Here is a 57,671-nt window from a genome sequence, read left to right as displayed (position 1 = left end):
TTTCCAGCGCATTGCGATGGTTCATGCGCAGTATGGAGAAGGCACCAATATACAGATCACGGGGGGCGACCCCACTTTGCGCGCCATCGAAGATATCGAAGCCATTTGCAAAGAGATTAAGCGTCTGAACATGCGGTCCTGCCTGATGACAAATGGTATCCGAGCCACCCGCCCGCGTCTTAAGCGTTTGGCTGCGGCGGGGCTGAACGATGTGGCCTTTCACGTCGATCTGACCCAGGAGCGTCAGGGCTATGACAGCGAAATAGCGCTGAACAAAATCCGGGAGAAATATATCGCGAGAGCGCAGAGGCTCGGTCTGCGCATTCTCTTTAACACAACGGTGTATGAGGGAAATCTTGCTGAAATACCTGCGCTTTGCGCGTTCTTTAAAAGGCAATCCAGGCATTTGGCGTTGGTGTCTTTCCAGATGCAGGCGGATACTGGGCGCGGCACGGAGGACAAGCGTCGCACGGGGCTGACCCAAGATGTGCTGTCAAAGCAGATTGGCAAAGGCTTTGGCGTGGACTTCCCCTCAAAGATCGGGATCGGCCATTCTGGGTGCAGCCGCTATGATCATCTGGCCATCGCAGGTGACACCGCTGTCTCGATCCTTTCAGAAACGCAACTGGTCAAACGCGCAATCCGCGCGCTGGAAGCCGCAGACACCGATGAACACGCCGTGGCCAATTCACGCAAAAACTGGCGCAAGGCCCCGCTTCATGATCCCGGCCTGATCTTACATGCGGGCAAAACGCTCCTGAAAGTACTGTGGCGCCTCAGATCGGGGCTTTTGTCCAGCCGCCGCGTGCCCTCGCGGATGAGTGTGGTGCTACACTCTTTCATGGATGCCAAAACGCTGGAGCCGGAGCGCTGCGCCTCCTGTGTGTTCATGGTCGCCACAAGTCAGGGACCAGTGTCCATGTGCGTGTTCAATGCTGAAAGGGATGCGCAGCTCTTTGCCCCTGTCCCACTTGAACAAGACACGCAAAAGCTCTGGTGGAGCGCGGCCACCGGCGAGCTCACAGAAACCCCGGTAGAGGCACACCCCGAGGTGCCAAAATTCAAAAACATGAAAGGCCGGCAACGCGCAAAAGCTGCCAGCCAACGGGAGCATTCCACATGATGCGCTACCTTCTTTTCCCGCTACTTTTGCTGCTCGGTGCTTGCGCCAGCATAGAGCGTGTGGCCCTGCCAAAGCCGACGCTCCTGTCGCCGGGTTTTGCGGTGGCTGAAGACGCCACACGCGCGCGCGTCGATCATGCCGCTTGGGATGGTTTTCTGGGCACATATGTCCGTCAGGATGTCCGAGGCATCAATCGCGTGGCCTATGGCGAGGTCACCGATGCCGATCGCAGGAAACTGCAGGGTTACTTGGCGGACCTTGAGCAGACCGAGGTTGAGGCTCTGACGCGAGAGCAGCAGCTGGCGTTCTGGATCAACCTCTATAACGCGGAAACCGTGGAGGTGATCCTGCAAAATTATCCGGTCACGTCCATTCGTGACATCACCGACGGGGCCTTGTCTTTTGGGCCATGGGACCGTCCGGTCACAACGGTGGACGGTCAGGAGTTGACCCTCAACGATATTGAGCACCGCATCATCCGCCCGATTTTTAATGAACCACGTATCCACTACGCATTGAACTGCGCCGCTGTTGGATGTCCGAATTTGATGAACCGCGCCTGGCGTGCCGCCACGCTTGAGCGTGATCTGGAGGCAGCGGAGCGCGCCTATGTCAACGACGACCGCGGCGTGCATGTCGACCCAAACGGCGCATTAACGCTTTCCAAAATCTACATCTGGTTTCAGGAAGACTTCGGCGCAAACGAAAGAGAGGTCTTGGACCGCCTGCAAAAGGTGGCAGATCCAGAACGGGCAGCGGCCATCTCTGCGCGCAAAGGTGTGAGGCGCTACGCCTATGACTGGTCGCTGAATGAAGTTGGTCGGTGAGCGGGAATGCTGGCGCGGGGGCTTGTACCTCAGCCGGTTAACTTTCTTCTCGGAACGCTGCCCTGAATGACCCGTCGCCTACTAACCGGAAGAGAGCGCCGCACGCGAAAGAGATACGCTAGCCACTCTCTTGTGCGCATCGCAATGTGGGTGGTTTCAGAGCTATAGAGGGCTTTGTAAGGGCACTATAGCTGCCCAGAAATGAAGGCATATCTTTGGTCGATCAGTGCAGTCAACAAGCAGTAATATTCATAAGGCTTTTGCTCTTAAGCTCTGGGCAGGGCGGGTGATGCCACGGCGGTTTATGAAGACCCTCATGATGGCGTCCTGCATGACCTGGCTTGCCGGAGTTGCGCAAGCGAGTACGGATCAGGGATGCGCCGCGGCACCGGAACCGGTTGTTTCACTGGATCACGGCAGTCGCTACATCGCGGATGACAGTTCCCGCTCGATTGTTGATCCCACCTCCAACGCGGATGTGAACGCCCAGCTCAAACCGATCGACGCCTTTATCCGCAGCCTTGTCCAAGAAGCCAACAGCGTGCTTGCACAAAAAGGCGATCCTGCGCAAAGCGCCAATTGCGTGGTTGCTCAACTGGCCCACTGGGTCCGAGCTGACGCGCTTTCAGATCTCAAAAATCTCACAGCCAATTTTTCAGTTGGTTCCAGATTGGCCGGGTTTGCCTTCGCCTATGCGCAGGTGCGCCCCTATGCGAATTTAACACAGGACAAGACTGTCATTGAAGCATGGCTGCTGCAGCGGGCCCGCGAGCAAATGGCGTTTTGGGAAGAAGATGCGACGCCCGGTTCCAAGCGTGGCAACTTGCGGGCCTGGACGACACTTGCGATCAACCTCGCGGGGTTTCTGACCAAAGATGACAGTGCCTTGCGCTGGTCCGCTTGGTCGGCGACCTTTTTGCAATGTCAGGCTCTGGAGGATGGCAGTCTTCCGCAGGAGATGAAACGCGGGAAATATGCGTTGCACTATCAATTGCACGCCATCGCGCCCTTGGTTGTCACAACTTTGTTGCTGGAGAGGCAAGGTTTGTCCATTCGGGGTGTTTGCGATGATGCGCTCGTACGGGTTGTGCGTTTTGCCATGAGTGACCTGGAATCGGGTGAAAAGAGCCAGGCCTATTCGGGAAAGCCACAAAGCTATTTTGACGGCTCCGAAAGCTTGGAGAAATATCAACTGGCTTGGCTTGAAGCCTATCTGCTTCTCTACGTAGATGCGCGATTGGCGCATTTTGCCCAAGGCTTGCGCCCACTGTCGCATTCTAAGCTTGGTGGACGGCAAGATATTCTCTGGCAGGCCTGGGACCCGCGACACGATTTCTAAAACTGCTCGAAACGTTTTTCAACACGTGCGGCCCCGTTCCGACAGAAACGGAGCACATATGACACGCTCAAACTTCATGTTTCGCGCGCAGAAGACGCATAGCGTGCGGAAGCCTCATAGTAGTCCTCAAACCCGATCCGTTCGCGGAGTTCGCTGAATGTCATCAGACCCGGGCGGTTGTCTTCTCGCATGGCTTGCAGACAGGTCACCATGGCCTGCATGGCGCTTGCCATGAGGGAGAGCGGCTAGGCGGCGATGGAATAGCCGATGTCTTGGAGAGCTTCGTTGGACAGATCGGGTGTTTCGCCGCCTTCAACGATATTGGCCATGTGGGGCAGCGAAGAAATGGCGCAGATTTCCCGCATTTCCGCTTCACTGCGCGGAGCTTCTACAAAAAGGATATCTGCGCCCAGCTTGGCGAATTCTTCCGCGCGGGCAAGCGCCTCTGGTAAGCCATGTTCGTGGCGTGCGTCCGTGCGTGCCAGAATAAGGATGTCGCTTCCTTGCGAGCGGAGCTCTTCACGGGCATCGACCGCAGCGCGAATGCGGTCAAAGGCCTCGCCACGTCCCACCACCGCTTTGCCGGGCGTGTGGCCGCAGCGTTTGGGGGCCAGTTGATCTTCGATCATCACTGCCGCACAGCCTGCACGGGCAAAGCCTTTCACGGTGCGTTTCACGTTCATCGCGTTGCCGTAGCCGGTATCGCCGTCGCCGATCAGGGGAATGTTGACTGCATCCGCAATATTGCGCGCCTGATCGACAACTTCGCCATAGCTCATAAGGCCAAGGTCCGGCTCGCCGATGCGGCTGGCGGATGTAGCGAAGCCTGACATGAACGTCAAATCATAGCCTTCCTGTGCAATCAGCTTTGCGGATAAAGCGTCAAAACAACAGGGCATGATGTGGCATCGGTCTTCGGCGAGAATCGCGCGGAGCTTTGCGGCTTGGGTCATAGAGAGATCACCATTTGAAAGGAATGTAGAGCGCCAGATCTGGCACGATGTAGAGAATTGCAACAGACAGCAGCATCAGCGCGAGGAACGGCCAGACGCCGCGTGCGACCTCCCCAAGCGAAACGCGCGCAACCGCTTGGATCACATAGAGGTTCAGGCCAACCGGGGGCGTGATCAGCGCACATTCGACCATGATCACCATGAAGATGCCAAACCAGATCGGGTCAAAACCGAGGCTCATCGCAGCAGGGAGCAGCACCGGCGTCATGATCAGGATCATCGACAGCGCTTCAAACACAAGTCCCATCACCAGCAACACCACACAGACCAGCAAAATGAACACAAGAGGCCCGTCGATATTGGCGGCAATGAAGGCAGAAATATCCTGCGGGATCCGGTAAAGCGCGATGGCTTTGCCAAACACCTTCGCTCCGGCCACGATCAGCAGGATTGCAGTGGTTGTGATGGCGCTTTCGCGAACCGCTTCCCAGAAGGTTGCCCAGGTGAGTGTGCGCAGCCAGAAGACTGTGATCAGAATAGCCGCAGCAAACCCGACGGCCGCCGCTTCGGTCGGGGTGAATGCGCCGGAGTAAAGCCCGAGAACGATCAGCAGCGCGAGGGCAAAGGAGGGCAGGGCGCGGACAGAGCTTTGCAGGCGCTGTGCCATGTCCGCTTTCTCAACCGGCGTGTAGGCGGGGGAAAGGCGAGCATAAAGCATGGCAAAGGCCACAAAAAGCGCAACCAGCAACAGGCCCGGGCCAATCCCGGCCAAAAACAGCGCGATGACGGATTCTTCGGCGACAAAGCCAAACACAATCATCGGGATGGACGGGGGGATCAGAATGCCGAGTGTGCCCCCCGCTGCAAGCAACCCGTAAACAAAGCGCTTGTCATAGCCACGGCTGACCATTTCCGGAATTGCGACTGTGCCGATGGTCGCTGCTGTCGCAACGGATGATCCAGAAATCGCGGCAAACAGCCCGCAACTCAGGATCGTGGCCACCGCAAGTCCGCCGGGCCAGTGACCCACCCAGGCTTGTACCGCCGCAAAGAGATCACGCCCGACACCGCCTTTCAGCAGAACGTTGGACATCAGGAGAAACAGCGGAACAGCCAGCAGGATAAAACCATCCAGCGTAGAGAGAACAGCCTGAGGCGCCATCAGTGGAGAGAAGCCACCCAGCATCAACATGCCAAGCCCAAGCCCTCCGAGCGCAAAGGCAACAGGCACACCGATGAGCAAGAGAGCAAACAGGCAGGCGAGGATCAGGACAATGGTCATTCGTGGCTCGCTCCCAATGAGGCGACGTGCTGAAAACGCAGAGAGAGCAACTCAACTACGGCCTGAGCCGTCAGCAAGCCAAAGCCGACCGGAACGGAAAGCTCCGCAATCCAGCTGGGCAGGTTCAGGAGTGATCCGGTGGTGCGCCCACGCTCCCAACTGTCGTGAAATATGTCCCAGCCCCAGTAGGCAACGCAGGCAGAGAAAAGAATGAGCACCACCAAAGACAGCGCCACGCATAGGCGCTGGGCGGTAGGGGGCAGCAGCGCGGTGATCGCATTTACCGTGATATGACGACGGATACTGAGCACCCATCCAAGTGAAAGCAAACAGCCCCAGATCAGACAGAGCTGGCTGAGTTCCGCAGCCCAGATCGTGGGTTTGATAAAGAAATACCGCGCGATGACCTCATAGGTCAGCATCGCGCCCGTAGCCGTCATCAGGCACGCGCCAAGCAGCCCGGCGAAGCGCGACAGAGTCGTAATGATATGCATGAAATCAGAAGCGGGCGGCCCTCATAAAGCGCCGCCCGAACCCTTTTCTTAGTTGCTACCAGCAGCGTTGAGAACAGTTTGACCGGCCTCACCGGACGCCGCGAGATAGGCGTCATAAACGGGCTGTGCCACGGCTTTCCACTGCGCAAGCTCATCATCGGTCAATTCAACGATGTTCATGCCGTTTTCCTTTGCTGCGGCATAGGCCTCAGCCTCAATAGACGCCATCTTGTCGCGCACACTCGCCTGAGCGACCGCTGCGGCCTCGGTAATGTGACCGCGAATGTCGTCTGACAGGCCGTTCCACCACTCATTGTTGACCACCACAACAAACTCGATGTCGGCATGGTTGGTGACGGTGATGGTGTCCATCACTTCCCAGAGTTTGCGGGATTTCACACCGGATACGCCGGTCATGCCCACATCAACGGTGCCGCGCTGATAGGCAAGGTATTGTTCTGAGCCGGAGATCAGTGTTGGTGCGCCACCCGATGCTGTCACGAAGTCACCAAGGGTTTTGCCGAAAACGCGCACCTTTTTGCCTTCCATGTCTGCCGGGGTGCGGATTGCGCCACCGTTGGACAGCATGATCGCGCCGCCGTAGGCCTGCCAATAAAGGACCTGCCCACCGGTCTTTTCGATCTCGGCTTCAATGGTCTCGCGCACCTCGGAGCCTTCGGCGACCGCCGCGCGTACTTTGTCTTCATTGTTCAGCAGGAACGGCATGTAGAAAACATCTACCACCGGCGCATCGCCGACATAGCGTGTCAGAGACGCGACGCCCGCTTCAATGGCGCCTGAGCCGACCGCTGCAGGCACTTCTTTGTCTTTATAAAGCGTTGCGCTGTCATAGATTTCCACATCAATCGCGCCGTCCGTGCGGGCCTCCACTTCCTTTTCAAACAGAAGCAGGTTTTGGCCCAGATGGCTTTTAAGCGGAAGCTGAAGCGAAATCCGCATCTTTTCCTGAGCCACAACCGCAGAAGCCGTCAGGGCAACGCCAGCGGCGGCCCCCAAAATAACTTTGAACATAATTTCCTCCCAAAGAATGCCCGCAGCACCGCGCGCAATTCACTGAACAATGCAATCAAATTTCTGTGAGCTTGGCAAGAATAAAGCCCCGCAGGCGTGTGAAGCGTCGATTGTCTTCGCTCCAACATCAATGTGAGGTTTCAAAATTCGCCGGACCTCACAGTCAAGGTTATGGAGAGGCCGATTGAGCCGCCTATGGATCGGCTCTGAGGTCGTGTGGCGCTGGATCACAGGATCGAGCGCCACAGGTTTTGTTCAGAAAAGTGGGGAAATGGAGCAGTCAGCAGTCTTTTTCCGCTCGCTGCCCCGTCACCAAAGCAAGGCGTTACGCGGCCATATCATCGCGCATTTCTGCGCTGTTTTGCTGGTTGCCGATATCAAACGTCGCTACAGTGTCGCGCAGCTTGCTGGCATCCTTGGTCAGCGAGTTTGCTGTCTGTGAAGATTCATAGACCAGGCTCGCGTTCTGCTGCGTGTTGTGGTCAAGGTTTGACAGTGACGCAGACACCTCAGACATTTGAACAGACTGCTCCTGTGTTCTGCCCGAGACCGCCGAAATCAATTCATTGATGTTGTCCATCTCGGTTTTCACAGCCTTGATCAGCTCATCAACACGACCCGCCAGACCTTTGCCTTCCGATACGCGATCATTGCTGGTTTTGCTCAGATCGCTGATCTTGGTCGCGGCATCCGAAGTATGCTGCGCGAGGCTTCTCACCTCGGTCGCAACCACAGCAAAACCGCTGCCGGATTGCCCCGCACGCGCGGCTTCCACACCGGCGTTCAGGGCCAAGAGGTTGGTTTGGAAGGCGATGCTGTCGATCAGGTCAGAGATTTGCAGGATTTCGACCGAAGACTCGGCGATGGATTTCATTGCGTCCATCACGCGGTCAAACTCTTCGGCCACGTTGCTGGCACTCTGGCCCGCGGTTTGCGCAGCTTCCCGCACCTTTTCCGCATTTTGCGAGGTTTGGCGGACAGAGTCTGTCAGCGATGTGGTCACCGCATTGGCTTCCTCCAGAGATGCGGCATGGTCATTTGCCGCTCGTGAGACGCCATCCATCATTTTGGAGAGATAGGAGGCGCGATCATCAAGCGTATCCGCACCCATGCGGGCCTTTGACACGATCTGCTTCAACTCAGAACGCGCGGTCTCCGCATAGGACAGAAGCTCCGCATAGCGACCTTCGAGGTCCGTCGAGACTGGTTCTGCAAGATTGCCCGTAGCGATCTTTTTGAGGATTTCGGAGATTTCGCTGAAGGCTTTGTCCAATTTGGTCATCAAGCCGTTGGTGGCATCCACGATGCCCTCACCGCCAGATACATTGGTCTGAATGCGGCCGGAGAAGTCGCCAAACTGCGCGCGCTCAGCGATTTGCTGAACCTCTGCGCTCAACATCTCATTGTTGCGCGCAGCTTCGATCGCAACATTCAAGCTGCGGGCAAGCTCGCCAAACTCATCCTGGCGCTTCGCACCGGGGACCTCATCAACCGCTTCCCCCTTAAAGTGGGACTGCATGGTGCGTGTCAGCAACCCAAGGGGACGCAACATACCCAGCGTAAGCATCAAACCCGTGAGTACCACTGCGGCGATGATCACAAAGACCGAGATCTTTGAGGCTTGTTCCGCAAACTTATACTCTTCGGTCAAAGCAGAAATCTGGCCCGAAATCCGCAGCTCCGGCGACGCAAGGAACTCGTCCAGCGGCGCCATGATGTCTGCCTTATACTGGTGATACTGTTTGGAGTGCATCAGATCACGCGCGAGCGCAAAATCTGGCGCGGCCTTCACGGTATAGGCGCCGGTGCTATCCTGATAGATCCCTTTCACCGCATTCATTGCGCGGACTTCCAGCGCGACCAGCCCATCGGAATTTGCCTTGGCCTGTGCCAGAAGTTCGAACTCGGCGTCGGTGAAGCCCGCGTCTCTCATAAGGTCTTCAAGGGAGCGCGTAATGCCGCTGCCTGCGGGCACTGGATGGCCCGCCGCCACAAAATCCCAATAGATGCGATGATAATCCGAGGGTCTTTCTTTCTCGCCGTTCCGGATGGCGAGAATGTCCATATATTGCGCTTCGTAGGCCGGATCGGCTGTCACAACATAGGTCCGCGCAAGCCGTGTGAGGTCATCGCTGGACTGGCGCAATTCGTCTGCAAGAAGGTATGATGTATATTGCTGCTCATAGGCGTTGCGCAGCGCTTCGCCGGATTGGGTCCGCATACTGCTGGTTGTATAGACCAAGAGCGCGCTCAGGAGGCCGATGGCGCTTAGAGCGATGCCTAAAATGCTAATTCGATTTCGAGCAAACATTTGATTCCCCGTTGGTGCATGTTCAGGGACCGCTTTTGCATGGCGTTCGTTGATAACTAGATAATCAAAGGATGAAATTTTGAGCAGAAATGCTGTGTTTCTGGAGCTGTTTTGGCTGAATTTAGCGAATTTAAGGGGAAATTAGGATTTATGTCGGTTGGCGGAAGATCTTGATAAATATGCGAAAAATTTCTTCCACAGGTTGTTTTTGATGTCCGTGGTCAAACAGGCGGTGTTCTCAATCGGTGAACCCAATAATTTTGAGTGTCTGAAGCGTTTACATGTCTGATCGTGTCGCCTGTCTAGAGCCTCAAGCTGAGACTTTGCTGTGAACGGCGGCGCTCATGCGGCGTTTCGAGATAGGTCGCCTAAAAAAGAACCGAAGCGCCGCAGATGGGTTTTCGGTTTGGCGGGCGGCGCAGATGTTTTGCGTGTGTTGTGGCAATTGGATCAGAGACAACAACGAGAGACGGTCAAATCTGCAAGCGGAGCGACAGCAAAGGCTTGCCACATTGACCTGACCAGATTTCAACCACTTGTTGTGCGTTGCAGGTAACATGATCGCCGTTTTTTTAGCTTTCTACGTGTCCGGACCACCGAAAATTGGCAGCCTTCGCTGCAAAGTGATACGGAGATCCAAAGGCACATTGGATCCGTCCTTTCGGACGGCGCTCAACAAGACGGAAGGCAAATGCATTTTCTGAGCTCTGGTTACCGTACGGGGCGCCATGCCCGGTATTGAAACCCTTGATGTAGTGCCCAACCACTGGGTGCGATCCATTCTCGCGTTGCCGCATCTTTCTAAGCACCGTCAGGAGGCGCTCGACGCTGCGGGGCTTTCTCACAGTAGTCTGGAAGATATTGGCGGCCCGATCCCTCGCGGCTCTGAAACGGCCCTTCTCGATTTCTTTTCCGACCGTCTCAATAGCGCCTATGTTGGGGCCGAAATTGGCATTGCGCTTGATCCGCGCAACAACTCGCTGCTGACGTATATTCTGTTCAACTCACACACATTGCATGATGCGATCCACCATGTGCAGCGGTTCACGCCCATCACCCGACCGCGCGCACGGATTGAGTTGCGGGAAACCAAAGACCACATCGATTTTATTGTTGATGGGGTTGGCCCAAACCTTCTTCTGAACCTCCACCTGATCGAATTCTCGCTTGGTGCGATGCTGGGCGCACTGCGCACGGCCACCGACACCGCAGGGCTGGCGATACAGGTTGGCCTAGCCAATCCGCGTCGAAACGGTCGGCGGGAACTGGCAGAGATCTATGGATGCCCGGTCGAACTGGGCGCGGATCAGAACTATTTGCGCTTCCCTGTCTCGGTTATGGACACAACCATACGCGGGGCCGATGAACATCTACTGGGCCATCTGACCAGCTACGGCGAAGTGCTGCTCAGTCGCAATACACGCCATCCCGCAACGCTCGCTGAAACCGTTGAACGGCATCTGTTGCATGGCATGGCATCCGGTCGCCCCAAGCTTGGGGATACGGCAGATGCGCTTGGAATGTCTGAGCGCACCCTCAATCGCCGCCTTCAGATGGAAGGCACCAGCTTTCGCGATCTGGTGTCCAACACGCAGATGAAACTGGCGCGTGCCTTTCTGAGTGACCCAAATCTGTCCTTGGCGGAAACTGCGCATCTTTGCGGGTTTTCGGATCAAAGCAGCTTTACGCAGGCCTATCGCCGCATGACGGGAAAAACGCCCAAAGCTGACAGAATATTGCTCATTAAAAGCAACGGGTTGCGATAATCCGCCGATGGCGAATTTCCTAAAAGGAATGGCCGTACATCAACATAAAATCTGTGTTTCAGTTGACCCAAGCGACCACCACTCGCGGAACGACTAACATGAAGCAAGGGCGAACAATTGATGTCAAACGGCACTTTCTCCGACTTCCTATCGGCACTTCTGGCGTTTGAGTCGGGCTGGGATCGGGATCGGTATGAAACCGGCGTCATTCAGGATTGGCAATTGGACACTTGGGCCGGAGGTCCGGTCACGGATTTCTTCCCGGGCTACAACAGCTGGGGCGACCTGAGCGACAGTGAATGGGAGGCGATGGCCTACCGCTCAACCAATTCGCTTGGCTTTGTCGGGTTTCAATTTGGCGAAGCGCTTCTGATCGATCTGGGCTATTATGACGACGATCAGTTCTACGGCAACGGCGCCTCTACCAACACATGGGATGGAAGTTGGACGGGGAAAAACGGCGTGACCTCTCTTGAAGAGTTCATGACCAAAGAGGCGCAGACCGTCGCCATTCAGGAGGCGTTTGGCCTCAACCTTCAAATCATCACCAACGGCTTGGAAAACGCGGGGCAGAGTCTCGATGATTTCCTTGGCCAGACCACGACCTACACGGATGGGAGCGGCAATACCGTCACGGTGGAGCTGACGTTGACAGGTATACTGGCTGCGGCTCATCTGCGGGGCGCTTACGGCACGCTGAATCTGTTGCAAAGCGGGGCTGTTTCCACAGACGAATATGGAACGTCGATCCTGCAATATATCGACCAATTTGGCGGCTATGATGCGGCGTCAGTGGAAGACATGATTGCGTTTTTTGAGGACCGCAAAACCGGCGACGAAGGGCTGGGGACCCCGGACGGAAGCACCGGTGGGGCAGACGGGGGTAACACTGGCGGGCAAACTGACAGCGGTTCCGGTGACGGCGGACCTGGAGCCTCGGGTACAGCCGTCGGCAACGGCACCGCTGGTGTCGATAAAGACAGCGCAAATGTGGTGCTGACATGGACCTATGGGGTGGCCGCACTGGTCACGGATTTTGATCCAGCCACAGATACAATCTTCGTTGATTGGATCTCCGCAAGCGATCTTGAAGTGACCGAAACCAACGGCTCTGTGGTATTTTCCGTGCCCTCCAATCAACAATCGCTTACGCTCGTTGGCGTCACATTGGCGGACTTGTCCGCAGCCAATTTCACCATTCTTGATAACTCGGCGGCGCAGGAAATCCTGAGCCTCATTGGGGATGGCAACAACACTGCAGACAACACCGATCCAGATACGGACAGCGGTTCTGACACGGACAGTGGCGCCGGCGATGGGGGTGAAACAGGAGGCGGCACCGGCGACGATGGGACGGATAGCGGCCAAGGCGAGGGCAATACGCCTGAACCGACGCCAAGCGGATCAGCTGAGGATTTTGACAACCCGGCGATCACCAAGACAAACGCGGATGTCGTGATCACCTGGGCCTACGGCACGGCGCGTGTTGTGACGGATTTTGATCCTCAGAGCGATACCATCTTCATTGATTGGATCGGTGCGGATGCGCTTGAGATCACTGAGGAAAATGGCTCGGTTGTGATTGCGGTGCCGTCCAACGCGCAGTCTCTTACTTTGCAGGGTGTCACGCTGGATATGCTTGTGGCGGGCAACATTCACGCGCTCGATGCGACGGCGCGGGCTGAACTTTCCACGGTTGTCGGGCAAAATGAAGGGCACGACGTTGGCTCAGATGCCGGGGATGGGGACACCAGCCACGGAAGTGACGGCCACGGAGATGAGGGGCATGGAGGTGACGGCGACGAAAGTGGCGGGCATGGCGACGGCCATGATGGCGGCGCTGGGCACAGCCATATGCATGTCACGATCAGTTATGACAGTCCCGCGCGTGTGATTGATGGCTTCCTGCCCAATATGGGGGATGTGATTGAAGTCAGTGCTGATGTGACCGCCGCAGATTTTGAGATTTTTGAGGAATCCGGCGATGTACTGGGCCAGACCGTGCGGGTTGCGATCACCCAAAACGGCGTGACCACTCAAACCATTCTGACCGGTTTTGGTTTGGATGATCTCTCCATTGCCAATTTTTCAGCAGACAACCAGGGTGTGCTCAACGAAATTGCCAGTGCCATCGGCACACAGATTTCCACCCCAAATGCGGGTGGTTACACACTCAGCTATGACGCCGACGGCTCTAACCCGGCAGAAGTCACGGGCAGCACGGATGCGGGTGGACAGATTTTTCGGGCTGACAGCAACGCGGATGACATCGTCGGGTTTGATGCCTCCGTCGACCAGATCGATTTTGGCGGCACGTCGGTCCACGGCATGATCGTGACCAAATCTCTATCGGGCGAAATTGTCATTGACAGCCCTTGGTCGGACGCCGCGCAGATTGTTCAGGGTGTCACTTCTCAGGATGTCAGTATCGAAAGTTTCGGCATCGTCGGGAACGAGCATTTTCGGCAGGATATGGGTGGCGTGATTTCCTGGGAGCAGGGCATTGGCCCCCGCGAGGCGGACACAGTCTATATCCGCAGTCACGAATACGGCAGAGCTGAGGTTATCGACAACTTTGATCCCACCACAATGAAAATCAGCTTCCTCTACTTCGGCACCCGCGAACGTTTGAGCGTTGAGGATACCGAAGCGGGTTTGATGATCTCCTCTCTGCCGAGCGGGCAAAGCTTTACCTTCACGGGGGTGAGCAAGGCTGATCTGATCCCGGGTTTGGTCGAATTCCACTTCGATCAGGTGATGGAGGACAATCTGGAAACGCCGTTTGGCTTTGATCAAAATGATGTCACACTTGTCGATCGCACGGTTCTTCTGACGCCAGAGGCCCCTCTTGGGGCCACCACAGATGGCTATCAAACCCGCACGGGCGATTTGACGGGCAGCGCGAGCAATCCTGATGGTGCAGAAGGGGATGGCGGTGCTACCGAAACCGGCGGCAATCCTGATGACACTTCCGGTGGCGCAGGGGCAGGCGCGGTCCCCAACGGTGTGGTGACCCTTGGAGAAGGCGTCGATGTTGTTGATATCGATTGGAACTGGGGCGCGCGCACCACAATCGATGGCTTCAATCCCGATGAGGATATCTTTGATTTCAAGTCCCTCAACGGAGATCAGATCGACATCAACGAAGTGGACGGCAATCTGCAGATTGAAGTCCTCAACAATGGCGGAAACGTCACCACATTCACCGGCCTTCAGGCTGAACAGCTGAGCCTTGATAACTTCACTGCAAGTCCAAACAATCCAATCCTTGATGAGGCTGGTTTGTTGATGGCGCAGCTGACCGAATTTGGTTTTGACCCGTTGGGGTGACCTGTCTCAGGAAGGGGTAGCGTGCTGCCCCTTCTCTCCATTTGATCCGGATTTGTTGCTCACAGTTTCGCGTGTGACCAGTCTTGATTGAACTTCAATCGGCGCTGGCGGGCGTTGATCAACAACCCAATTTGCAATGCCTTCGGCCGCCTGCCTGCCCATTTGTTGCACCGGCAAATGTACCGTCGTCAGACGTGGATAGGTTTCCGCAGAGGCGGGCAAATCCTGAATACCCATGACTGATATATCTTTGGGCACAGGTTTTCCGGCCCGGTGCAGAGCGTTCAGAGCGCCAAATGCGATGACATCTGACAGGCACAAAATGGCGTCATACTCATTTGGCTGGCTGAGCAATTCCCGCACAGCCTGTGCCCCTCCAGCGACCGAAAGCTCCGTTTCTAGCGCGTTGCGCAGCGTGCCGCCCTGCAGCTCAGCGATGGCGTCAAGGCGCGCTTGTGTGCGGTCATTGAACGCTGTTGGGCCATGAACCACCGCGACGTTTTCATGCCCCGATGACCTGAGGTGCTGATAGGCCAGCGCGGCTGCCTTGTGATTGTCATATCCAATTGTGGGTAAACGATATTCCGGATCAAAACAGGAAATCACCAAGGCTGGCACGTCTCGGCGCTCCAGCATATCAAAGAGCGCCTTTGTGTGGGATTTGCCGGTGAGAACCAGCCCTTCCACCCCATTGTCCAAAAGCTCCTTTGCTTTGCGGGCTTCTTTTTCGGGGTCTTCATCCGTCGTCGCAACCACAAGCGAAAACCCCAGCTCCACAAGGCGGTTTTCCATCGCATTCAAGGTGATCGCAAAGATGTCGTTGTCCAGTGTGGGCACCAGCGCGCCAAGGATTTGAGTGCGGCCTGAATTGATGGCCCGCGCCGCGGCGCTGCGCACAAACCCAAGGTCGTCGATCACCCTTTGCACACGGGATCTGGTGGCTTCTTGCACCAGGTCTGGCGTGTTCAAAACGCGGGAGACCGTTGCCACCGAAACCCCTGCTTCGCGCGCGACGTCGCGCAGGTTGGCGCGTTTTTTGTGAGAAGGTGGCCGTGACATTCTGCGACAATAGGAGGGTTCTGTAACTGGTTACAGGAAAATCTTGACTCGTTGCAATTTTCGCCATGTAACTAGTTACATCAAATTGAAAAGGGGAGTTGCGTGCAGCAAACGCCGGTTCTCAGAGAGTTTAGCAATATGGGGTTTGATGGCACCCGCCGCCGTTTCCCCGGCTTTCCCTCGCGTGCCCGGTTGCAGTCACAGGCGCTCTTTCCGCGAGAAGCCAGTCGGTTTGAGTTGAAGGCCGGTGACCTCCTGTCTTTTGAAACACCGCTGAGCGCGCAACAGATCACGCTGCTGGTTTTTGATGCCCGAGGTCAGATTGTTCCCGGCGCTTTGGGGCTGTCTGCGAACGGCTGGTTGGATCTGGAGAGTTTTGACCACCGCGCGCTGCTTGGCTGGCATGCCAGTCATGGTGGTGGCGATCTTGATGGGGTCGCTGTTACCGAGGTTGAGGCAGACGGGTTGCTGGTGTTTGCGGCCAAGACAGATTGCACGGTTTGGGTGATCCGCGCCTTGCCCGTCGCTGCGCTGGTTTCCGGCGCGCATGTTGGCCAGATCTTCGTCACACGTACCGCCGGCGCTCCGAATGTCGAGGACTTCCTCCCGCCGCCATTGGGCGAGATCCGGGATGAGTTCACGGTCAAGCGCGGCACAGCCATGGCCTATGAGCTTGCAGAAGGCGAGACCGTTCAGATCATCGATGTTGAAGGGCAGCAATGCTCCGATTTCACGGCACTCCGTGTGGATGTGCTCGACCGGGGGCTGGAGCGCGACATCGACAGCACCGCAACCCGCACAATGGTGCGCGGCGCTTACCCGGGGCCGGGGCTGCTGGACAAGTTCTATGACCGCGATCTGAATCCCATGATGCGCGTGCTGCAGGATACATGTGGCCGGCACGACGCCTTTGGCATGGCTTGCACCGCGCGCGGCTATGAGGAGCGCGGTTTTCCCGGCCATTTGAATTGTTCCGACAACATCTCCCAGGCAGTTGCCCCCTACGGGGTTGGGGCGCGTGTGGCGTGGTCTGCGATCAATTTCTTCTGGAACACCTGGGTTGACCACCAGTCCCATCAGCTTCTGACCGAAGAAAGCCACTCTCGGGCCGGGGACTATGTGGCGCTACAGGCATTGCAGCCCTTGGTCTGCGCCTCAACGGCCTGTCCGGACGATCTTGATCCGATCAACGGCTGGAACCCGACCGACATACATGTGCGCATCTACAAAAAAGACGCACCGATCCGCCATGCCGTGGCCTACCGCGAAAAGGAAGATGCGCCCATGTCGATCAGCCAGCAGAGCGCCTTTGCGCCGGAAACATCCAAGCTGACCAAGCATTTTGCCCCGGCGCGGGATCTATGGGCGCCCGTCAGCTTTTCGGCCACCGGCACCATCGGAGAGTATTGGGCCTGTCGCGAGGCGGTCACAATTCAGGATATGTCAGGCCTCAGGAAATTTGACATCATCGGCCCGGATGCGGAGCGTTTGCTGCAACGCGCCACCACCCGTGATGTCTCCAGAATGGCGGTTTGGCGCGGCAGCTACACTTTGATGTGTGATGAGGCAGGGCAGGTCATTGATGACGGCACGCTCTTCCGGCTGGGGCCTGATCTGTTCCGCTGGTGCTGTGGCTCTGAGGAAAGTGGCCGACAGCTTGATGTGCTCGCCAAGCAAGAAGGCCTGCAGGTGCGTATACATGCGATGGGCAATGCCCTGCCCAATCTGGCCGTTCAGGGACCAAAATCGCGTGACCTTCTGCGCAAGCTGACCTTTGCCCAAAGCACGGTTCCGGCTCTCGATGACCTCAACTGGTTTGGCGTCACCGTGGCGCGGGTTCAGGATCGGGACGGCATCCCCTTTATGCTCTCACGCTCCGGCTACACCGGGGAGTTGGGCTACGAACTCTTTTGTGCGCGCGAAGACGCTGCCGCTCTCTGGCGGGCTGTTGTGGCCGCGGGTGCGGAGTTTGGCATCACGCCCATGGGATCAGCGGCTTTGGAGCTTCTGCGTGTGGAGGCGGGGCTGGCCGCAGCACATGCTGAATTTTCGGCCGGTGTGGATGCCTTTGAAGCCGGGCTGGGCTTCGCCGTCAGTCTGAAAAAGGATGGTTTTGTCGGCCATGCCGCTCTGAGCCGAAACGCGCAAGCTCCGCGCAAGCTTCTACGCGGGCTGTGGTTTGAAGGAGATGACGTGCCTGCACATGGCGCGCCAGTCTTCGCCGGAGAGCGTCCGGTGGGCCAGATCACAACTGCTGTGCGCTCGCCAATGTTTGAGCGCGCCATCGCCATGGCGCGGCTCTCAGTGGAGTTTTCCGCGACCGACACGGCTTTGGAAGTGGGTCAGCTGGATGGCCACATGAAACGTCTCCCCGCCAAGGTGTGTGACATCCCATTTTACGACCCGAAACGAGAGAAGGCCCGAGCATGAGCGATGCGGTTGTCGAAATAGACGGCGTCTGGAAAATTTTTGGTGCTCAGGCGGATGAGGCCATGGCCGCGATCCGGTCAGAAGGCATTGGCAAGGCCGAAGTGCTGGAACGCTTCGGCGCGGTCGTGGGCGTGAAAGACGCCAGCTTTCAGGTCGCTGAGGGAGAGATCTTCTGCCTGATGGGGCTGTCTGGCTCCGGCAAGTCCACACTTGTGCGCCACATCAACCGATTGATTGAACCCACCGCCGGTGCCGTGCGCATTCTGGGCGAAGACATTGGCAAAATGCGGCAGGACGCTCTGCGGGCCGTAAGGGGCACCAAGATCGGCATGGTGTTTCAGAACATGGCCCTGCTGCCGCACCGCTCTGTGCGCGACAATATCGGCTTCGCCCTCGAGCTGCGCGGCATGGATGCGTATCACCGCGCACAGCTCGCGGATCAGGCGCTCGAAACGGTGTCATTGCACGGCTATGGCGACAGGCTTCCCTCAGAGCTCTCCGGCGGGATGCAGCAACGGGTGGGGCTCGCCCGCGCATTGGCTGCGGACCCTGAAATCCTGCTGATGGACGAGCCGTTTTCCGCACTGGATCCGCTCATTCGACGCAACTTGCAGGACGAGTTTCTTGGGCTGTCCGAAAACCTGAAAAAGACCACAGTCTTTATCACCCATGACCTCGATGAAGCGATCCGGATGGGGGATCGCATCGGCATCATGAAAGACGGCGAGATTGTTCAGATCGGCACCGCCGAAGACATCGTCACCGCTCCGGCTGATGATTACGTGGCGGATTTTGTCGCGGGCATTTCGCGCCTCAAGCTGGTGTCGGCCTCCAAAATCATGGTGCCGCCAGACGCCTATCAGGCCAAGCGAAAGCCACTTGATCTGGCACTGGACCACCCGGAGGCCCGGCCGGAGGATGATCTGGACACGCTTGTCGAGCTGAGCACGCACTCAGACCTGCCGGTCCTCATCAAGGCAGACGGCGCGCTTGTGGGCGTGGTCGACAAAAACACACTGTTGCACGGACTTCAGGGGAGTGCAGACCAATGAGCATGCAGGCGAACACAGGGGCCGAACAGCGCAACATCGAGGACCGCGACGTCTCGATTGAGGCGTTCTGCGTCACCAAAGCGGACTACTACGCCCCGATCTTTGAGCGCCACCAACGCGGGCAACTGCCACGCTGGCATATGAATATCTGGGGCGTGATCGCACCTTGGCTCTGGGCTGCCTGGCGGGGTGTTTGGCTGATGTTCTGGGTGTCTCTGGCAATCGACATCATTGCCATTGTCTGTCTCATGCAGGTGATCAAGTTCGCGCCGCTTCTGGCAGAGGCACAACTTGATCCCAATGCCAATAAAACGCTCATTCCCCGCTACACCGACTGGATCAGCACCTATGGCACCATTGGCTGGATGCTTCTGATATTGGGGCGCCTCTGGATGGGGAGCCAGGCGAACCGGTGGTATTACGACCAATACAACCGCTGGCGCATTGATCCCACCGTGGCCAGTGGCGTCACGCCAAAGCGGCTGGGAATGGGATTGGCCATTATCCTGATCTGCAGCCCGATCACCACCTACCGTGCAACTCAGTTGCGACTGGATGAACGGGCCTGTTTCAACCAGATCAGGGCCGCCGAAAGTGTCGAGAGCCTGATGGCGCAGTACCAGTTGCCCGACGTTGCCACGCTCAGCACAACGGTGCGCGCTGATGCCACTGCGGCGCAGGCGCTTTATGATCAGCTGGACGCGATTTCTGACCGTACCGCAGAGCAGAACACCGCCCGCAGTGCCGCCCGTCGCGATGCGCGTGACCTTGGCCGCAGCGCCGATCTGGTGGAGGAATATGCGGCCATCACAACACGGGACCGGTTTGACTGCTTCTTTATTGATGATTTCCCAACACTGGCGCGCCTCGATCCTCCGGAAGACGTGACCTACCGCCGTGTCACAGATGACGCGGGCAATACCGAGGTTGTCGCGCAAATCAAACCGCCGGTTGAAGGCCGCAAAGTCACGCTGTTCACCTATTCTGCGGAAAGCATCGACATCTCCATCAACTGGCTGCGCGCCTCCTTTGCCGGAGCCTTTGACGCGATGACCAATGTGCTGCGGCAATCGCTCATCCGGGTGGAGGTCGCCTTCATGCAGACCCCCTGGCCGGTTGTGGCCTTCCTGTTTTTGGTGCTGAGCTGGACCTTTACCGGAATGGGCACCACGGCGTTCGTGGCCTCGTCTCTGGCCTTTCTCGCGCTGTTTGAGCTGTGGCAGATTGCCATGCAAACCATGGCGCTTGTGGTTGTCTCGACCGCGGTCTGTGTCTTTGTAGGGCTGCCAATCGGCATATGGATGGCGAAAAACAAAATCGCGCGTTTCATCACCGAACCCATTCTGGACGTGATGCAGACCATCCCGTCGCTCAGCTATCTGGTGCCGGCGGTGGCTTTCTTTGGCATTTCACAGCCGCCTGCGGTTTTGGCCACGGTGGTCTTTGCGATGCCCCCCATGATCAAGCTGACAGCGCTTGGTATTCGGCAGGTGCCCGAAAGCACCAAAGAAGCTGCGCTCGCCTTTGGCGCGTCAGAACACCAGCTCCTGCGGAAAGTGGAGCTGCCCATGGCGGTGCCTTCGATCATGGCCGGTCTCAATCAAACCATCATGCTGGCCCTCTCCATGGCCACCATATCCGCCTTCATCGGCGCCGAAGGCCTTGGCGCTATTGTGACGGCCGCGCTGGGCGATGCTCAGGCCGGCAAAGGCCTGCTTGCGGGGATCGCCATCGCGCTGGTTGCGATGATGATCGACCGCATCCTGCGCGGCATTCGAAACTCGTTCAGCCGCATCTGACCCAACCAAAAAACACACAGGGAGAACCACTCATGAAAACTCTTAAAACATCCGTTGCACTGGCGGCCCTTCTCGGCGCGGCTGCGGGGGCCTCTGCTCAGGAGAAGGTCACTTTCTCAGATCTGAGCTGGAACGGGGCCCAGGCCATTGGCCACGTGCTCTCAACTATCATCGAAGACCAGATGGGCGGAGATGCGGAAATCGTGTCCGGCATGAACCAGGCCGCTGTAATCATGGCCGGTATGGACAAAGGCGATGGCTCCATTGACGTCTTTACCGATCTTTGGATGCCAAACCAGCAAGCACTCTGGGACGAATATATCGATGGCAACCAGACCGTTGTGACCAACGCGCCTTATCAGGGCACGTCTAACATCTATGTGCCGTCCTACATGAGCGACACGGTCAAAAGCATTGAGGACCTCAAAAATCCCGAAGTGGCCGCCATGTTTGACACCGATGGCAACGGCAAAGGGGAATATTGGGCAGGTGACGTCACATGGGCGTCCACCAAACGCTGGCAGATCAAGTTCAAATCCTACGGTCTGGACGGGCTGTGGGAGCCAAACATCGTGTCTGCCGACACGTTTAAGGCAGGTCTGGAGGCTGCGTATACAGCTGAGAAACCGCAGCTTTTCTACTATTGGACACCCGAAGCCATCCACGTCAAATATGATCTGACCGCCGTGCAGGAGCCAGCCCGGACCGATGGCTGCGAGGATGTGGATCTAGATGCAGAGGACTGGCTCGAAGTGTCCGAATTCAACTGCGTGATTGCTTCCAACGACATCTATGTCGCCTACTCAAAATCACTGGAAGAGCGCAATCCGCCGGTCGCGCAAATGCTCTCCAACGTGCAGTTCACCGGAGATGAGATCAACGGCTGGATTGTTGAGATGTTTGAAAACAAACGTGATCCGCGCGAAGTGGCCGAAGACTGGATCGCAGACAATATGGACACTGTGAAATCCTGGATTGAGGGCTAAGTCCGACGTGCCTTCAAGCGGAAACAGGCCGCATCTGATGCGGCCTGTTTTTGAATTTGAGTGCGGACGCGGTGTTTGGCCCCAAAGAGGGCGCTTAGTTCTGCCCACGTGCCTCTTTGACCCAGGCCACAATCAGCTCGCGGGAGTCGCGATCCATCTCGATCGCATTTGGCGGCGGCATGGCGTGAGACAGGCCGGCTTGCAGATAGATCTGATCCGCATGACGCGCCACATCTGCCTCGGTTTCCAGAACAACGCCCTTTGGGGGCCAGTGCATGCCCTCCCAGGAAGGTTCTCGCGCGTGGCACATCGAGCAGTTCCCGATCACCGCATAATAGGCGTCTTCAAAGCGCTCCGCAGATGCGTATTTCTGCTCGTAGGGCGTCAGTTGACGCGCTTCTGACTCCTCATAGCTTTCACCTGAGCGCGCGGTGGACAGCCACGCAATCAGCACCATGAGTATCGCGGTGGCAAGCCAGGTCCAGTTCGGTCCTTTCCCGGTTTTGTGCATGGTGTTGAAATAGTGGCGGATGGTCACGCCGGTCAGGAAAATCAGGCTCGCGATGATCCAGGAATACTCCGTCGCAAACGCCAGAGGGTAGTGGTTGGACAGCATCAGGAACACGACCGGCAAGGTCAGGTAGTTGTTGTGGGTCGAGCGGACCTTGGCAATCTTGCCGTACTTCGCATCAGGCGTCCGACTGGCTTTCAGGTCTGCCACTACAATCCGCTGATTGGGCATGATCTGAAAGAAAACATTGGCGGTCATGATGGTCGCCGTGAACGCCCCCAGATGCAGCAGCGCCGCCCGGCCCGTGAACAGCTGATTATACCCCCAGGACATGAACACGAGGATGGCAAACAGCAGCAGCATCAACAGGGTGGGCTGTTCGCTCAGTTTGGATTTGCACATCGCGTCATATGCCAGCCAGCCAATGGTCAGTGAGCCGCCGCTGATCAAAATCCCCTGCCAGAGCGCCAGATCGGCTTTGGTCGGATCGAGCAAAAAGAGTTCGCCGCCAACCCAGTACACAATCATCAGCAATGCGGCACCAGACAGCCAGGTCGTGTAGCTCTGCCACTTGTGCCATGTCAGGTGCTCGGGCATCTCAGCAGGTGCCACGAGGTATTTCACAGTGTGATAAAATCCACCGCCATGGACCTCCCATTCCTCGCCAAAGGCGCCCTTGGGCAGGTGCTCGGCGGGTTTGAGCATCAGGTCGAGTGCGATGAAATAGAATGAGGCCCCAATCCAGGCCATCGCTGTGATGACGTGAAGCCAGCGTACTGAAAATGCGATCCAGTCCCACAAGATTGCCATATCGTACATGGCGGTCCTCCTAAAAGTCGTGTTCTGACACACTCTATTGGAGGCATGTTTATTCTGCTATCGCAGTCAAAAGCCAAGCAGTATCAAAAAAAACGAAACAATGATTTGCCATCGGACCAGCTGCACCATCTTTGGTGCGTATGAATTGGGCGGATACGCAGTTTCTGCGCGTTAGGTTTGGCAGGTTCTGACACGCAAAAAAGCCCGGCGTCATCAAGACACCGGGCTGCGCATACAGTCAGGGGGAGTGAGTGGAATGCGCAGAAAGCGTTAGAAATCGACCTCGATGGCGACGCCTTTTTTAACAGCCAGATCGACAACCGCCGCAGCAACGGCGAGATCCTGAAGGCCAACACCGGTGCCGTCAAACAGCGTGATCTGATCTGGCGATGTGCGGCCCGCAATCGTGCCGTTGATGACCGCGCCGATCTCGGCAACATCAGTGTCTTTGATAAGCCCCTGACCAACCGCGTGCTGAGCTTCGCCGATGGATACCGATTGGGCGACTTCATCGGTGAAGACATTGGCCCTGACCAGAAGTTCCGCCTCAACCTCTTGTTTGCCCTTGGTGTCGGTGCCCATACAGGCGATGTGGGTGCCCTCTGAAATATGACCCGCCATCACCGAAGGTGAAAATGCCGAAGTGATGGAGATGATCACATCCGCCTCTCTCAGACCGGGTAACGCGACCGCCTCAAACGGTAGCCCGGCCTCATTGGCGACCTTCTCAATGTTTGGCAGCATTTCAGGGTGATAGTTCCAACCAATCACCTTTTCAAAGTTGCGCTGTTCCAGTGCCGCGCGCAGCTGGAATGTGGCCTGATGTCCCGCGCCAACCATACCAATCACCTTTGCATCTTCGCGCGCCAGATGTTTGATCGACACAGATGAGGCGGCAGCGGTGCGCAATGCGGTCAAGAGGTTGCCGCCAACCATCGCTTTGGCCTTCCCGGTGTCCGGATCAAACAGCAATACCGTGGACTGGTGGTTGATCAGATTGCGCTTTTCCAAGTTGTTGGGCCAATAGCCGCCTGCCTTCAACCCGAGGGTCAGTCCCGCTTGATCAAAGCCCCCTTTGAAACCGTAGAGCGCCTCCTCATGGCCGATGGCTTCGCGCACAACCGGGAAATTGTAGGCGTTGCCTGAGGCCATGGCTGCGAAGACTTTCTCCACAGCGTCAAAGGCCGCTTCCCGCGTCATCAGGTCGGCAATCTCGCGTTCAGGAACAATCAGCATATTTTTCTCACTTTGCATTGGTGCGCCCGCGCGTCGGATCAGAAGAGAAACCGGCGCACAGGCGTCTTTCTGGCAGCTTCACCCTGCCGCAGCTTTTGCCTCGGGCGTTCAATCAATAGGCCCGGCCGCGCGCCGACACCGGCCAGACGCATTCCACCTTGCCGTTGCGCACACCGACGTACCAATCATGTACATTTGCGGTTGGGTCACAGTGGCCCGGCACCAGTTTGAGCTTGTCATTCACCTTCAACGCGCCGTTCGGATCCATGACAACACCGTGTTCGTCAGAGCATTTGATGTATTCCACATCATCACGTCCAAAAATCACAGGCAGACCTGAATCCACGGATTGCGCCTTGAGCCCCGCGTCCACAATGGCTTTGTCGGATTTTGCATGGCTCATCACGGAGGTCAGGATGAAGAAAGCGTTTTCCCATTCGCCCTGATCAATGCGCTTGCCCTCTTTGTCCAGAATGCGGCCATAGTCCGCGTCCATGAAGGCGTAAGAGCCGCATTGGAGCTCGTTGTAGACGCCCGAATTGGACTCAAAGTAGTAGGACCCGGTGCCGCCACCGGAAACTAGCTCACATGTGATGCCTGCATCCTTCAATCCGGCAACGGCGTCTTCCACCATGGCAATCGCGATATCCAGTTTGGCTTTGCGATCATCATAGCTGTCCATATGCTGCATGGCGCCCTGATAGGCCTGAATGCCGCTAAATTTCAGGTTGTCCGCCGCCTTGACCGCCTTGGCGATTTTCACGACCTCCTCGGTGGAGGTCACACCACAGCGCCCTGCGCCACAGTCGATCTCGATAAACACTTCCAGTTCTGTGCCATGCAGCCCTGCAGCTGAGGACAGGTCGGCGACATTCTCCAGATCATCGACACAGACAATGGTGCGGCTGCCGAATTTGGGCAGGCGGGCCAAACGGTCAATCTTGGCGGGGTCACGGACCTGATTGGACACAAGAATGTCTTTGATCCCGCCGCGTGCAAACACCTCGGCTTCCGACACTTTCTGGCAACACACGCCAACCGCGCCTCCCAGCTTCTCCTGAAGCTTGGCCACATCCACCGATTTGTGCATCTTGCCATGCACCCGATGGCGCATGCTGTGCGCCTTGGCATAGTCCCCCATTTTCTTGATGTTGCGCTCCAGCGCATCAAGATCCAGCACCAACGCCGGTGTCTGAATATCCGCTTCGTCCATCCCCGGTTTGGCGGGAATGTCATAGCCGACTTCGAAATCATTGAGGTTGCTCAGGTCTTTCATTTCATGCTCCTCCGTCAGAATTTGCCCACGCCTTGGGGCTGTCTCGATGTTTGGGTCAGGGGGTGGTGAGCCAGGGCAGGGTGTCGAGGTCGACATTCCCACCCGTAACAATCAGGCCGACACGTTTGCCTTTGAAGGCTTCGGGGTTCTTCAGAACCGTGGCCATTGGCACCGCACTTGAGGGCTCCATCACGATCCTCAGGTGTTTCCAGATGAGTTTCATCGCGTCGATGATCTCCTGCTCGGACGCGGTGTAGATCTCGCTCACGTGGTTGGACACAAAGTGCCATGTCAGATCTTTAAGCGGCACAAGCAGACCTTCCGCGATCGTCTTGGGGGCATCATCGGCAATGATATGGCCCGCCTTGAAGCTGCGGTAAGCGTCGTCTGCCTGTTCCGGCTCAGCAGCAATCACCTTTGTTTCCGGCGCCAGCGTGGCGAGTGTCAGGCAGGTGCCCGAAATCATCCCGCCGCCGCCAATGGGCGCCACAACCGCATCGAGCCCGTCCACTTGCTCGATGAATTCCTTGGAACAGGTGCCCTGACCCGCGATCACCCGCGGGTCGTTGTAAGGATGTACAAAATCGCCACCGCTTTCCGCTTGCACCTTGGCAAAGGCCTCCTCGCGCGAAGATGTCGATGGCGCGCATTCGGTGATTTTACCGCCATAGCGGCGCACAGTGTCTTTCTTCGCTTGCGGGGCCGTGCTCGGCATCACGACATTGCAGGGAATGCCGCGTTTCATGGCGGCGTAGCTCAGGCAGGAGGCGTGGTTGCCCGAAGAATGCGTCGCCACGCCTTGTGCTGCCTGTGCGTCGTCCAATCCAAACACGGCATTGGTCGCGCCCCGCACCTTGAATGCGCCCGGCTCCTGAAAGTTCTCACATTTGAAGAACAGCTTGGCCCCGGTCAGCTCATCAAGATAGTCTGATGTCCGCACCGGCGTTTTGCGAATATAAGGCTTGATCCGCGCGTGGGCGCTCAGCATGTCGTCGTAGGTCGGGATATACATTCCGGCTGCCTCTCTCTTATGCGGCGTCTTGCCGGGGCACAGCTGTGTTGCCGCGGTAATAGTCCTGCGCTGCAGCGACGCCTGAGCCCAATGTGATATCCAGTCCCAAGTCGGCCATGCACATTTCAGCCGTGGCAATACCGGACAGGGCCATCACATCGGTGAGGCTGCCCAGATGGCCAATGCGGAACACCTTTCCGGCCACCTCGCCAAGTCCAACACCAAAGGCGACGCCGTATTTGCTGGCCGCGTGGGTCACGATGTCGGTGGCGTTGAAGCCCTCGGGCGTGCGGATGGCGCTGACCGTATCTGAGTAAAGCGAAGGGTCAGCGGCACAAAGGTCCAGCCCCCAGGCCCGCACAGCCGCCCGCACACCTTCCGCGATGCGATGGTGGCGTGCAAAAACGTTCTCAAGCCCTTCATTGAGCAGCATGGTGCAGGCTTCGTTCAACCCATTGAGCAGACCAACGGCGGGCGTGTAGGGATAAGCGCTATTGGCATAGCCCGCGCGCATGTCGGCAATATCAAAGAAGGTGCGTGGCAGCGCGGCGTTCTGGCTGGCCTCAACCGCTTTCGGGCTGAATCCCACAATGGCCAGACCCGCGCTCAACATGAAGCCCTTCTGCGAGCCGGTCACTGCAACATCCACGCCCCATTCATCCATGCGAAAGTCCATCGACGCGATAGAGGACACGCCGTCCACAAACAGCAGCGCAGGGTGGCCCGCCGCATCCAGCGCTCGGCGCACGGCGGCGATGTCAGATTTCACTCCGGTCGCGGTTTCATTGTGCGTGGCCAGCACGGCCTTGATATCATGCTGCGGGTCTGCGCTGAGGATCTCTTCATAGCGCGCCGCTGGCAGGCCTTCTCCCCACGGGGTCTCCACGACCTCGACATCCAAGCCATGACGCTCGCACATGTTGATCCAGCGGTGGCTGAACATCCCATTGCGCGCTGCGAGAATTTTGTCGCCAGCCGACAGGCAGTTGGTCAAAGCGGTCTCCCAGCCTCCGGTGCCGGTGGCGGGAAAGATGAAGATTTCTGCGTTTGCGCTTTTGAGAATCTCGCGCACGCCTTTGCGGGCCGGATGCAGGATTTGCCCAAACAGCGGGGAGCGATGGTCAATCGCCGGCATGTCGCAAGCCTTGCGCAGGCTTTCGGGAATGTTCGTCGGGCCGGGGATGAAGACGGGGTTTTGAAAGCTCATGGAAAATCTCCTTGCGTCATAGAAACGACCATAAGCAGGAGTCCGGCACCCCGATATTTTTTTGATTTTTGGACGTGAAGTTCGGATGGATCAAAAAATCTGTTTGTTGTCAGATGCTTGATTTTTTCATATAATGAATTTGGGTTTCACTTCGAAAATGTGAGTATTTATGGATTTTCAAGATAATCAGGTTTCGAGCGCTCGAAAGTCCCGAGGGCGGCCTCGTGGGTGGGATGACAAGACCGCGCAAAACACGATCAAATCTCTGGATCGCGCCATGGAGGTCTTCGAATATCTCAGCGAGGCGCAGGGCAAGCCTTTGTCTCAGCTCGCCGATGAAATGGGGCAATCTCCCGCCACGGTTTACCGGGTGCTGATCACGCTTGAGGGCCGCGGTCTTGTGGAGTTTGATCGCTACGAGCAGGTCTGGCACATCGGCCCCCGCGCCTTTGTGATCGGGGCGCGGTATCTGCGCCGAACCAGCTTGGTCGATCGCGCCCGCCCAATCATGCGCCGTCTTATGGAAGCAACAGGTGAGACCGCCAATCTCGGCGTGGAACGTGAAGGGGCGGTGCTGTTTCTCAGTCAGGTCGAAACCCATGCCAGCATTCGGGCGTTTTTTCCGCCTGGCACCCTGTCTCAGATGCACGCTTCCGGGATTGGTAAGGCGCTCCTCGCCCATATGGATGCTGATCGGCTGGAGCGTGTCCTCTCAGCCTACGCGCTTGAGGCCTTCACCGATTTTACCATCACAGATCAGTCTGCCCTGCACGCCGATCTCGCGCTGATACGCGAGAGAGGGTATTCGGTGGACAATGAGGAGAAAAATATCGGCATGCGCTGCATTGCGGCTCCAGTGTTTGATCTCAACAACGAAGCGGTTGCCGGGATTTCGGTCTCCGGACCGACAAGCCGTGTTGGATCTGAAGAGATCGCCCGTTTCAGCCAGCCGGTGGTGGAGGCTGCGCAAGCTCTGACCGTGGCCATCGGGGGAGAAGCCGCCTCAACTACGACCTGAGGCTGACTTATCCAGACTTAGTGTGCAGGCCACCTACAGAAGGTGTTTGGGCAGCCTGCACATTTGCTGTCTTGGCGGGGGCTTATTCCGCCGGTGCCGGGGCGTCTTCCACCACCGCGTTCTGGTTCACCATGTCGTCTTCGCGGTGAAAGAGCGGATATATATAGAGGAAGGCTGCGGAGATCAGGTAACCGGCGGTCACACCTGACAGCTCAGGCCAATGCAGGCTCGCGCCGTGTATGATGCCAACCGCTGACATGGCTGATGCAGCCAGGGCAAATCCTCCGGCATTGCGGAAGCGGCCATCAATCACACTTGCGACAATCGCGCCCCAAATGAGGCCCGTCAGAATGGCCCCTTGGGACAGGGCGAGGTGGCCTTCAAAATGCGCCCCTTGCTGAAGCAGGGCGGCAGTCAGTGCCTCGTCACCCAGCTGCGGCAGTCCGGCAACCCCAACCGCACCCAAAGCGCCCATGAGGGAGCCCCATTTGACCATAAGAAAGGCTGAGACATGCGGCATCATCGCGATGGTGACAGCGGCCATATGCTCGGTTTTGACCGAATGCGCGGTGTTGGTGATCAGGCTCAGCGCCACAAACACCAGAACCGGCGCGGCGGCGGCCACTGGGATCAGGTTGTTGAGGAAGGCCAGCAGCCCCAGAAAGGCCGCCAGTGGAATGACCACGCCAACCCCGATGATATAGCCCGCACGCGCGCCCATGCGCTTGTAAGCCGGATGCCCGATATAGGCCGTGGTTGGAAAGGGCGAGCCAAACACCGCGCCCACCATGGTGCCCAGACCATCGGTGATCTGGCAGGTTGCCACAGGATAGTGATCCCCTGCCGCTTCCGCGCTCTCCACGTTGTTCATCGTCTCAATGAAGTTGTAGATCTGAACCGGTATCAGCACCAGAAACAGCTCCGGGTTGGCAAACAGATGCTGAATGCCGGCAATCAGATCGCCGAAATAGGGCAGGGGCGCATAGAAGCCAACGCCGTCTGCGCTCAACTTGGCCTCACCGATGCTCAGCGCCACGATTGTGCCCACGATCAAGGCCAACAGACCTGCCGGAATATTGTACGGCAGGCGGAAACGCCCAACGAGGCCCCAGAGAATGATGATCATGGAGGCAAAGCCGATGAACGGGTTTTCAAACACGGTGGCAAGCGGCACGGTGCCAATGAACACCAGCGCGATGCCGCACAAGGTGCCGAGCATCCCTGCGCGCGGCGTGACCCGTTTGAGCCATGGGCCAATCACCGCCCCAAAAGCCGCAACGATGCCCCCCATAAAGCCCGCACCAATTCCGACCTGCCAGGCCAGCATCGGATCATTGGTGGCCCAATAAATCGGACCGATCACACCAAAGAGATAGACAAACATAACCGGTGTCGAAATGCCGTAGGGCATCGCGGTCACATCACGCCCCTGCTGGGCAGCGGCGCGTTTGGCGAGGCCGACATAGACGGCAATACCGGCGAGAATGGCCACAGCAGCGCCCGGCACGATCCGGCCGTAAACGATGTCTGCGGGCATGTTGAACACGAACTGACAGATCCCTGCCAAGACCATCAGATTGATCAGGTTGTCGGTAAACAGCGCCCAAAACGCGCTGAAATCGCTGCGGTGAAACAGCTTGTAGGTATAACTACCATCCCTCATTGGGACCTCCATCTGTTAGCCGTGTGGGCGGTTTCTCCTCAAACCGCGCACCCGGCGTTTCTCACTGCGCCGCGATATGCGGAACAGAGCCCCAAACTTGGGGAATTGCGGCAGTTTCAGAGGTCAGAGCAGTGGTGACGTCGGCTTTAACAGTCGCGCCAATCTCTGCAGGCCGCTTGTCGCGGCTACCGCCTGCCCCGATAGGGCAGATCAAGGGTGCGATGGATCGCCCATCGCAGAATTCAGCACATCCGGATTTGAACCGGGCGCGTTTGGTTTGAGAACCGGTCAGGTAGGCATAGGTGTCGTCTCCTGTCACAGGAAGCGCATCTGCACCACTTTGGCAGCGTATTTCGTCCTGATGCGCCATGTGCCCTACAGGCCTCCTCCGGTCCTATCCGAGGTTTTAAGATTGTCGGCAGTCTAGGGATTCTGATTGTGCAAAATAGCGGTGGCTTTCCCGAAATATTTTCAATGTATTTTTGATAAAGCGCGCCGCGAGCCAGGTGCGCTCTGCGCTGTTTGACGTAATTAGAACGCGCCTACAACTCAGCGAATCCGCATAGGATGCACGGTAGAGGTGTGGTCTCAAAGAAACGCTTCGCGGCTTCTCAAACACCAATTTGATAACTTGACAAAAATAATAAGATAAATCTATCAGTGCGCAGCCCATGGCCGCCGCCATGGGAAACATTTTCAGGGAGAGACCCATGTCCGTCACATCATTGATGCGGGGTCTTTGCTCCGCCGCCGCAGCTCTGACGCTATCCATCGCGTCCGCCACGTTTGCATTTGCAGAGACCATCAAATTGACCGACATCGCCGGGCGCGTTGTCGAAGTAGAGAAAAATCCGTCCAAAGTGGTGATTGGCGAAGGTCGCATGATCTACTCCATCGCTTTGCTGGATCAGGAAAATCCGTTTGCCCGTGTCGTCGGCTGGAAAGACGACATGATCAACTATGATCCCGATGCCTACCGCAAATATCTGGCAACCTATCCAGAGATCGCGGATCTGCCGAGCTTTGGCAGCCCCTATTCTGACGAGTGGAATCTTGAGGCCGTGATCGCGCTGGGCACCGAGGTTGTGTTCATGAACCTTGGCAACCTGCTCAAGGCGCAGGAAAGCGGCATCATCGACAAGCTGGAAGAAGCCGGTGTTGCGACCGTCTTTTTGGATTTCCGCCAGAACCCGACAGAAAACGCCCTGCCCAGCATTCAGCTGATGGGCCGTATCTTTGACAAACGCGACGAAGCAGACGCCTTTGCCGATTTCTACCAACAGCAAACCAAGCTGATCTACTCCCGTGTGGCGCAGATCCCGGCGGAAGAGCGCCCCATCGTGTTCATTGAAAACGCAGCGGGCTACAATCCAAACAAATGCTGCTCCACCTACGGCGCGGCAAACTTGGGCCGCTTGGTGGATCTGTCTGGTGGTCGCAACTGGGGCTCGCTCAAATTCCCGGGCTTTAAAACCAATGTCAGCCTTGAGGCCATCTTTGCGGATGACCCGGACGTGATCATCGGCACCGGTGCCAACTGGTCAGAGGCCAACCCGGACACCATCGCTGTGCTCTTTGGCTATGAAGCCGACGCCGCCACGGTGCAGGAACGTCTGGCAGGTCTTGCGGCGCGTGAGGGATGGCCAGAGTTGTCTGCCGTGAAAAACGGCCGTTTCCACTCGGTCTACCACCAGTTCTACAACAGCCCCTACCACTTTGTGGCCATGCAGGCCTTTGCCAAATGGCTGCACCCGAAGCTGTTTGCCGATGTAGATCCAGAGGCCACCATGCAAGAGCTGCATGACCGTTTCCTGCCGATTGACTATTCGGGCGTCTTCTGGGGCACCCTGAAATCCGGCAGCTGATCACGCTGCTCTTTGCCCCGATTGGCTTTGTGCCAGTCGGGGCTTTTTGCCTTAAGAGGATTTTTGATGAGTGCGGAACTGACAGCGCAGCAGATGCGGCAAAGCTATGGCGCACAGGTCGCACGGCGGTACGGCATGATTGGCGTGATCGCCACGCTTCTGGGCATAAGCTTCTTTCTCGATGTGGCGACCGGCCCTGGGCATTATCCACTGTCGACGGTGGCCGAGGTGTTTCTTGATCCGCTCTCACACGGTGTTCGGCTGAAGGTCATTGTCTGGGACTATCGCTTGCCGGTGGCGGTCACCGCCGTGCTGGTCGGCGCGCTGCTGGCCGTGGCCGGCGCGCAGATGCAGACCATCCTGAACAACCCGCTGGCAGAGCCTTTCACATTGGGCGTGTCTGCGGCGGCCAGTTTTGGCGCCTCCTTGGCGATCGTGCTCGGGGTTTCGGTGATCCCGGCGGTCGGCCCGCTGCTTGTGACAACCAACGCCTTTGTTTTTGCGCTTGCCACATGTGGGTTCATTCTCTTGGCCACACGCCTCAAAGGCGTCGGCTCTGAAACCATGATCCTCTTTGGCATCGCCATTTTCTTCACCTTCTCGGCGCTTCTGGCGTTGATGCAATATATGGCTTCTGAGGATCAGATCGCGCGGATTGTTTTCTGGATGATGGGCTCTCTCAGCCGCGCGAGCTGGGAAAAGATCAGCATCGGCGCGCTTCTCTTGGCCGTCGCAATCCCGTTCAGCCTGCTGCGGACCTGGCCCATGACCGCCCTGCGCATGGGCGAGGCCACTGCAGAAAGCATGGGGGTCGATGTGGCCCGCTTGCGTGTGGAGATGCTGATCTGCGTATCGCTGCTGGCCGCGACAGCGGTGTCCTTTGTGGGCACCGTTGGTTTTGTCGGCCTTGTCGGGCCGCATATTGCCCGCCTTCTGGTTGGGGAAGATCAACGCTTCTTTGTGCCCCTGTCCGCCCTGGTGGGCGCATTGGTGTTGTCGCTCACATCGCTCATCTCCAAATCCATCACCCCAGGCATCATCTACCCGATCGGCATCATCACCTCGCTGATCGGGGTGCCGGTCTTCATCTCCATCATCCTCAGCACACGACGGGAGAAATTGTCATGACACTGCGTGTCACAGATGTGAATGCCGGATATGGCAAGGTGCAAATCCTGCGCGATGTCTGCCTTCCCGACATCGCCCCCGGCAGTTTTGTCGGGCTGATCGGCCCCAATGCCGCGGGCAAATCCACGCTGTTCAAAGTGCTCGCGGGGCTGCTTGCGCCCTCTTCAGGACAGGTAATGTTGCAGGGACAAGACATTACCCATCTATCCCGCAAAGAACGGGTGCGCCGCATCGCCTATATGCCGCAGGCCTTTGGCTGCAACGCTTTGCTTACGGTGTTTGAGAGCGTTTTGCTTGCGCTCAAACAAACCACAGGCTGGCGCGTGCGCAATGACAATCTGGACCGCGTGGCGGACACGCTCAACGCGCTTGGCCTGTCTCATCTTGCAGATCGTGGAATAGCGGATCTGAGCGGCGGTCAGGCGCAGATGGTGGCCGTTGCCCAAACCATCGTGCGCGCGCCGGATGTGATCTTGTTGGATGAACCAACCAGTGCGCTGGATTTGCATCATCAGCTGTCGATCATGACCTCAATCCGCAGCGAAATGGAGCGCAAGCACCCCATCGTGATTGCCGCTTTGCATGACCTCAATCTCGCAGCCAAATTCTGTGATCGTCTGGTGCTTCTGCGCCAAGGCGCCATCCTTGCAGATGGGACGCCAGAAGACATTCTTGCATTGTCAGAGATTGGCGCCACATATCGGGTGCAAACCGATCTGGAGCGCACCAAACGTGGCGTGCTCTATGTAGACGCAAGACTGTCTGCATAACCGCAATCAAACTATAAAGGGGCGCAGATCTGATCCGCGCCTCCTTTCATAGCTTCCGCCTGCCCATCAATTTCACCAAATAACCTCGTCTGTCCGCCATCAGGTGGCGCGTGATGGCAACTCTTGCGTCGGCGCGCGCGCCTGAACCCCGTTTTTTGTTTACCGGTTGTTTTGTTGGCGGCTAGGCTTGTCGCAGGTTGCACCTTTGGTTTTGGTATGTGCTCTATGCGGTTGTCTTTGCGTGTTTGCGCCAGTTTTGTTTTTTGTTTGGCGGTTGGGGCGCGCCGCTGCGTGCGCAGAGCTGGGATGCGCAATCCACCCACAGCGTCAAAGGGGTCACCGTTTATGACGCCGACGTCCTGCTCACCTTTTCCGGTCAGGTTGCCTTTGAGCGCCACGGGCAGATCACAGCAGAACAGGTTGCCGCCGCAATTTCCCATATCTATCGCGAGGACGGCTATTTTCTGGCTGAGGCCCGCGTGGCGTCTGATGGTCGCGCAATCGTGGTGGATGAAGGTCACCTTCAGGAGGTGATCATCGAAGGCGTCGACGCGCGCACATACGCCGCTCTGGAGCGTCTGTTTGCGCCGCTGATCTCTGTGCCTGCGCTGCCACTCAAACGCTTTGAACGCGCGGTGATGCTGGCAGAAGATATCCCCAACATTGACCTCTCCACCGAGATAGATTTCCCATCGTCAAACGGGGCTCGTCTGCGTGTGTTGGTTGAGGAACAAGCCAAATCCGCAGGCACCGCCACGCTCGACAACCCGCCACGAGAGCTTGGCGAAGCCCTGAGCCTCTATCTGGCTCAGGAATTTTACTCCACCTTTGCTGTTGGCGATCTTCTCCGACTTGAAGCCTCAGGCACCATCAACTGGGATCAGGACAACGAGGAGTCCCTTTGGGGCGCACTCACCTACCGTTTGCCTCTGCACAGCAACGGTCTTTATAGCGAGCTCTACTATGGCTCTGTGAATGCGCGCCGTGATATCTCCTGAAGCTTTGCGAGAACAGAGATCGACGGGGAAAACCTGACGCTCGCTCTGGGCTACCCGGTGGTCAGGGATGTTGAAAGCTATGGCTATCTGCTGCTGGATTATCGCCTGTCTCAATCAGATTCAGAAAGCGGCGGCGTCCCTCTGTCCAGCGAAGCGGATGTCTTCGGTCTGACCTATCTGTACGGCAAGAGCTTCGCCAGCGGCGGGGCCCTGGAAGCGGGGGCCACGCTGTCTTATGGAGAGAACGAAGACAGCAATACCGCACCGGGATTTGAGGATGGGGATGCCTCCTTCTGGCATCTGCGCGGCGGTTTTGGATACGAGAGCCCGCTCAGCGCGCTTGCCGCCAATACCGCGTGGCGCACGGAAATCTGGGGCCAGTACACCAATGATCGACTGCCCTCCGTCGAAGAGTTTTTCCTCGGCGATCGCTATGTTTTGCGCGGCTACCGCTTTGACGAAGTGGATGGAGATTCCGGGGTCAGCGCTCTATTCGAGCTGTCCCAAAGCTATTTTCCAGCCACACCCGGCATCAACCGCGTCTCGCCGTTTGCGTTTTTGGATCTCGGCTATGTGTCCAACAACGCACCTGCTGATTATGAAGTCGATGACGCCACGCTGGCCTCTGTCGGGATTGGCGTCGACATCGACTTCCGCCGCAACCTCTTCCTGTCAAGCTACGTGGGATTTCCGCTGAAAGACGGCCCATTGACCGAGGCTGGGGATGCGGTCGCCTATATCGCTTTGACAACCAGTTGGTGAGGGGACCATGCGCAGACAAACACTGATGATGTTGCTTGCCACCTGCCTGAGCGCAGAGCTGTTCTCCGGGCCGGTGCTGGCGCGTGGAAACCACTACGGATGGTGTCGAGGTGTCGGCAATCCACACCAGTCCGCGCAGGGATGCGGTCAATCCGGATCACAGCACCACAATACCCAAACCTCTGGGCCTTCAAGCCCGACCGCCACCCAATTGCCTCCCAAAGGCACGCCCAGCACGCCGCAATCTGTCGCAGTACCTGTTTTGGCCCCCACGGCGGTGCCTGCCCGCATTCCACAGCGCGTTCCCCCTGTGATTGCGACCCCAACCGCAACGCCGCAGGCGATCCCTCAGGCGACACCAACACCCCTGCAAACACCAATAAAAACACCGGTGCCGACCCCCGTGGCGGTGCCCAACCAAATCCCTCAGGCCATTCCCCAGCCCGTTACCATCACCGCCAAACCTTCGGCGAACCATCTGGCGGTGCCCGGTCACAAGTCGCCCACCGGATATGCCGTCATTGTGCGTCCGAAGCCCCGCCAGGCAAAGCTCACCGCCCCCTCAGGGCAGACCGCAGCTTCCGCCACGCATCGGCCAAAAATCCAATCCGCACCCAAGAAGTTTCAGCACATCGCCGCCGTACCAGGACGGCACGCGCCGCATGATCCCCCGCTCTTCAAGGAAGGCGCTGCGGGTGAGGAATGGGAATGTGTCGCCAGCGGCTTTGGGCCACGCCGCACGGCAAATGCGAGAGGTCAATTGCTGGCATCAGGCGCGCTCCGCCACATCGGCAATGTGGACGCAATGGCCAGAGATGTTCCGGCACGCCACCTGAAATACTCCGGCTGCATCATCTCGATCAAACGGCGCAAATAGGCGGTCTGCTAGCGGTTTGCAGCTCTGCGCAGCGAGATCTTATCAACAACCAAACAGCCACACAGTCCATCAGCTTCACCAGGCTGCAAATTCACCGCCAAGAGCGGCGCTCCTCTGTTGACATGCTCTCAAGGCCTATCTAATTACCTCCGTTACCGGGCCCTTAGCTCAGCTGGATTAGAGCAGGGAACTTCTAATTCTCAGGTCGGGGGTTCGAGTCCTCCAGGGCTCGCCATTTTTCTGTTTTTCCGTAAGTGCTTACATGCTTGTGCCTTTGGCGTCGCACGCGTGTTTGAACACACCCCACAAAGCCAGCACCCGCCCTTTGTCACTCACGCAGACCTGTACAAGCAGGCTCACCAAGCCTGCTCTAGCAAGCGCACTGTTTCTGCAATGATCGGGCGGTTTATGTGACGTTCCAGCGTGACAAAACTGAGGCTCGCGGGCACCGAAACGGTCTCACAAATCACCAGACCGAATGTCTGCTTCTGGTGCAGAGCGATTGAGTCACGGCACAGACTCAAACCGATACCGGATCTCACCATCTCCAGCATTGACGCCTCCTGATCCACCTGCGCCACAACATTTTGGGTGCAGCCATGCTCCTTGAACACACGTTGCAAGAGTCGATGATGCACCGACAGCTCCGGCGTGCCGATCCAAGGCAAGGTGGCAAGCTGTTTCCAGTCCGCATGTTCCGCCTGCGCCCCCCAGCCAGCTGGCGCAACGACCCGATAGTTGAAATCCGCGAGATGTACCGCGTGGATCGGGCTTTCGGTATCTGGAGTGGTGCTTGGAACACCACCGGGACCGCTCAGATAAAACCCGGCGTCAATCTGTCCGCGGCTGAGCCACGAGAGAATATTTCCGCTCACTCCGTGCAGCAGATGCGTCTCGATGGCTGCATGCTCGCGCCGCAAGATCGCCAGCAAGCGTCCAAGGCGGATAAACTCGGGATCAACGATCGTGCCCAGTCGCAAGGTGCCACTGATCTGGCCGGACCGGCGCCGGGCGCTCCGGCGGAATTCGCTCATGGCCTCCAGCACATTCTCGGCCTTTGCCAGAATCGCTGCTCCATCGGGTGTGAGTTGTAGACCGGTTGTGGTGCGGGTGAAGAGGGTCAAACCGGTTTCCTCTGCAAGTCGCCTGATCTGATGGCTGATCGCTGGCTGGGTGAGATTGAGCACATCCGCCGCACGGGACACACTGCCCTCACGCGCCACGGTAACAAAGGCCAAGAGATTGTTAAGGTTCGAGAATCTGTCCATATAAAAATTTGTAATATAGCTCTGAGGTATTTGTCATTAGCTTCCCGCCGCTGAATGTCGAATACCTATGCATCAATTGCGTTTCGGGGAGGAAATGCAGATCAGTCTTTTGAACACAGCCCAATGACTCGCTGTGTCAGGCGTTTCGCACTTCTCTCCCTCTGTAATCACGAACTGAGCGACCCGGTGGCAGAAGGATCAGACATGGCGGATCAAGCAAACGAATTTGACTACATCGTCGTCGGCGCGGGCTCTGCTGGCTGTTTGCTGGCCAATCGCCTGAGCGCGGATCCTGCCAATCGTGTGCTTTTGCTGGAAGCGGGCAAGGCTGACACTTACCCGTGGATCCATATTCCTGTGGGCTATCTTTATTGCATCGGCAATCCCCGCGCTGATTGGCTCTATAAAACGCAGCCTGACAAAGGGCTCAACGGCCGCAGCCTGCTCTATCCGCGTGGTAAAACCCTGGGCGGGTGCTCCTCAATCAACGGCATGATCTACATGCGCGGGCAAGCGCGCGACTATGACAACTGGGCTGCGTTGACCGGAGAAGCAGAATGGAACTGGGAAAATTCTCTGGAGTCCTTCAAATCTCATGAGGACCACTACAAACTGGATGATGGCGCTGACCCCAAAACCGGGGACAACAGCCGTTTCTCGGATATGCATGGCCACGGTGGCGAGTGGCGGATTGAGAAGCAGCGCCTGAACTGGGAGGTGCTGGACAGCTTTGCGGATGCCGCAGAGGAGACCGGCGTCCAGAAAACCGATGATTTCAACAGCGGCGACAATGCTGGCGTTGGCTATTTTGACGTCAACCAGCGCTCAGGCTGGCGCTGGAACACTTCCAAAGCGTTCCTGCGTCCCGCCAAAGCGCGTCCCAATTTGACAATCTGGACCGAAGCGCAGGCGGAAAAACTGCTGTTTGATAAAGAAGGCGACCTGCGTTGTTCTGGGGTGCGTGTGAACCGCGCCGGTCAATCCGTTGAGGCCTTCGCGCGCAAAGAGGTGGTGCTGTCTGCTGGCGCGATCAACTCTCCGCAAATCCTTCAACTGTCGGGCATTGGCCCTGCGGACCTTCTGAAAAAGCACGGCATCGATGTGGTGATGGACCAGCCCTATGTTGGGGAAAACCTGCAGGATCACCTCCAGATCCGTGCGGTCTTCAAAGTGAAGGGCACCCAAACCCTGAATACACTGGCCAACTCGCTGCTGGGCAAGGCCAAGATCGGGCTTGAGTATGTGTTCAAACGGTCCGGCCCTATGAGCATGTCACCGAGCCAACTGGGGGCTTTCACCCGCTCTGATCCGGGCCGCACGCATGCCAATCTGGAATACCACGTACAACCGCTGAGCCTTGAGGCCTTTGGCGAGGATCTGCATGACTTCCCGGCCATGACCGTGAGTGTTTGCAACCTCAATCCCACCAGCCGTGGTCATGTGCGCATTGCCTCCGGCAACTTCCGCGACGCGCCAGAGATCACACCAAATTACCTGGATACCGAAGACGATCGCAAAGTGGCGGCCGACAGCCTGCGTCAGGTGCGCGAGATCATGGCGCAGCCTGCGATGCGCAAATATGCGCCAGAAGAGTTTAAGCCGGGCACACAGTACCAAAGTGATGAAGAGCTGGCCCGCCTTGCCGGAGACATCGCAAGCACCATCTTCCACCCCGTCGGCACTGTAAAGATGGGCAGCGATGATGATCCCACCGCCGTCTTGGATCCGCATCTGCGCATGCGCGGGGTGAGCGGCTTGCGGGTGGTGGACGCCTCGATCATGCCGGAAATCACCAGCGGCAACACCAACTCTCCGACCATCATGATTGCCGAGAAAGCCGCTGGCTGGATCCTGAACGGTCAATAACCGCGCAACACAAATTCCTGAACGATCGGAGGACACATGCGTCATTCGTTTTCCAACCTGCCGTTGACCGGCGTGAAAGTCGTGGACTTCGGCCAGTATATCGCGGGCCCTGCCGTTGCGATGCTGCTCGGGGATTTGGGGGCAACGGTTGTGCACATCGACCCGCCCGAAGGCGCTATGTGGGATAGCCCGGCCAACGCCATGCTGAACCGCAATAAGGTCATCGTAAATCTCGATCTGAAAACCCCAGAAGGTCTTGAGCAGGCGCTTGCGCTATGTGCGGAGGCCGACATTCTCATCGAGAATTTCCGCCCGGGAAAACTGTCCAAGCTGGGCATCGATTTTGCCGCTATGCGCAATGACCGTCCAGAGTTGATCACCCTCAGCATTCCGGGTTTCGCCTCTGATGACGAAGAGCGCCGCGAGCTGCGCGCTTTTGAGAGCATCGTGGCCGCAAGTTCCGGTGTCTTCACCGACATGGGGCTGAACCGCGTGCTCATGGGCCTCAACCCGTCCTTCTCTCCGCTGCCACTGTCTTCTGCCTATGCCTCCCAGATTGCCGCTTCGGCCACCGTGCTGGCGCTGCAAGCGCGGCAATTGACCGGGCAGGGGGACGCCATCGAGGTGCCTCTGGCTGCCGCAGTGATGGAGGGGCTTTGCTATAACTCCATCCACGTTTCTGACATGCCCCAGCGCTATCTGACCCAGCGCGAGGTAGAGATCGAGCGCCGCCGGATCGAAGGCCTGCCGATGAACGTCAGCTACGAGGATCTCCAGGAGCTTTTGGACCCGTTCTTCCGCAGCTACATGTGCAAAGACGGCCGGATGTTCTATGTGGTCTGCCCTAGCCACAAAAACCACGCGCGCCGCTGCCTGGAAGTGCTGGGGATTTACGACGAACTGGTTGAAGAGGGCCTGACCTCCGAAGAAGACACCTACAAGCCGTGGTCGGAGTGGGAACACAACACCTCGCTAGGCGTCTACCCCATGCCAAAGGACTGGGCCGACAAGATCGCTGCGCGCATGAAGGAGGTGTTTATGACCCGCACCTCCCATGAGTGGAAGAAGATGTTTGGCCGCGGCATGATCCCGGGCGCGCCGCAAAGGTGGCTCCAGGAGTGGATTCACGACGAATATGCCGAGACCTCCGGGCTGATGATCGATGTTTGGGATCCGGTCTACGGTGACATGACACAACCCGGGCCAGTGGTGTGGCTTGAGGAAAGCGGCGAAGAGGCGCTGAAGCCGGAACCGCGTCGCTGGGCCGAATTTGACGAAGCTCTGAAAATTCTCAAAAAGCTCCGCACAGAATTGCCGGAGCCCGCTGAAACGGAAAGCCGCGAAGGCTGGCTGTCTGGCGTACGGGTCCTCGATCTATGCAATGTGATCGCAGGGCCTCACTCTGCCAGCTATCTGGCGCGCTTTGGCGCTGAGGTGATCAAACTGGATCCGGCAGAGCCGATGTATGATAGCTGGAACACCGTGATCTACGGCATGTCGCAGATGCGCGGCAAAAGCTCCATTCTGGCAGATATCACCTCGCGCCATGGCCGTCAGGTCTTTGAAGATCTGGTGAAAACCGTTGACGTGATTGTCTGGAATGCGCCGGACAATCAGATCCGTAAAATGGGGCTTGATGCCGACAATCTGCGCAAGCTCAATCCGGATGCGATCTTCTGTAAACTGGATTGTTTCAGCGGCGTCCGGCGGGGCACGCGGACTGACTATATCGGTTATGATGATCTGGTGCAGGCTGCGACCGGCATCATGCTGCGCTTTGGGGGGGCCATGGATCGCCCCGAAGAGCACGCCCATGTTGGCACCATCGATGTTATGTGCGGCTTTGGTGGGGCGTTGAGTGTCGCTGCGGCGCTCTATCAAAAGCATCGCTTCGGTCGCATTGGCCGGGGCCGCACCTCTCTGACGGCCAACAGTGGCCTGCTGCAGGCGCCTTTTGCCTTTGACTTTAAGGGGCGCGGTTTGTTCGACGAGCCTTCCGGCCCTGAGGCCAACGGATATGATGCTCTGACCCGCTTCTACTATACCGCGTCAGGACGCTACATTCTGCTGAGCGCCTATGAGAGCGATCTGCCGCGTTTTGCGCAGGTTGAAGGGTTGGAAGATTTGCCAAACCTGCCCGAGGAAGAGCGCGCGGCCTATCTCTCTCAGGCATTCCAACTGCAGCCCGCCTCCGAGTGGGTGGCCCGTTTGCGTGCAGCAGATATCGCGGCCACGATCTGTGAAAACCTCGAAGCCCTGCGCGCGCTGAACACACGTGAAAGCGACGGTCTGCCGGGGATCGACAAAGGCAGCTATTCTTTCTCGGTCTACCCCGATCATCCAAGCGGCCGCGAGGTGACACAACTTGATCCCTACGCCGTGCGTCCAGCGCAAAGCAAGGTCTATGCCCTTGACCCAGCGGAGAAGTTTGGCACTTCCACGCGGACGATTCTGCGCGACCTTGGCTATGCGGAGAAAGCCATTGAACAGATGATCGCCAGCGGCGATATCAGCACATCATGGGCTGACGAATATCTTCCAAGTTAATCCAACACACCGCTCCTGCTCGAAGGGGCGGTTTTTTGTGAGCGCGCCGCCATTTGGCTGAGCACTCCGAAACCGGAACATCCCTCAAGGATGTGAATTCTTGCGCCAAAAGGAGGAGTTATGGCTAAAGAACCCCCAATGATGGATCTGTCGATCCCAACGGCTGAAACAGGCTTTTATGCCGGCTTCAGCAAAACCGTCGCGATATCGTCCAAAATTTTGGTCAGTGCGCTGATCGTGTGGGCGATTTCTGTGCCTGAAAACGCCGCCGCTGTTTTGGGCGCGATGAACGGCTTTCTTCTGAAGAATTTTGCTAGCTGGTACATCTATGCTGCGGCTTTCTTCACCATTGTTTGTGCGGCGCTGGCAGTGGTTCCCGCCACAGGCAGGCTGCAGCTTGGTCAGGCCGGGGATACACCTGAGTTCTCCAACTTCTCCTGGTTCTCAATGATGTTTGGTGCCGGGATCGGTATCGGGATGCTGACATTTGCCACCGCAGAGCCGATGTATCACTTCGCGAACAATCCCAGCGTGATTATGGGGGAAACCACGGCATCCGGCGCGGACAACGTGACCTCTGCCTATGTTTGGTCGTTCATGCACTGGGGCTTTGTCGCATGGGCGTGTTATGCGTTGGTGGGGTTGTCGCTTGCTTACTTCTCCTATCGCCGCAACCTGCCACTGACCATTCGTTCCGGCCTGGCGCCGCTGTTTGGGGAACGTCTGTCAGGTGGCATCGGCCATGTTGTTGACGTTGTTGCTGTTGTGGCGACCATTCTTGGTGTGGCACAAACGCTTGGCTTTGGTGTGGAGCAATTCGTTTCGGGCCTGACCCGTATCGGTCTGGGCGACTGGCTGGTCAATGAGGCGGGCAAGCCGTCGACCGCTGGGATTGTCGTCTCGCTGGCTGTCATCATGGGCGCATCAACCCTATCCGCGCTGTCAGGCGTTGGCAAAGGCATCAAATGGCTGTCGAACTTGAACATGGGTCTTAGCTTCTTCCTGCTGGCCTTCTTCCTGCTCTTCGGTTCGACCTTCTTTGGTCTCAGCGCTCTGGTGAACGGCTTCTTTGCTTATGTGACCCAACTGCCGGCCCTTCTGTTCACTGTTTGGAGCCCGGATGGCACCGAGACGGGTGACGCACTTGCAGGCTGGCAAGGTGGCTGGTCCGTGTTCTACTGGGCTTGGTGGATCGCATTTGCCCCCTTTGTTGGTGTGTTCCTGGCGCGTATCTCGCGCGGCCGCAGCCTGCGTGAGTACATCGTTGGTGCCATTCTGGTGCCTTCGTTGATGTGCTTCATCTGGTTCACTGTTGTTGGCGGCACCGCTATCGACCTGACGCTGAACGGCGGCGTTGGCGATGCAATCTCTGGCGCGGGTCAGTCAAACCAGCTGTTCGTGATGCTGGATCTGCTGCTGTCTCCGGCACTGGGTTGGATCATGGCTGTTATCGTTGTTGTTCTGCTGCTGACCTATCTGGTCACCACGGCAGACTCTGCTGTTCTGATCGTGAACACCATCAACGCAGCTGGTGACGAAAGCCCCCGTGGCCGTCCGCACATCATCTTCTGGGGTCTGGCGCTGAGCTTTGTTGTCGGCGGCCTGCTGATGGTTGGTGGCCTTGGCGCTATTCAAACCGCCATGGTGATCGGCGCGCTGCCTTTCAGCTTCGTGATGGTTCTGATGGGCTTGGCTCTGATCAAAGCGGTTATCCGTGACGGCGTACGTGAAAAGAATGGCGTTCAGTCCGTACATCAGTAACTGAAGCTATCGGTTGAGGGCGGTCATCTGCCCTCGGCAATACCCACACACTGCGACAGGCAGTTCCGTCTGACGCATTAAAAAAGCCGCCCAGAAATGGGCGGCTTTCTTGTTTTTCACGGCGTGGCGACCTTAGTCGATGATCGCGTTCAGTGTCGCGCTTGGACGCATCACTTTCGCTTTCAGCTCTACAGACGGACGGTAGTAGCCGCCGATGTCTGCTGCCGGGCCTTGCGCCGCTGCGAACTCCGCCAGAATGGCCTCTTCGCCCTCTGCCAGCGCTTTGGCCACGCCTGCGAACTCTGCCGCGAGATCTGCGTCATCAGACTGTGCGGCCAGCGCTTCTGCCCAGTAGCGCGCGAACCAATAGTGGCTGTCGCGGTTGTCAGGCTGGCCCACTTTGCGGGATGGGGAGCGGTTGTCGTCCAGAATGCCTTGGGTTGCGGCTTCGGCAGTGACACCCAGAACACCCGCCTTTGCGTTGCCTTTGACATCCGCGAGGAAGTTCAGGCTTTCACCAAGGGCACAGAATTCGCCCATGGAGTCCCAGCGCAGGTGGTTTTCTTCGACCAACTGCTGAACGTGCTTGGGGGCAGAGCCGCCCGCGCCGGTTTCAAACAGACCACCGCCCTGCATCAGCTTCACGATGGAGAGCATTTTGGCAGAGGTGCCCAGCTCAAGGATCGGGAAGAGGTCGGTCAGGTAGTCACGCAGCACGTTGCCGGTGATGGCGATGCTGTCGTTGCCTGCGGTGATGGTCTTCAGCGACTGAGCCGTTGCTTCGCGTGGCGCGAGGATCTGGAACAGGTCCGCTTTGCCCGCCGCTTCCAGCGCAGGTTTCACGTATTTGATCAGCTCTGCGTCGTGCGCGCGGTTTGCGTCCAGCCAGAAGATCGCCTCGGAACCGGTCAGGCGCTGACGGTCCAGTGCCAGTTCGATCCAGTTCTCGATCGGCGCTTTCTTCACGGTGCAGGAGCGCCAGATGTCGCCTGCCTCAACGTCGTGGCTGTGCAGCGTTTCACCGTTGGCCAGAACAACACGGATGGTGCCGTCTGCTGGCGCTTCAAAGGTGGTTGGATGGGAGCCGTACTCTTCCGCCTTTTGTGCCATCAGGCCCACGTTGGCCACGGAGCCTGCGGTGGTCACATCCAGCGCGCCATTGGCTTTGAAGAAGTTCACGGTCTCATCGTACACAGAGGCGTAGCAGCGATCAGGGATCACACAGTTGGTGTCACCCTTGTTGCCGGCTTCATCCCAGCCTTTGCCGCCTGCGCGGATCACGGCAGGCATGGAGGCGTCGATGATCACATCGGACGGCACGTGCAGGTTGGTGATGCCCTTATCGCTGTCCACCATATACATGGAAGGACGTTCCAGCGCAGCGATCTCGGCTTTTATCGCCTCGGCATTGTCCAGCGTGTCGATGGCTGCCAGAACAGCCCCCAGACCGGAGTTCGGGGAGCCGCCCGCCGCTGCGATGGCGTCGCCATGCGCATCCCAAACCGGGCCAAGCCATGCTTTGACCGCGTGGCCGAAGATGATCGGGTCAGAGACCTTCATCATGGTGGCTTTCATGTGCAGAGAGAACATGGTGCCGTCAGCTTTGGTGTCCTCAATCGCGTCAGCAAGGAACGCGCCGAGCGCTTTCGCGGACATGAAGGTCGCGTCAGCCACAGTGCCTTCTTCCAGCGGCCAGCCGTCTTTCAGAACGGTCACGGCGCCGTCTTTGGCGACAAATTCGATTTTCGCGTCACCGGCCTGATCGGCGGAGATGGTCGCGGAAACTTCGTTTGCGTAGAAGTCGTTGCCCGGCATGGAGGAGACTTTGGTTTTGCTGTCAGACGCCCAGGCACCCATGGAGTGCGGGTTGTTCTGCGCAAAGTTCTTCACTGCACGTGCGGAGCGACGGTCGGAGTTGCCTTCACGCAGCACCGGGTTCACGGCGGAGCCTTTGATGCCGTCATAACGCGCGCGGATCGCTTTTTCTTCGTCAGACTGCGGATCTTCCGGGTAGGCCGGGATGTCGTAGCCCTGCGCCTGCAGCTCTTCGATGGCGGCAACCAGCTGTGGCACGGAGGCGGAGATGTTTGGCAGCTTGATGACGTTGGCGTCAGGTGTCTTCACCAGCTCGCCAAGCGCGGCCAAATCATCAGACTGGCGCTGATCATCGGTCAGGTTTTCCGGGAAGGTTGCGATGATGCGGCCGGCCAGCGAAATGTCCGGTGTGCCCACGGTGATGCCAGCGGCAGACACGAACTTGCGGATGATCGGCAGGAAGGAGGCAGATGCCAGCTCCGGCGCTTCGTCTACAATTGTATACAGAATGTCTGGTGTCTTGTTATCAGCCATATTTATCACAACCTTTTTTAAGTCAGGGGTGTCTCTAGATTTGCGGGTTCTGGGCAGAATGCCCGAAGTAATCCGTGTGGTCCTTCCGCCGTCGAGTGCTTTTTGCGGCAGCTAAAAGCCCGCACGACGGCATCGTGCGGGCTCCGTATAGGCCGCATGCGGCCAAAGATCAATTCCGCGATCTCTCTCAGGCGGAGGCTTTTTGCCGCGCAGCCTGCATATGGGCGTTGAGCGCCTCAATTTGTGCCTCCGAGAGCCGCAGGCCGAGCTTTGTACGCCGCCAGACCACATCCTCGGCCGCCCGCGCATATTCCTTTTCCATCAGCCAGCGCACTTCCGCCTCTGTCAGGGTTGCGCCAAAATCGATCCCCAGATCCGCCGCCTCTTTGGCGTCGCCCAGCATGATTTCGGCCTCGGTGCCATAAGCGCGGATCAGGCGTTTGGCCCAAGCCGGTGTCAGGAACGGATAGCGGCTTTGCAGCGCGGCAATCTTGCCTTCAACCTCATGCACCTGAAAATCGCCACCGGGCATGGCCACGCCCGCTGTCCACGGGGCTTTGGCCTCCGGGAAGAACGGCACAATCTTGGCCATCGCCGCCTCAGCCAGCTTGCGATAGGTGGTGATCTTACCGCCAAAGACATTGAGCACCGGCGCGCCGTTGTCATCAAGCTTCAGCACATAGTCGCGGGTCGCCGCGGTCGCGGAGGAGGCGCCATCATCATAGAGCGGGCGCACGCCGGAATAGCGCCAGACAATGTCCTCCATCGTCACCGGCTTCTCAAAGTAGTTTGAGGCGAAATCACACAGATACTGCGCCTCTTCATCGGTGCAGGCCGGGGCTTCATCGGCGTTGGTGTGCTCCTGATCGGTGGTCCCGATCAGCGTGAAATCTTCCTGATAAGGAATGGCAAAGATGATGCGGCCGTCCTCACCCTGGAAGAAATAGCAGCGGTCGTGATCAAACAGGCGCTTGGTCACAATGTGGGAGCCGCGCACCAGACGCACGCCCGCAGAAGAATTCTGTTTCAGCACACCTTGAATGACATCAGCCACCCACGGGCCACCCGCATTCACCAGCGCCTTGGCGCGGGCCGTGCGGCGGGCGCCGGTCTCCACATCTTCCATTTCGATCTGCCACAGACCATCGGTGCGCGTCGCAGAGAGCACCTTGGTGCGGGTATGGATCGTTGCGCCGCGTGCTTCGGCATCACGCGCGTTCAGAACAACCAGACGGCTGTCCTCGACCCAGCAATCGGAATATTCAAACGCTTTGGCAAATTTGTCTTTCAGCGGCTTGCCCGCTTCGTCAGATTTCAGATCCACGGTGCGCGTGCCGGGCAGAATTTTGCGCCCCCCCAGGTTGTCATACATAAAGAGGCCCAAACGGATCAGCCAACTGGGGCGGCGGCCTTTCATCCACGGCATGGCCAGCGACAGGATGCGCGACGTCGGCGTGTCGTTGTCAAACCGCATGTCCTTATGCATCGGCAGCACAAAGCGCATCGGCCAGCTGATATGCGGCATCGCGCGCAGCAGGGTTTCCCGCTCAATCAGCGCCTCACGCACCAGACGCACCTCAAAATACTCCAGATAGCGCAGCCCGCCGTGAAACAGTTTGGTGGAGGCCGAGGAGGTCGCCCAGGCCAGATCGTTCATTTCTGCCAGTTCGACAGAGAGGCCACGGCCCACCGCATCCCGCGCGATGCCGCATCCGTTGATGCCGCCCCCGATCACAAAGAGATCTACGGTGCTGTCTGCCTGCGCTGTCATGGGATTCCCTTTCGCGGAACGCTTACGAACATTTTCGCGCACCTTCGAACATTTTCGCATCTGAGAGTCAAGAAAAACCACCTCTGCCACGTAGGTTTTCATTGTAAATTCACAAAAACCCTGCCACGGCTGAAATCGTAAAACGAAGATAACCGAACATGTACAGCAGTTTCCGCGACCGTGAAATCCTCGAAATCGCCCGCACAGAGGGCAAAGTGACCGTTGAAGGACTGGCCGCGCATTTTGATGTGACCGTGCAGACCATCCGCCGCGATCTCACCCAGCTCGCCAACGCCGGGCGGCTTGAGCGTGTGCATGGCGGCGCGGTTCTGCCCTCTGGTGTGCGCAACATCGCCTATGAAGAGCGCAGCCGTGTGAACGCAGAGGCAAAAGTCGCCATGGCTCAGGCCTGCGCGGCGGAGATCCCCAATGGCTCAGCACTTTTCATCAACATCGGCACCAGCACCGAGGCGCTGGCCCGCGCGCTTCTGGGTCATGACGGCTTGCTGGTGGTCACCAACAACCTCAATGTGGCGCAGATTCTGTCCGGTAACGAACGTTGTGACGTCCTGCTGACCGGCGGCAAACCTCGCCCCGAAGATGGCGGGCTTGTTGGCCCCATCGCAGAGCGTATGGTGCGTGATTTTGCCTTTGATTACGCCATTCTAGGCTGCTCTGCGATTTCCGCGGACGGCGCAGCCTATGACTTTGCCATGGATGAAATCGCGGTGTCGCAGGCCGCGCATCTGGGCGCACGCGAAACCTGGCTTTTGGCCGATCACAGCAAATTCCAACGCAACGCCCCCGCGCGGATCTTCGATTTTGCTGAAGTAGACCGCCTGTTCACCGACGCGCTGCCTGAGGCGCTACAGGCCATCTGCGCAGAGAAAACCATCCGCGTGCAGGAAAGCGGCTAGGCTGGCAGACAGCAGTGTCTGGCAAAGGCGCACGGGGCCATCAGATCCACTTGGCTTTCGGTCTGCGCGGGCCTATGTAACACTATCACATTTTCTGCAGACAGGTGCCCCCGTGACCGAGCTCACCATTGATCCTCAGCGTTTGAAATCCGTGCGCAAGGCGCGCAAGCTCGGGCGCCCCAAGCTTGCCAAACTCACCAGCCTCACAGAGCGTCAATTGACCAAGCTTGAAACCGCCTCCAACGGTGCAGTCCTGCCGGAGGCGACGGTGATCCGCATCGCTGGCGCGCTTGGCATCCCCGCGCTCGCGCTCACTGGCGAGTTGCCGTTGATCGAGGATGATCTGCAACCGGTAGCCAAAACCTCATCTTGCAGCTGCTGCAGCTAGGTTTGTCTCGGGCCGCGTCTGCCAGCGGCCCTAAACTGGCACCTGCAGCCCGGCTTTGACGCGGTCAATTACCACATTGCTGTGAAACCGGCGAATGTTCGGGTTGTCGTTGAACACCCGGCGGCTGAACTCTTCATAGGCCGTCATGTCCAGCGCGGTGACGACGAGAATAAAATCCGCCTGTCCGGTGACGTAGTAACATTGTTGCACATCATCCAGCTGCAGCATCGAGCGGCGGAACTCATCCAAAAGATCCGTGCGTTCCCGCTCCATTTCGACCTCCACAATTAAGGTCATGGGCCGCCCCACGGCCTTGGCGGACACCACCGAAATATCCGCTTCAATCACGCCAATCTCCCGCAGCCGCGTGACTCGCCGCTGCACGGCGGAGCGTGAGACCCCCGCGATCTCTCCCAGCTCATCTGCGGTCAGCCGGTTGTTCTTTTGCAGCGCGGTCAGCAGCCGCCTGTCCGTGTCATCCAATGTCATGGCCAATTTGGTCGCTCATATTTGAAAATGAGAGCACATTGCCTCTCATTTGCCAATTTCAGGGCAGGATGCCCAAATCTTGGCGCTACCCTCGGCTCTGCACCTCTCTTCTGTCAACCCAAAGCAATCATTGCCATTCCCGCCCGCGCCACCCAATCTGGCCGATGAACTGGCCACAATCGGAACCAACCCATGCGCTTCACTCATGAGCACCACCACCACGTTGTCTTTGGCGACTGCGATCCGGCGGGCATCGTCTACTACCCCAATATCTACCGGTGGATGGACGGCACCTTTCAGCGGTTTCTGCAAACCTATGGCGGCCACACTGCGGTCTGTGCGCACCTCGGGGCAAAGGGTCTTGGCCTCATGGAAACCCAAGCCAAATACCGCCGCCCGCTCAGGGATGGCGATCTGCTGACCATCCGCATGGAAATCACCGATTGGGCCGCCAAATCTTACCGTCTGTCCCATCTCGGATATGTCGGAGAGGATCTCGCCTTTGAGGGCACCGAAGTGCGCGCGTTGTTTGAAATGCGCGATGGCCGGATGCGGGCAGGGGAGGTGGCACGTCTGAAATCCCTTTTGGAAAGTCCCCCAACCCCATGACCGACACCCTAGCCAACCCCTTTCGCAGCCAAGGCCTCCCGACCCGTCAATCTGATACGCTCCCCAGCCGGGATGCCGCAGCGGTGGCCGAGCTGCTTGCACTTTGTCCGGCCCACGCGGAAACCCCGCTGCGCGATATGGCCGATCTTGCAGCCAAGCTTGGGGTGGCCAGTTTCCACATCAAAGACGAGCGCAGCCGCATGGGCCTTGGCTCCTTCAAAGCGCTCGGCGCAGCCTACGCCATCGCCCACGACGCGGCCTGCACAGACCCTTCCGACTGGTCCAAAGCCCTGACGGGCCGCACCTATGTCACCGCTTCGGCAGGCAATCACGGCATGTCCGTTGCGGCGGGCGCGCGCATCTTCGGGGCTAAGGCGGTGATCTATCTCGCCCACACGGTCCCCGCCGCCTTTGGTGCCCGCCTTGAGGCACAGGGGGCAGAGGTCGCTTGGGCAGGTGATGATTATGAGGCCAGCATGGCTGCCGCCGAAGCCGCGGCAGAGGCCAATGGCTGGACGCTGCTCTCGGATAGCACATGGTCAGGCAATGAGGCGTCGGGCTACCGCGTCATGGAAGGCTATCTGCAAATGGCCTCGGAAGCCGCCGCGCAAATCCCCGCGTCGCCCACACATATCTTTCTGCAGGCCGGTGTTGGCGGGCTCGCCGCCGCCGTCGCCGCCTTTGCCCGCGCCACTTGGGGAGATGCGCCGCAGATCACCGTGGTGGAGCCCGAAGCCGCCCCCGCGCTGATCGAATCCATCCGCGCAGGCCAGCTTGTGGACACAACCGGACCCGTTTCCGATATGGGCCGTCTGGATTGCAAAACCGCCTCCATGGTGGCGCTCAATGGTCTGGCGGCGGATGCCGACACCTTCGTGACCATTTCTGAAGAAGAGGCCCGCGTGGCTGTCGCAACCCTCAAAGCCCACGGCATCGCCAGCACCCCCTCCGGTGTGGCCGGTGTCGCTGCCGCGCTGCTCAAGCGCCCGCATCTCGGCGCAGACGCCCGCATCCTCACCATCGTCAGCGAAGGGCCGGAAGATGTCTGAGCCGATGCCAGCCCGCGGTTTCCCCCCTGACGAGTTCGCGGCCCGTATCTCCCGCCTGCAAAGCGCCATGGCCCGCGCAGGTCACTCCGCCCTGCTGCTCACCTCTGCCGCCGACATCTTCTACACCACCGGCTTCCTCACCCGTTTCTGGGAAAGCCCCGCCCGCCCGTGGTTTGTCCTCATCCCGGCCAGCGGCACTCCCATCGCTGTGATCCCCGCCATCGGCGCAGACCTCATGAGCAAAACATGGATCACCGACATCCGCACATGGGACGCCCCCTTTCCGGGCGATGATGGCATCAGCCTGCTCAGCGATACCCTTGCCGAAATCGTCCCTGAAACCGGCGCCATCGGCCTGCCCATGGGCCTTGAAACCCAGCTGCGCATGCCGCTTGCCGATTACACCACTCTCACCCAAGCCCTCGCACCCCGCCGCTTTGTCGACGCCACCGACACCGTCCAGCGCACCCGCGAAATCAAATCAGAGACCGAGATCGCCAAAATCCGCGCCACCTGCGCGGTGGCTGACCGCGCTTTTGCCCGCATCGCGGAATACGCCGCTGAGGGCCGCACCCACGCGCAGGTCTTCCGTGATTTTCAGCGAGTGCTGCTGGAGGAACGTGCCGATTGGGTCAGCTACACCGCTGGCGGCGCAGGGCAGGGCGGCTACGGCGATGTCATCTCACCCGCTGGCGATCAGCACCTCACCGCAGGTGACATCCTCATGCTCGACACCGGCGCAGTGCTGGATGGCTACTTCTGCGATTTTGACCGTAACTTCGCCATCACCCGCGCCGATGACGCCGCCAAACGTGCCTACGATCAACTCTACCAAGCCACCGACCACGTGCTTGCCACCCTGCGCCCGGGTCACCGCGCCTGCGATGTGCACGCCATGTTTGTCGACAGCCTCACCGCGCAGGGTGCCACCCCCGGCGGCGGGCGGCTCGGCCACGGCCTTGGCATCACGCTCACCGAATGGCCCAGTTTCACCCCGCATGACACCACGGAGCTGCGCGCTGGCATGGTACTCACGCTGGAGCCGGGCGTGGAAATCGCCCCCGGCGTCTTTCAGGTTCATGAGGAAAACATCGTCCTGCGCGAGGATGGTTGCGAGCTCCTCTCCACCCGCGCCCCCACCGCCCTCCCGATCCTGAGGTAACCCTATGGACACCGTCCCCTTCACGCTCGGCACACCCGCCTCTGGTCACCACACATTGGGCCTCATCGTGCTCAAATTTGACGAAACGCTGGAACAGGATTTTCGCCGCCTCTTCCCCTCCCGCGACCTCGCGCTTTACACCAGCCGTGTGCCGTCCGGTGCCGAAGTCACCACCGACACGTTGCAGGAAATGTCCGAAACCCTGCCTGCCAGCGCCGCGCTCTTTCCGCCTGCCGCCCGCTTTGATGCGGTCGGCTACGGCTGCACCTCCGGCACCACCATGATCGGGGCCGCCAAAGTCGCTGGGCTGGTGCAACAGGGCGTAAACACCCCCGCGGTGACCGACCCGCTCACCGCCGCCATCGCCGCCTGCCGCGCGCTCAACATCACGCGCCTCGGCATGGTCACGCCTTATGTGGCAGAGGTCTCCCTCCCCGTGCAGCGCGCCTTTGAGGCCGCAGGCATCTCGGTGCCCGCGCTGGTTTCCTTTGGCGAGGCAGGGGAGGAAAACGTCGCCCGCATCACCGCAGACTCTGTCAAATCCGCTGCCCTCAAGATTGGGCAACAGGCCGTTGATGCCGTCTTTCTCAGCTGCACCAACCTGCAGACACTGGATGTGATCGCCGATCTGGAGGCCACGCTCAACAAACCAGTTCTCAGTTCCAATTCTGTGCTCGCCTGGCACATGGCGCAGCTCTCCGGTGCGCCGCTTTCGCCGGAGGCACCGGGGCAGCTCTTTGCCCAAACATCAGCAAAAAACGCCACAAATGTCGCTCCTTGACCTGATCTGCTGACACCCCCCGCACAGGCTGGGGGCAATCAAAATGCGGGAGAGATCATGAAAATCGGCTTTATCGGATTGGGCAATGTGGGCGGCAAACTCAGCGGCAGCCTGCTTAGAAATGGCAAAGAGCTTTATGTCCATGATCTGAACGTCGATCTTGTGGCGAACAAGCTGGCCGACGGGGCCAAGGCGGTCTCCGGCCCGGCAGAGCTGATGCGCCTTTGTGATGTGGTCATCACCTGCCTGCCGTCCCCCGCCGCCTCAGATGCGGTGATGCAGGAGATGCTCTCAGAAGTGCGTCCCGGCAAAATCTGGATGGAAATGTCCACCACCGATGAAGCCGAGGCCAAGCGCCTTGGCGCGCTTGTCATCGCCGCAGGCGGCGCGGCTGTGGATTGCCCCGTCTCAGGCGGCTGCCACCGCGCGGATACCGGCAATATCTCCATCTTCGCAGGCTGTGACCGTCCCACCTTTGAACGCATCCTGCCGCTGCTGACCACCATGGGGCGGCGTGTGCTGCACACCGGTGATCTCGGCTCGGCCTCTGTGCTCAAAGTGGTCACCAACTACCTCGCCACCGCGCATCTCGTGGCCAGTGCCGAGGCGCTCACCACCTGCGCCGCTGCCGGTATGGATCTCAACACCGCCTATGAGGCGATCAAGATCAGCTCCGGCAATTCCTTCAGCCACGAAACCGAAAGTCAGGTCATCCTAAACGGTTCCCGCGACATCTCGTTCACCATGGATCTGGTCAAAAAGGACATTGGCCTGTTTCAGGATGTGGCCGACCGCGCCGGCGTGCCGCTGGAGCTCAACCCGCTGATGATCGCGATGTTTGATGACGCCATCGCGCGCTTTGGGGACAGAGAGCTCAGCCCCAACATCATCAAGCGGTTGGAGGAGGCCACCGGTCTTTCCGTGTTGGCCCCCGGCTTCCCGCCTGAGATGGTGGATGATGAGCCCGAAGAGCCCGGCTATGAGGTTGTGCCCCAAGGGCGCGGTTAAAAAGAGAGCGATTGGTTAGACGGTTGGCGCCCATGCCCCGTCAACATGAGAGGCTTCTTGATCGCCCGGCCATGGCGGCATGGTGATGCATATGAACTTCAACGGAACCTCTCCGACGCAACGGTACTGAAACGCGGTTCCCACGGGGATATCAATCGACACACCGGGCGCGAGGGAGGTCACTCTTTCTTCGCGCTCGTCACGCCGCCAGATCTCCCCCTCTCCTTCCAGAACGTACCAGAACTCGCTGACGCTCCGATGAACGGTTGCCCTGTTGATCTGGCCCGGGGGAACGGTGCTGTGGATCATATTCCCCGTGGTGCCATCCATAATGAAACGAATGTCGGCACCGGCGGGCGATTTGGCATCTGGGACATCGGGTAGCACGGTTTCTTTCATATGAGACCTCCTTGAGCATTTGGCACCAATAGCAAAATACGGGCGCAGCATCGCTCAGTCTTCTCATTCCCTCAATATCCCGGGGGTGAGCCGCGTCTCAAAAACTGTCCGGTGGACAGTTTTAGCGGCGAACGGGCGGAGCCCCGCGCAGCTTGCTGCGGTGGAGGGGCTGGCCCCTCAACCCCCTGCGATGTCGCCCGGTTAACCATTTTAGGCCCCGATTTTCGCACCTCCGCGATACAGCCGCGATACAGACGCAATACCGACGTTCAAAACAGGCGATTTTCGCCATTAACCTTTGGACGCTCACGCCTTCGGATGGGTGGCGTTATAGACTTCCATAAGACGCGCCGCATCGACCTGCGTATAGGTCTGCGTGGTCGCAAGGGAGGCATGTCCCAACAGCTCCTGAATGGCGCGCAAATCACCACCGGCGCTGAGCAGATGGGTGGCAAAACTGTGCCGCATCGCATGGGGGGTGGCGGTCGCGGGCAAGCCCAGCTGTTGCCGTGTCTTCTGCATGGCCATTTGCACAATTCGCGCACTCAAAGGGCCGCCACGCACGCCGCGAAACAACGGCGCATCCCGGCTAAGATCATGAGGGCAAAGGGAAATATAATGGTCAACCGACACCCGCGCCGCGTCCAATACGGGCACGATCCGCTCCTTGCCGCCTTTGCCGAGAATGCGCAATGTGCTGGGCAAAGGGGCATCTGCGCCGGTCAGGCTCAGCGCCTCAGAAATCCGCAGACCACAGCCGTAGAGCAGGGTGATCACCGCGGTGTCCCGCGCCCCGACCCAATCGTCTTTGGATTGAAGCTCAACGGTTTCAAGCACTTGCTTGGCCGCATCCTCAGACAGCGGGCGCGGCAGCTTGGCATTGAATTTGGGCGCGCGCGTCGCCAGAACCGCGGTTGGATCACAGCCTTCCCGCTCCGCAAGCCAGCGGAAAAAACTCTTTACTGCCGAGAGCTTACGCGCCAGCGAGCGCGGCGCAATTCCGGTTTTTCGCGCGTTCGCCATCCAGCTGCGCATGTCCTGCACAGACACCTGCATCAAAGGCGCAAGCCCCTGAGGTTCGCCCTTATGCAGGGTCAGAAAGCTCATGAATTCAATAAGATCGCGCTCATAGGCGGCGATGGTGTTGTTTGAGGCCGCCTCCAATGCGGCCTTATGGGCCAGAAAGCGCGTGATCGCGTCAGACGCTGCGGCGCTGATCACGCCAGCCAGCGGCGCATGGCGCGCTCAAAGACACCAGCGAAAAACGCCAGCAAATCAGTGCCTTGTTGCGGTGTGAACTGATGCGGATCCTCCGCGCCCATCACCAACAATCCCGGCAGGCGGCCCTTGCCAAAGTCCAGTTTCAGACAGGCTTCTGAGCGGATCCAGTCGCTGTCCTCGCCATAGACCTCCGTGCGCACGCCCTGCACCTGGCGCAACGTGACCTGTCGTTGTGGTATGTTGCGCCCACCGGTCAGGTAATCCTCGACAAACCCCGGCGCCGCTGTTGACAGCACATCGCCAAGCCGCGCCAGAGCGTTGTCGCCTTCGGTTTCCTGCTCGGTTTCCAGCACCAGCCGGATCGCGTCCACACGCAGAATATCGGCCACTTCGCCGCCAAGATCATGGAGGAACCGTTCAAATTCCACCGGATCCAGCATCCGCAGGATCGCACGATGCACCTGATTGGTGCCCGCCAGATTGTCATAAGCCGCCGCAATCACGCTGCGGTGGGTGTCCTCCAGCCGATCCAGACGCGCTTCAAGACGTTCCATGGCAATGCCACGCAGGTCGACAATATTGCCGCCCATGGTCTTTTCATTTGCCGCGATCAACGCGCGCATCAGATCGCGATCTTCAAGGATCACATCCGGCTGCGAGATGATTTTCTCACGCAACCCGTCTTCAATCTTAGGAGTGCTGCTCATATCGGTGCCATTTACGGTCGTTGCCCAGAGTCTACCAGAGCGTTCTGCCAAATGCCTCAACTTTTTGCGCCAATCCGCCGAAGGGGGAGCATTGGCGCAAAAATGTTTCGAGCGGCACCTTAGTGGGGCGGGAGGCTCTAAAGCGACTTGGCCTGCTCCCGCAGTGCAAACTTCTGGATTTTGCCGGTCGAGGTCTTTGGCAATTCGCCAAACACAACTTTCTTTGGTGTCTTAAAGCCCGCCAGATGCTCACGGGCAAAGGCGATCACCTCCGCTTCTTCCGCGTCCGCGCCTTCCAACAGCTCGACAAAGGCACAGGGCACTTCGCCCCATTTCTCATCAGGCTTGGCCACCACCGCCGCCAGGCTAACAGAAGGATGGTGCATCAGCGTCGCCTCCACTTCGACAGAGCTGATGTTTTCACCGCCGGAAATGATGATGTCCTTGGCGCGAT

General features: G+C 58.3%; 48 protein-coding genes and 1 tRNA gene (2 of these 49 only partly in view). 27 read left to right on the top strand and 22 right to left on the bottom strand.

Annotation, left to right across the window (positions count from 1 at the left end; genetic code table 11):
- The 3 genes from J7400_RS17670 to J7400_RS17660 form a co-directional block, all read left to right on the top strand.
- Window positions 1–1,123, top strand: partial view of a radical SAM protein gene (locus J7400_RS17670; RefSeq protein ID WP_209065406.1) — the 3' portion only. Its footprint begins 212 nt before the window's first position; 1,123 of the gene's 1,335 nt are visible here — the last part of the coding sequence; its start codon lies off the left edge, out of view; the stop codon is at window positions 1,121–1,123.
- Window positions 1,120–1,950, top strand: a complete 831-nt coding sequence (locus tag J7400_RS17665) for a DUF547 domain-containing protein (protein WP_247738892.1) — start codon at window positions 1,120–1,122, stop codon at window positions 1,948–1,950. The genes J7400_RS17670 and J7400_RS17665 overlap by 4 nt, the downstream gene beginning before the upstream one ends.
- A gap of 478 nt (window positions 1,951–2,428) precedes the next feature.
- Window positions 2,429–3,289: an alginate lyase family protein gene (locus tag J7400_RS17660; protein ID WP_209065405.1), complete on the top strand. Its 861-nt coding sequence runs from the start codon at window positions 2,429–2,431 to the stop codon at window positions 3,287–3,289.
- Between the two features lie 74 nt (window positions 3,290–3,363).
- Here the strand turns inward: J7400_RS17660 and J7400_RS21235 are convergent, their stop codons facing one another.
- From J7400_RS21235 to J7400_RS17635, 6 genes are all read right to left on the bottom strand, one after another.
- Window positions 3,364–3,522: a hypothetical protein gene (locus tag J7400_RS21235; RefSeq protein WP_247738891.1), complete on the bottom strand. Its 159-nt coding sequence runs from the start codon at window positions 3,520–3,522 to the stop codon at window positions 3,364–3,366.
- Window positions 3,523–3,534: 12 nt separating this feature from the next.
- The gene (locus tag J7400_RS17655) at window positions 3,535–4,242 is read right to left on the bottom strand and encodes an isocitrate lyase/PEP mutase family protein (RefSeq protein ID WP_247738890.1); all 708 of its coding nucleotides are present in this window, start codon (window positions 4,240–4,242) and stop codon (window positions 3,535–3,537) included.
- 7 nt (window positions 4,243–4,249) lie between these two features.
- Complete coding sequence (locus tag J7400_RS17650) at window positions 4,250–5,524, bottom strand: TRAP transporter large permease (RefSeq protein ID WP_209065404.1); 1,275 nt, start codon at window positions 5,522–5,524, stop codon at window positions 4,250–4,252.
- Window positions 5,521–5,964 (bottom strand): TRAP transporter small permease, encoded by a 444-nt coding sequence (locus J7400_RS17645; protein ID WP_247738889.1) that lies wholly within the window; start codon window positions 5,962–5,964, stop codon window positions 5,521–5,523. Before J7400_RS17645 ends, J7400_RS17650 begins: the two co-directional genes overlap by 4 nt.
- A 102-nt stretch (window positions 5,965–6,066) precedes the next feature.
- Entirely contained in the window at window positions 6,067–7,050 is a 984-nt protein-coding gene (gene dctP, locus J7400_RS17640; protein WP_209065402.1) for a TRAP transporter substrate-binding protein DctP, read from the bottom strand.
- Window positions 7,051–7,375: 325 nt separating this feature from the next.
- Complete coding sequence (locus J7400_RS17635; RefSeq protein WP_209065401.1) at window positions 7,376–9,361, bottom strand: methyl-accepting chemotaxis protein; 1,986 nt, start codon at window positions 9,359–9,361, stop codon at window positions 7,376–7,378.
- A gap of 728 nt (window positions 9,362–10,089) precedes the next feature.
- Here J7400_RS17635 and J7400_RS17630 point away from each other — a divergent pair.
- The gene (locus J7400_RS17630) at window positions 10,090–11,127 is read left to right on the top strand and encodes an AraC family transcriptional regulator (protein ID WP_209065400.1); all 1,038 of its coding nucleotides are present in this window, start codon (window positions 10,090–10,092) and stop codon (window positions 11,125–11,127) included.
- A 120-nt stretch (window positions 11,128–11,247) separates the two neighbouring features.
- A complete protein-coding gene (locus J7400_RS17625) occupies window positions 11,248–14,457 on the top strand; it encodes a hypothetical protein (RefSeq protein WP_209065399.1) in 3,210 nt (1,069 codons plus the stop codon).
- A gap of 6 nt (window positions 14,458–14,463) precedes the next feature.
- On the opposite strand, the gene J7400_RS17620 is transcribed toward J7400_RS17625, so the two are convergent.
- A complete protein-coding gene (locus J7400_RS17620) occupies window positions 14,464–15,516 on the bottom strand; it encodes a LacI family DNA-binding transcriptional regulator (protein WP_209065398.1) in 1,053 nt (350 codons plus the stop codon).
- A gap of 102 nt (window positions 15,517–15,618) precedes the next feature.
- On the opposite strand from J7400_RS17620, the gene J7400_RS17615 reads away from it, so the two are divergent.
- Genes J7400_RS17615 through J7400_RS17600 form a run of 4 tightly spaced genes read left to right on the top strand, consistent with a single transcriptional unit; the run spans window position 15,619 to window position 21,783 of the window.
- Complete coding sequence (locus J7400_RS17615) at window positions 15,619–17,946, top strand: DUF1989 domain-containing protein (protein ID WP_348540193.1); 2,328 nt, start codon at window positions 15,619–15,621, stop codon at window positions 17,944–17,946.
- Window positions 17,943–18,998: a glycine betaine/L-proline ABC transporter ATP-binding protein gene (locus tag J7400_RS17610; protein WP_209065397.1), complete on the top strand. Its 1,056-nt coding sequence runs from the start codon at window positions 17,943–17,945 to the stop codon at window positions 18,996–18,998. The genes J7400_RS17615 and J7400_RS17610 overlap by 4 nt, the downstream gene beginning before the upstream one ends.
- Entirely contained in the window at window positions 18,995–20,797 is a 1,803-nt protein-coding gene (locus tag J7400_RS17605) for an ABC transporter permease subunit (protein WP_209065396.1), read from the top strand. Before J7400_RS17610 ends, J7400_RS17605 begins: the two co-directional genes overlap by 4 nt.
- Window positions 20,798–20,829: 32 nt before the next feature.
- Window positions 20,830–21,783, top strand: a complete 954-nt coding sequence (locus tag J7400_RS17600; protein WP_209065395.1) for a glycine betaine ABC transporter substrate-binding protein — start codon at window positions 20,830–20,832, stop codon at window positions 21,781–21,783.
- A gap of 94 nt (window positions 21,784–21,877) precedes the next feature.
- Here the strand turns inward: J7400_RS17600 and J7400_RS17595 are convergent, their stop codons facing one another.
- The 5 genes from J7400_RS17595 to bhcA all read right to left on the bottom strand — a co-directional run bounded on the left by J7400_RS17595 (window position 21,878) and on the right by bhcA (window position 27,844).
- Window positions 21,878–23,113 carry a urate hydroxylase PuuD gene (locus J7400_RS17595; protein ID WP_209065394.1) on the bottom strand — a complete coding sequence of 412 codons (1,236 nt, stop codon included), beginning with the start codon at window positions 23,111–23,113 and terminating at the stop codon, window positions 21,878–21,880.
- A gap of 270 nt (window positions 23,114–23,383) precedes the next feature.
- Window positions 23,384–24,349: an iminosuccinate reductase BhcD gene (bhcD, locus tag J7400_RS17590; RefSeq protein ID WP_209065393.1), complete on the bottom strand. Its 966-nt coding sequence runs from the start codon at window positions 24,347–24,349 to the stop codon at window positions 23,384–23,386.
- A 112-nt stretch (window positions 24,350–24,461) separates the two neighbouring features.
- Window positions 24,462–25,625, bottom strand: coding sequence for a 3-hydroxy-D-aspartate aldolase BhcC (gene bhcC / locus J7400_RS17585; RefSeq protein ID WP_209065392.1), 1,164 nt, complete (start codon window positions 25,623–25,625; stop codon window positions 24,462–24,464).
- Window positions 25,626–25,680: 55 nt separating this feature from the next.
- Window positions 25,681–26,637 carry a beta-hydroxyaspartate dehydratase BhcB gene (gene bhcB, locus J7400_RS17580; RefSeq protein ID WP_209065391.1) on the bottom strand — a complete coding sequence of 319 codons (957 nt, stop codon included), beginning with the start codon at window positions 26,635–26,637 and terminating at the stop codon, window positions 25,681–25,683.
- A 16-nt stretch (window positions 26,638–26,653) separates the two neighbouring features.
- The gene (bhcA, locus tag J7400_RS17575; RefSeq protein ID WP_209065390.1) at window positions 26,654–27,844 is read right to left on the bottom strand and encodes an L-aspartate--glyoxylate aminotransferase BhcA; all 1,191 of its coding nucleotides are present in this window, start codon (window positions 27,842–27,844) and stop codon (window positions 26,654–26,656) included.
- A gap of 169 nt (window positions 27,845–28,013) precedes the next feature.
- Between bhcA and bhcR the strand changes: the two genes are divergently transcribed.
- Window positions 28,014–28,862, top strand: a complete 849-nt coding sequence (bhcR, locus tag J7400_RS17570; protein WP_209065389.1) for an HTH-type transcriptional regulator BhcR — start codon at window positions 28,014–28,016, stop codon at window positions 28,860–28,862.
- An 82-nt stretch (window positions 28,863–28,944) separates the two neighbouring features.
- Here bhcR and J7400_RS17565 read toward each other — a convergent pair whose 3' ends face one another.
- The gene (locus J7400_RS17565; RefSeq protein WP_209065388.1) at window positions 28,945–30,525 is read right to left on the bottom strand and encodes a xanthine/uracil/vitamin C permease; all 1,581 of its coding nucleotides are present in this window, start codon (window positions 30,523–30,525) and stop codon (window positions 28,945–28,947) included.
- A gap of 61 nt (window positions 30,526–30,586) precedes the next feature.
- Window positions 30,587–30,895 carry a hypothetical protein gene (locus J7400_RS17560; protein ID WP_209065387.1) on the bottom strand — a complete coding sequence of 103 codons (309 nt, stop codon included), beginning with the start codon at window positions 30,893–30,895 and terminating at the stop codon, window positions 30,587–30,589.
- A 340-nt stretch (window positions 30,896–31,235) separates the two neighbouring features.
- Here J7400_RS17560 and J7400_RS17555 point away from each other — a divergent pair, with 340 nt between their 5' ends.
- The 7 genes from J7400_RS17555 to J7400_RS17525 all read left to right on the top strand — a co-directional run bounded on the left by J7400_RS17555 (window position 31,236) and on the right by J7400_RS17525 (window position 37,160).
- The gene (locus J7400_RS17555; protein ID WP_209065386.1) at window positions 31,236–32,390 is read left to right on the top strand and encodes an ABC transporter substrate-binding protein; all 1,155 of its coding nucleotides are present in this window, start codon (window positions 31,236–31,238) and stop codon (window positions 32,388–32,390) included.
- Window positions 32,391–32,456: 66 nt separating this feature from the next.
- The gene (locus J7400_RS17550; RefSeq protein WP_247738888.1) at window positions 32,457–33,518 is read left to right on the top strand and encodes an iron ABC transporter permease; all 1,062 of its coding nucleotides are present in this window, start codon (window positions 32,457–32,459) and stop codon (window positions 33,516–33,518) included.
- Window positions 33,515–34,288, top strand: a complete 774-nt coding sequence (locus J7400_RS17545; RefSeq protein ID WP_209065385.1) for an ABC transporter ATP-binding protein — start codon at window positions 33,515–33,517, stop codon at window positions 34,286–34,288. The genes J7400_RS17550 and J7400_RS17545 overlap by 4 nt, the downstream gene beginning before the upstream one ends.
- A gap of 197 nt (window positions 34,289–34,485) precedes the next feature.
- On the top strand, window positions 34,486–35,286 hold the full coding sequence (locus tag J7400_RS17540; protein ID WP_209065384.1) for a hypothetical protein: 801 nt from the start codon (window positions 34,486–34,488) through the stop codon (window positions 35,284–35,286).
- Window positions 35,287–35,343: 57 nt separating this feature from the next.
- Entirely contained in the window at window positions 35,344–36,048 is a 705-nt protein-coding gene (locus J7400_RS17535) for a ShlB/FhaC/HecB family hemolysin secretion/activation protein (RefSeq protein ID WP_209065383.1), read from the top strand.
- 7 nt (window positions 36,049–36,055) lie between these two features.
- A complete protein-coding gene (locus J7400_RS17530) occupies window positions 36,056–36,925 on the top strand; it encodes a hypothetical protein (RefSeq protein ID WP_209065382.1) in 870 nt (289 codons plus the stop codon).
- Window positions 36,926–37,082: 157 nt separating this feature from the next.
- Window positions 37,083–37,160: transfer RNA gene (locus tag J7400_RS17525), tRNA-Arg, on the top strand.
- Between the two features lie 121 nt (window positions 37,161–37,281).
- Here the strand turns inward: J7400_RS17525 and J7400_RS17520 are convergent.
- Window positions 37,282–38,193 carry a LysR family transcriptional regulator gene (locus J7400_RS17520; protein ID WP_209065381.1) on the bottom strand — a complete coding sequence of 304 codons (912 nt, stop codon included), beginning with the start codon at window positions 38,191–38,193 and terminating at the stop codon, window positions 37,282–37,284.
- A 204-nt stretch (window positions 38,194–38,397) separates the two neighbouring features.
- On the opposite strand from J7400_RS17520, the gene J7400_RS17515 reads away from it, so the two are divergent.
- From J7400_RS17515 to J7400_RS17505, 3 genes are all read left to right on the top strand, one after another.
- Window positions 38,398–40,059, top strand: a complete 1,662-nt coding sequence (locus J7400_RS17515; RefSeq protein WP_209065380.1) for a GMC family oxidoreductase N-terminal domain-containing protein — start codon at window positions 38,398–38,400, stop codon at window positions 40,057–40,059.
- A 36-nt stretch (window positions 40,060–40,095) separates the two neighbouring features.
- Window positions 40,096–42,606: a CoA transferase gene (locus J7400_RS17510; RefSeq protein WP_209065379.1), complete on the top strand. Its 2,511-nt coding sequence runs from the start codon at window positions 40,096–40,098 to the stop codon at window positions 42,604–42,606.
- A gap of 120 nt (window positions 42,607–42,726) precedes the next feature.
- The gene (locus J7400_RS17505) at window positions 42,727–44,367 is read left to right on the top strand and encodes a BCCT family transporter (RefSeq protein ID WP_209065378.1); all 1,641 of its coding nucleotides are present in this window, start codon (window positions 42,727–42,729) and stop codon (window positions 44,365–44,367) included.
- Window positions 44,368–44,499: 132 nt separating this feature from the next.
- Here the strand turns inward: J7400_RS17505 and J7400_RS17500 are convergent, their stop codons facing one another.
- Both J7400_RS17500 and glpD read right to left on the bottom strand, forming a co-directional pair.
- Window positions 44,500–46,716, bottom strand: a complete 2,217-nt coding sequence (locus tag J7400_RS17500; RefSeq protein WP_209065377.1) for an NADP-dependent isocitrate dehydrogenase — start codon at window positions 46,714–46,716, stop codon at window positions 44,500–44,502.
- Between the two features lie 187 nt (window positions 46,717–46,903).
- Window positions 46,904–48,487 (bottom strand): glycerol-3-phosphate dehydrogenase, encoded by a 1,584-nt coding sequence (glpD, locus tag J7400_RS17495; protein ID WP_209065376.1) that lies wholly within the window; start codon window positions 48,485–48,487, stop codon window positions 46,904–46,906.
- Between the two features lie 158 nt (window positions 48,488–48,645).
- Here glpD and J7400_RS17490 point away from each other — a divergent pair, with 158 nt between their 5' ends.
- Together J7400_RS17490 and J7400_RS17485 are read left to right on the top strand one after the other, a co-directional pair.
- A complete protein-coding gene (locus J7400_RS17490) occupies window positions 48,646–49,404 on the top strand; it encodes a DeoR/GlpR family DNA-binding transcription regulator (protein WP_209065375.1) in 759 nt (252 codons plus the stop codon).
- A gap of 112 nt (window positions 49,405–49,516) precedes the next feature.
- The gene (locus tag J7400_RS17485) at window positions 49,517–49,792 is read left to right on the top strand and encodes a helix-turn-helix transcriptional regulator (protein ID WP_209065374.1); all 276 of its coding nucleotides are present in this window, start codon (window positions 49,517–49,519) and stop codon (window positions 49,790–49,792) included.
- 30 nt (window positions 49,793–49,822) lie between these two features.
- Here J7400_RS17485 and J7400_RS17480 read toward each other — a convergent pair whose 3' ends face one another.
- Window positions 49,823–50,281, bottom strand: a complete 459-nt coding sequence (locus tag J7400_RS17480) for an Lrp/AsnC family transcriptional regulator (RefSeq protein ID WP_247738896.1) — start codon at window positions 50,279–50,281, stop codon at window positions 49,823–49,825.
- A gap of 192 nt (window positions 50,282–50,473) precedes the next feature.
- Between J7400_RS17480 and J7400_RS17475 the strand changes: the two genes are divergently transcribed.
- Genes J7400_RS17475 through J7400_RS17455 form a run of 5 tightly spaced genes read left to right on the top strand, consistent with a single transcriptional unit; the run spans window position 50,474 to window position 54,890 of the window.
- Entirely contained in the window at window positions 50,474–50,890 is a 417-nt protein-coding gene (locus tag J7400_RS17475) for an acyl-CoA thioesterase (protein ID WP_209065373.1), read from the top strand.
- Window positions 50,887–51,939 (top strand): pyridoxal-phosphate dependent enzyme, encoded by a 1,053-nt coding sequence (locus J7400_RS17470; protein WP_209065372.1) that lies wholly within the window; start codon window positions 50,887–50,889, stop codon window positions 51,937–51,939. The genes J7400_RS17475 and J7400_RS17470 overlap by 4 nt, the downstream gene beginning before the upstream one ends.
- Entirely contained in the window at window positions 51,932–53,101 is a 1,170-nt protein-coding gene (locus J7400_RS17465) for a Xaa-Pro peptidase family protein (protein WP_209065371.1), read from the top strand. The genes J7400_RS17470 and J7400_RS17465 overlap by 8 nt, the downstream gene beginning before the upstream one ends.
- 4 nt (window positions 53,102–53,105) lie before the next feature.
- Entirely contained in the window at window positions 53,106–53,882 is a 777-nt protein-coding gene (locus J7400_RS17460; protein ID WP_209065370.1) for an aspartate/glutamate racemase family protein, read from the top strand.
- 57 nt (window positions 53,883–53,939) lie between these two features.
- Window positions 53,940–54,890, top strand: a complete 951-nt coding sequence (locus J7400_RS17455) for an NAD(P)-dependent oxidoreductase (protein WP_209065369.1) — start codon at window positions 53,940–53,942, stop codon at window positions 54,888–54,890.
- Between the two features lie 15 nt (window positions 54,891–54,905).
- Here the strand turns inward: J7400_RS17455 and J7400_RS17450 are convergent, their stop codons facing one another.
- The 4 genes from J7400_RS17450 to J7400_RS17435 all read right to left on the bottom strand — a co-directional run.
- A complete protein-coding gene (locus J7400_RS17450) occupies window positions 54,906–55,289 on the bottom strand; it encodes a cupin domain-containing protein (RefSeq protein WP_209065368.1) in 384 nt (127 codons plus the stop codon).
- 306 nt (window positions 55,290–55,595) lie between these two features.
- On the bottom strand, window positions 55,596–56,510 hold the full coding sequence (locus J7400_RS17445) for a tyrosine recombinase XerC (protein ID WP_348540192.1): 915 nt from the start codon (window positions 56,508–56,510) through the stop codon (window positions 55,596–55,598).
- The gene (locus tag J7400_RS17440) at window positions 56,507–57,217 is read right to left on the bottom strand and encodes a DUF484 family protein (RefSeq protein WP_209065367.1); all 711 of its coding nucleotides are present in this window, start codon (window positions 57,215–57,217) and stop codon (window positions 56,507–56,509) included. The genes J7400_RS17445 and J7400_RS17440 overlap by 4 nt, the downstream gene beginning before the upstream one ends.
- 137 nt (window positions 57,218–57,354) lie before the next feature.
- A protein-coding gene (locus J7400_RS17435) for an AMP-binding protein (protein WP_209065366.1) crosses the window boundary here: on the bottom strand, window positions 57,355–57,671 show its final stretch. Its footprint extends 1,312 nt past the window's final position; 317 of the gene's 1,629 nt are visible here — the last part of the coding sequence; the start codon falls outside the window, past its right edge; it ends in the stop codon at window positions 57,355–57,357.

The sequence above is a fragment of the Shimia sp. R9_2 genome, from assembly GCF_017743735.1.
Taxonomy (GTDB): Bacteria; Pseudomonadota; Alphaproteobacteria; order Rhodobacterales; family Rhodobacteraceae; genus Shimia.
Note: the sequence above shows the minus strand (reverse complement) of the source record. Positions and strands in the feature narration are given on the sequence as shown.

Bases quoted from the DNA above. Each gene is read 5' to 3' on its own strand.
- J7400_RS17465 (WP_209065371.1), top strand. From the start codon at position 51,932: ATGTCTGAGCCGATGCCAGCCCGCGGTTTCCCCCCTGACGAGTTCGCG.
- J7400_RS17645 (WP_247738889.1), bottom strand. From the start codon at position 5,964: ATGACGGCTACGGGCGCGATGCTGACCTATGAGGTCATCGCGCGGTAT.
- J7400_RS17520 (WP_209065381.1), bottom strand. From the start codon at position 38,193: ATGGACAGATTCTCGAACCTTAACAATCTCTTGGCCTTTGTTACCGTG.
- J7400_RS17490 (WP_209065375.1), top strand. From the start codon at position 48,646: ATGTACAGCAGTTTCCGCGACCGTGAAATCCTCGAAATCGCCCGCACA.
- J7400_RS17545 (WP_209065385.1), top strand. From the start codon at position 33,515: ATGACACTGCGTGTCACAGATGTGAATGCCGGATATGGCAAGGTGCAA.
- J7400_RS17635 (WP_209065401.1), bottom strand. From the start codon at position 9,361: ATGTTTGCTCGAAATCGAATTAGCATTTTAGGCATCGCTCTAAGCGCC.
- J7400_RS17500 (WP_209065377.1), bottom strand. From the start codon at position 46,716: ATGGCTGATAACAAGACACCAGACATTCTGTATACAATTGTAGACGAA.
- J7400_RS17480 (WP_247738896.1), bottom strand. From the start codon at position 50,281: ATGACATTGGATGACACGGACAGGCGGCTGCTGACCGCGCTGCAAAAG.
- J7400_RS17665 (WP_247738892.1), top strand. From the start codon at position 1,120: ATGATGCGCTACCTTCTTTTCCCGCTACTTTTGCTGCTCGGTGCTTGC.
- J7400_RS17470 (WP_209065372.1), top strand. From the start codon at position 50,887: ATGACCGACACCCTAGCCAACCCCTTTCGCAGCCAAGGCCTCCCGACC.
- J7400_RS17595 (WP_209065394.1), bottom strand. From the start codon at position 23,113: ATGTACGATATGGCAATCTTGTGGGACTGGATCGCATTTTCAGTACGC.
- dctP (WP_209065402.1), bottom strand. From the start codon at position 7,050: ATGTTCAAAGTTATTTTGGGGGCCGCCGCTGGCGTTGCCCTGACGGCT.
- glpD (WP_209065376.1), bottom strand. From the start codon at position 48,487: ATGACAGCGCAGGCAGACAGCACCGTAGATCTCTTTGTGATCGGGGGC.
- J7400_RS17560 (WP_209065387.1), bottom strand. From the start codon at position 30,895: ATGGCGCATCAGGACGAAATACGCTGCCAAAGTGGTGCAGATGCGCTT.
- J7400_RS17455 (WP_209065369.1), top strand. From the start codon at position 53,940: ATGAAAATCGGCTTTATCGGATTGGGCAATGTGGGCGGCAAACTCAGC.
- J7400_RS17550 (WP_247738888.1), top strand. From the start codon at position 32,457: ATGAGTGCGGAACTGACAGCGCAGCAGATGCGGCAAAGCTATGGCGCA.
- J7400_RS17630 (WP_209065400.1), top strand. From the start codon at position 10,090: ATGCCCGGTATTGAAACCCTTGATGTAGTGCCCAACCACTGGGTGCGA.
- J7400_RS17625 (WP_209065399.1), top strand. From the start codon at position 11,248: ATGTCAAACGGCACTTTCTCCGACTTCCTATCGGCACTTCTGGCGTTT.
- J7400_RS17650 (WP_209065404.1), bottom strand. From the start codon at position 5,524: ATGACCATTGTCCTGATCCTCGCCTGCCTGTTTGCTCTCTTGCTCATC.
- J7400_RS17565 (WP_209065388.1), bottom strand. From the start codon at position 30,525: ATGAGGGATGGTAGTTATACCTACAAGCTGTTTCACCGCAGCGATTTC.
- J7400_RS21235 (WP_247738891.1), bottom strand. From the start codon at position 3,522: ATGGCAAGCGCCATGCAGGCCATGGTGACCTGTCTGCAAGCCATGCGA.
- J7400_RS17475 (WP_209065373.1), top strand. From the start codon at position 50,474: ATGCGCTTCACTCATGAGCACCACCACCACGTTGTCTTTGGCGACTGC.
- bhcC (WP_209065392.1), bottom strand. From the start codon at position 25,625: ATGAAAGACCTGAGCAACCTCAATGATTTCGAAGTCGGCTATGACATT.
- J7400_RS17505 (WP_209065378.1), top strand. From the start codon at position 42,727: ATGGCTAAAGAACCCCCAATGATGGATCTGTCGATCCCAACGGCTGAA.
- J7400_RS17440 (WP_209065367.1), bottom strand. From the start codon at position 57,217: ATGAGCAGCACTCCTAAGATTGAAGACGGGTTGCGTGAGAAAATCATC.
- bhcA (WP_209065390.1), bottom strand. From the start codon at position 27,844: ATGAGCTTTCAAAACCCCGTCTTCATCCCCGGCCCGACGAACATTCCC.
- J7400_RS17620 (WP_209065398.1), bottom strand. From the start codon at position 15,516: ATGTCACGGCCACCTTCTCACAAAAAACGCGCCAACCTGCGCGACGTC.
- J7400_RS17510 (WP_209065379.1), top strand. From the start codon at position 40,096: ATGCGTCATTCGTTTTCCAACCTGCCGTTGACCGGCGTGAAAGTCGTG.
- J7400_RS17610 (WP_209065397.1), top strand. From the start codon at position 17,943: ATGAGCGATGCGGTTGTCGAAATAGACGGCGTCTGGAAAATTTTTGGT.
- J7400_RS17460 (WP_209065370.1), top strand. From the start codon at position 53,106: ATGGACACCGTCCCCTTCACGCTCGGCACACCCGCCTCTGGTCACCAC.
- J7400_RS17655 (WP_247738890.1), bottom strand. From the start codon at position 4,242: ATGACCCAAGCCGCAAAGCTCCGCGCGATTCTCGCCGAAGACCGATGC.
- bhcR (WP_209065389.1), top strand. From the start codon at position 28,014: ATGGATTTTCAAGATAATCAGGTTTCGAGCGCTCGAAAGTCCCGAGGG.
- bhcD (WP_209065393.1), bottom strand. From the start codon at position 24,349: ATGCTGATTGTTCCTGAACGCGAGATTGCCGACCTGATGACGCGGGAA.
- J7400_RS17555 (WP_209065386.1), top strand. From the start codon at position 31,236: ATGTCCGTCACATCATTGATGCGGGGTCTTTGCTCCGCCGCCGCAGCT.
- J7400_RS17530 (WP_209065382.1), top strand. From the start codon at position 36,056: ATGCGCAGACAAACACTGATGATGTTGCTTGCCACCTGCCTGAGCGCA.
- J7400_RS17515 (WP_209065380.1), top strand. From the start codon at position 38,398: ATGGCGGATCAAGCAAACGAATTTGACTACATCGTCGTCGGCGCGGGC.
- J7400_RS17605 (WP_209065396.1), top strand. From the start codon at position 18,995: ATGAGCATGCAGGCGAACACAGGGGCCGAACAGCGCAACATCGAGGAC.
- J7400_RS17600 (WP_209065395.1), top strand. From the start codon at position 20,830: ATGAAAACTCTTAAAACATCCGTTGCACTGGCGGCCCTTCTCGGCGCG.
- bhcB (WP_209065391.1), bottom strand. From the start codon at position 26,637: ATGTATATCCCGACCTACGACGACATGCTGAGCGCCCACGCGCGGATC.
- J7400_RS17450 (WP_209065368.1), bottom strand. From the start codon at position 55,289: ATGAAAGAAACCGTGCTACCCGATGTCCCAGATGCCAAATCGCCCGCC.